This is a genomic window from Vibrio sp. Y51_MX_L26 (assembly GCF_024181935.1).
GTDB lineage: Bacteria > Pseudomonadota > Gammaproteobacteria > Enterobacterales > Vibrionaceae > Vibrio > Vibrio diabolicus.
In genome coordinates, this window is the sequence record NZ_JAMZAS010000003.1 from 203,958 (window position 1) to 261,628 (window position 57,671).

Here is a 57,671-nt window from a genome sequence, read left to right on the forward strand (position 1 = left end):
GTTTACAAAGATATCTCTGAACAAATGATGCAACAATTAAATCAGCAAGAAGCTGAGCAGTTACAAGCTTTACTGAATAAAGCATTGAGCAATAAGTCATTTTAAATTAAACCAAAGGCCTCCGCTGTACGCATTAGCCTTTGGTGTTTCATTTTTCTTTTATTTAATTCAACCATTTAGTTAGTCTTGCTAATTAAATGGTTAGCTTTGCTAACTACTGGTGGCAGTCATGCAAAACTCAATTTATAGACAGTTTTGGAAATATACGATTCCAACCGTCGCAGCAATGCTCGTGAACGGTTTATATCAAATAGTTGATGGCATTTTTATTGGCCGTTATGTTGGTGCTGACGGATTAGCAGGGATCAATGTTGCGTGGCCGATCATCGGTTCTATCCTCGGTATAGGGATGATGATTGGGGTGGGGACTGGTGCGCTAACGTCGATTAAGCAAGGAGAAAACGATCATGAGGGCGCGAAGCGTATTTTAACGACCGGATTGGGGTTGTTAGCGATATTGATGCCGGTCGTTGCTACCATATTGTTCTATTTTTCCGATGAATTTATTCGTTGGCAGGGGGCGGAAGGGCGAGTGTTTGAACTCGCGCTACAATATCTGCATATTCTGATTGTCGCGTGCGTATTTACGCTAGGCTCTATCGCGGTTCCATTTCTTTTACGCAATGACGACAGCCCGAACTTAGCAACGATGCTGATGGTCATCGGTGCCGTCATTAATATTGTATTAGACTACGTATTTATTGCTTGGTTGGGGTGGGAGTTAACCGGAGCGGCCATTGCTACAGCGCTGGCACAATTGGTGGTAACCGTGCTTGGTATTGGTTACTTCTTTACTTCAAAAGCGACCTTACGCCTTCGAATCAGTGACTTTAAGGTTCAAGTTGATGTTGCACCAAAGATTATAATGATCGGTACATCTAGCTTCTTTATGTACGCGTACGGCTCTGTGATGGTGGCAATGCACAACGCATTATTTGCTCAGTACGGAAGTGCAATGTTGATCGGAGCGTACGCCATTTTGGGGTACATCGTGACGGTTTACTATCTAATTGCAGAGGGAATCGCGAACGGTATGCAACCTCTAGTGAGTTTCAATCACGGGGCGCGCAACCAGGCGAACGTCAGAAAATTACTGCAAGTCGCAATGGGGACATCTGTGCTTGGTGGTGTAGCGTTTGTTGGTTTGATGAACCTTTTCCCGTACGAGTTGGTCTCGGTGTTTAACAATGCTGATCAACAGTTGATTGATAGCACGGTGATCGGGATTCGTTTACACATGTTTGCGTTGTTCCTAGATGGCTTTTTAGTCGTGGCGGCTGCGTACTACCAATCGGTAAACAAAGGCAGCAAAGCCATGTTTGTGACATTAGGCAACATGTTGGTTCAACTGCCGTTTTTATTCGTTATGCCGAAACTGTTTGGCGTGACAGGTATTTGGCTGGCTTTCCCATTGTCCAATATTGCGCTGAGTTTAGTCGTGGTCAGTATGTTGTGGCGGGACGTGAAAAAGCTGCTAAACGAAACTTCGGCTGAGCCAACAGTGCAAGCCTGTTAACAATGGCTGATAGAGAAAGCGAGGTCGGGCCTCGCTTTTCTTTTTTGGGGAGCTAAATGCTTTTTACTTCTAAGCCAGCTAGCTGATGCCAATAGCCATTGCATTGGCGGCTTTCGAGTTTTTCAGGGTTGTCGCCGTGCTCGTTTGAGCGAAAATGCTCTAACTCAGAAAGTGTACTCACACCGAGAGGGCTTAAGCGGACTACATCAACCAGCCCTTGCATGCTTGGTAAGTCATTGATCAGGTTATAACAATACCCTGATTGCGTTTGAATGCCGTTAAGGTTAAAGACTTCTTGCCCTTCTTGGCTACTGACCTGGATTCCCGTAGGGTATTTGATACAGCAGGTTTCGCAATCGTCTTTCGCTCGGTTTTCAGCTCGGGCTGTGAAACAGCGAGCGGAATACGCTAAAGGTAAATAACCGTGGCTAAATACCTCAACTTCAAACTTGTTACGAATACCCAGCTCGTCACACTGAACTAAAGTATCGTTTAACCATTCGCGAGAGAGCTCGACAGGCATGCACCAACGCATCATACCTTGCTTCAAAAATAAGTTGAGCGTGTGTGCGTTATAAGTATTGATTGCAGGACCAACGACGAAAGGCACTTTATGCTCTGATGCTAATTGAACCGCCGCTACGTCATTAGCCTCAATGGCGAAGTCACCGTTATTAATGTACTTCTTCATGATGTTTACTTCACTCGGTGCTTCCAGTAGCGCCATCGTAGAGATAACGACTTGCTTGCCAGAGGCAGATAAGTCTTTGGCGATTTCCAACCAGTGGGCTGGTTTCATTTCTCTGCGTTTAGAGCAAACCGATTCACCCAGGTAAATAATGTCTGCAGAGCTTTGTTTTGCTTGTTGGTAGAAGGCTTCTACATCTTGTTTTGGCCAAAAATAGAGTAGTGGACCAAGTGCGTATTTCATTGAGTTATCCATCTTAACCTCTACTGCCATTTACGGTGGTAAGCACCTAGGGTGGTTTGCGTTCCTTCCGACACATTTGCGAGCGTCGCATCCCATGCGGCTTCAACTTGGTAAGCTTCCGGGTTGGCTTGGTAGCGATCAATCGCGGCTCGCCATGTTCGAGTGACTTGCTCTACGTATGCTGGGCTGCGTTGGCGCCCTTCAATTTTTACAGACGCGACATTAGCGGCAAACAGTTCTGGCAGCATCGAAAGGGTGTTCAAACTGGTTGGCTCTTCCAGAGCATGATAGCGTTTTTTCTCACCATCAATTTCTGTTTCAAAACGACCTTTACAGAGTGTAGGGTAGCCCGCGTTTTCTCCTGCGCAGTAGCGGTCAATTAGGATGTTGTTCAGACGAGACTCAAGGCCTTGATCAGTTTCTTGCCAACGAACGTATTTGGCAGGAGAACAGGCACCCACAGTGTTTGGTGACTCACCCGTCATGTATGATGACAAATAACAACGGCCTTCGGACATAATACAAAGGCTACCAAAAGCAAAGACTTCTAGCTCGACATCGCTAGTGATGTTGCGCGAAAGCTGCTTCACCTGATGAATCGATAAGACGCGAGGCAGCACCACACGTTTTACGTTGAAGTTCTGTTTATAAAAATCAATGGCTGCGACGTTGGTCGCTGATGCTTGCACTGAAAGATGTAGTTCCAGATCGGGATATTTGCGAGCTGCATACTCCAGAACTGCAATGTCTGCAACAATCAGCGCGTCCACACCCAATGCCGCTGCATTGTCTACCGCGTTCGTCCAGCGCTCAAAGCCATTAGGATGAGCGAAGGTATTCAACGCGACATGAATTTTTTTGTCGCGGTCGTGAACGTATTGCACCGCTTTTTCTAACTTTTTGCCGTTAAAGTTGAGGCCAGCAAAGTGACGGGCGTTGGTATCATCTTTGAAGCCAATGTAGACGGCATCGGCACCGCAATCAATCGCAGTTTTTAACGCAGGCAGGTTACCCGCGGGACACAAGAGTTCCATATGCTCACAATCATTGAGAATAAAAAGGTGTCCGCATTTTATGAAGAATTATGAATAGCGAAATTGACCTAAGTTAGGTTTAGCTCAATAAAGTCGATATTTACCCCTTGAGAGTAAGGGTATCGAGTCGGGGTTAGTTCTTGTGACGACGATTCTGTACAAACAGCTCTTCAATTTCATGTTTTGGCTGTGGGCGATAAAAATGGAATCCTTGAATCGCATTACATTGAAGGTTAGAGAGCAAAGTAGCTTGCTGGTGGGTTTCCACCCCCTCGGCAACGACCGTCAAGTCGAGTGACTTACCCAGATTAATGATGTTTTCAATCACAGTGACCTGTTTGGGTAGCGTGTCGATATCGTTAATAAACGCGCGATCGATTTTCAGCTCGTCGATAGGGAAGCGCGCTAAGTAGGAAAGGGAAGAGTAACCAGTACCAAAGTCATCGATAGAGAGGGCGAAGCCCAGTTTCTTAATCGCATTCAGCATTTGCAGTGTATGTTCGCTATCACTCATCACGGCACTTTCGGTTAGCTCGAAGGTAATGCAGCTTGGATCAAGCTCGGTAGTGCGAAGCAACTTTTCCATAAAGTCGATCAGCTGTGGGTTACCAAATTGCTCGGGAGAGAGGTTGATAGCGACACGACCTGGCAGTATGCCTTGTTGTTTCCAACGTTTTACCGTATTGAAAACATCACGCATCACGACGCGTCCAAGATGTTCGATTAACCCTGCACGCTCGGCGACAGGAATGAATGAACCTGGGCTAATGTAACCTTCGACAGGGTGTTTCCAACGAACGAGCGCTTCGGCACCATTAATGCTGAAGTCACGCGCGTTAACCTTTGGTTGATACCACACCTCCAAACCGTTCTGCTGCAATGCTTTTTGCAGTTCGATTTCAAGCCACAAACGCATGCGCGCTTCTTTGTTCATCTGGTCGTTAAATTTGATCAGGCGATTTCGGCCACGATCTTTGGCTTCATACATCGCAGTATCAGCATTTTGTAGCAGGATTCGCGCATCTTGCCCGTCTTCAGGGTAACGAACGCTACCAATTGAGCACGCAAGGCGTTTACTGAAGTGGTGCAAGTCGAAAGGCTGATTGATCAATGAGATAATGCGATCTGACAAAATTTCAGCCATGCGGGTATTTTCTGGTTCTGGCAGAATGACGCCAAACTCATCGCCACCCAAATGACCAATAATCGCTTGATTTGGCAGTAATCGTTTAAGACGGGCCGATACCTCTTGAATCACTTTATCGCCAATGTGGTGACCAAGTGAGTCATTAATGTTTTTGAAGTTATCGATATCCAAATAGAACACCAGAAGCGGCGTTTGCTTTTTGATCAGCTGTTCCAAACGTTTGGTAAAACCAAAGCGGTTGTAGAGTTTGGTGAGCGAATCAATATGTATGTCTTCATTCGATGCAGAAGACAAATTCTTAGGTGTATCGTCAGCGTCTTGGATCAGGATGATTTGAGACTCGCTACCTAATATCGCCGTGGAATCAGCGTGTAACTGAACTTTTCGTTCAAAGCCACATCTCGCGCTGGTTAAGCAAACAAAAGGCTTGTCAGAAATTAATGTACTCAAACGATGACTAAACACTTTCTTGCTGTTTTCATCGATGAATAAACGGCTGAGCTCCTCGCCTAGCAATTCATGGGGAGAGTTCAGTCCCAGGAGGCGTGCTGATGCAGGGTTGGCAGAAATGATAATGTCATCTTCGATAAGCAGCAGACCGTCAGGCAGTAGTTGTGTTAATTTCGCAAACTTACTTTCGGACTCCTCTAAGGAGCGTACGAGGATCTGCTTTTCTGAAGTATCCACGGCGTGAAAAACGACAAAGCGAATTTCGTTACCTTCAAAAACCGGTGACAGACTAAAGTGCAGGCTGGTTTCAAGGTCGGTTTCATCGAGGGTGATTTCGGCTTCGACATGCGTTCCTTTGAATGCACGCTGATAGTAAGGGGCCAGCTTTTTATAAAACTGCTCACCCAGTACCTGGCAATCGTTTAAGCCGATGATTTCCTCATGACTTAAACCTGCGATATCGCAGTAACGGTCACTTACCATTCGATAATTGTGTTTTTTATCAAGAATGGCAAAGAAGAAAGGGCTATTTGAGGTTAGCGTGGCAAACCAATGTTTTAATTGCTGGGAAGGCATTAGGGTATTACCGATCTCCAATGAGCCAGATTATTCGTCCGTGTATAAAAAGCGACACCCTGATAAGCCTGCGGCGGTCTACTATCAAGTCCAGTATCGCTTGCCATTAAAGGGCTCGCGGTTTTAACTTTACAGTCGACAATCACATGGATACGCTCAGATAACTATAACTTTGAAAATACGGTTGTAAAAGTGTTTATCCACCTGTTCGCATCAATAATACACGTAACTTCAAAAAAAGAAGCGTTAGTGAACAATAATCCACCAATCTAAAATAAGCACTTTATTGATACATAACAGTAATCTCATTGCCACGATTGCTTAATATAGGCAACCTAATGACAAAGTAACGGATAATGAACGTGTTAAACAAGATTCGCAGTCAACTAGTAAAGAACGCAGCTAACATTTTGCGTTCTCCAGTCCAGTTATTACCACAGCCAATTCAGCAAAAAGCATTGCTGGAGGGGCTAAAAATGGTGTTTAAAGAAGCCTTGGAAGATGGTGACTTTGAGTTCCTTGAAGACAAGTGGTTAAAAGTTGCGATTAAAGACTTGAACTTAGCATGGTACATCAGCTATCAAGACGAAAAATTAGTGGTAGCTGAAAAACCAGTTCAGGAAGATGTGAGTTTTAGTGGTAATCTAAACGACCTAGTACTGATTGCTGGTCGTAAAGAAGACCCTGACACACTGTTCTTCCAACGTCGCCTTTCAATTGAAGGCGATACTGAGCTTGGCTTAGAAGTGAAAAACTTAATGGACAGTGTCGACTTAGAGCAGTTACCGAAAGCAATGCAAGTCGCTTTGAATCAATTGGCTGATTTTGTTCAGAAAGGGGTTCAAGCGCCAGCACAACCAACCGGAGTAGCGAATGCTTATTCGAACTGAAGCCCCTGCGGACATTCTTACCATTGACCGCTTATTGAAACACGCCTTCCCGACGGAAGCTGAAGCTAAGCTTGTGATGCGTTTGCGCGAAAACAGCAAATTCACACTTTCCTTAGTCGCGTGTACAGATGAGGGAGAGGTGATAGGCCATGCTTTATTTAGCCCAGTGACCTTAAATGGTGAAGATTTGTCGTGGCAAGGGCTGGCGCCATTGGCTGTTCATGAAGATTACCGTCGCCAAGGCATCGCTGCAGAGTTGATCAAAGAAGGTTTTGATTCACTGCGTGATTTTGGCTATCCAGTGTGTGTGGTGTTGGGCGATCCTAATTATTACGCGCGCCAGGGCTTTCAATCATGCGACGAGATGGGATTCGAATGCGCTTGGGATGTTCCTAAAGGTGCATTTCGTATCGCAGAGTTGGTCGAAGGTCAATGTGCCGGACGCTCCGGACGCATAGATTACGCGCCAGAGTTCTCTGAACTGTAAATGAAAGAAGCCCACTAACTCAGTGGGCTTCTTTCTTAGTTCATTGAAAACTGAGATAGGGAGATTAAGACGACTGGTCACTTTTCTTCTTACCCCAAACCTCTATTTTTGCTTTCTTACTTAGCCCTAAAACATTGAGTTTTCTGCTGCCCCAACTACTGTAAGTCATTTCAATCTGTTTTAGCTTCGCTTCTCTTGAGCCGGGAAGGCTCCATGCACGAGTCGATAATCCACTTGTTAGCACACCCATAGAGGTTAGCTTTTTCTCACTACCGTCCGTCATCACGACTTTTAAGTCGTTAATGTCTACCGTGCCCTGCACACATTTCAGTTTAATTTTACTGAAGCTGCGATTTCGGAATAGGCTATTTGGTGTCACGGTATCCGTTTCTGTTTGGAATTTGACGGTTTTCGTTGCAATCAGCTCCCACTCATCGCTGCTATTAGCAAAAATACTCATGCTGGTGGTGGCTACCAGTGCGCAAAGCAGCAGTGTAGGTAAGAATTTCATAATGTACCTCATATGTTATACCTACGGTGTGGCCATTGTCATAGGCAGAACAGTTCAATCATTCCAATGTATTGAGGTGTTCCTTGAAGTCCTTTAGGTATAATCACGATTATTTGTTAGGATTGCCCTCGTTCAAATAGGTGACGGAAAATGTCAATTAACGAGAAACAGTATTTACACGAAATGGGCATCAGCACATGGGAGCTGGTACACCCAGATAGATTGGCAGGTTACCAATCGCCAAAAATCGATTTGCAAAGTTCTTGCAAACTCCTGTTGATCTCTCCGGTATGTCCAGAGAATGAGACGGCGGTTTTGTTTGAAAACATCCTAAAGAGTATGAAGTTAACGCTTGACCAAGCGTTACATATTGAGCCAGAGCGATTTCCATTACTTGGCCAGCACGAGCTTGAGTGGGTTTGGTTTGCAGGGTGTGAAGCCGAAGTATTGCCTGACATTAAACAACTGACATCGCCATTGTTGCAAGATGTGGATGGGAATACCCAACAAAAACGTGCACTTTGGCAACAGATTTGTTCTTACAACAATTCGAGCAAATAAGCATTAATCCCCGTTTTACTGCAATTGGTATTGCACATGAACCCCTAGGTAAATAATGACAACTAAAATCTTACCAATGTGCGTTGAGCACTTAGATCAAGTTTGGCAAATTGAGCAGCAAGCACACTCGCATCCGTGGGCAGAGTCTTTGGTACGTGATTTATCCAGCCGTGGAGCATGTCATCATGTGATGCTCGATGGCGAGATGGTGATTGGCTACTTTTATGCGCAGAATATTGTCGGTGAAGTTACGTTGCTGAATATTGCTATCGCGCCGCATCTTCAGGGTAAAGGCTATGGTCAAAAACTGTTGGATGCGTTCTTAGAACATTGTGAGCAATCAAAAGCGGAGAGTGCTTGGCTTGAGGTGCGAGAGAGTAATAAGCCTGCTATTTATATTTATGAACAAGCTGGATTCAATGAAGTTGATCGACGTCATAACTATTACCCTGCGAAAACTGGCACGGGAAAAGAAGATGCGATCATCATGAGTTATCTCTTCTTTCACTAACGTTAACGCATCCCATAAGGGAGGTCGCCCCTAAAGCGATCAGTTGCCCCTGAGGCAATAATAAGCGAGAATACCGCGCAATATTGAATCTAAAAAGCGTGTTTGCTTTTCGAGCAAGCATTCAGACATCAAAGAAGACCAGTTTCATGTCAAATACACCTTTTCTAAGCGAAGTGTCTAAACGTAGAACGTTCGCTATTATTTCTCACCCGGATGCGGGTAAAACCACCATTACTGAAAAAGTCCTTTTATTCGGAAACGCGATTCAAAAAGCAGGTACGGTTAAAGGTCGTGGTAATGCACAGCACGCAAAATCAGACTGGATGGAAATGGAAAAGGAACGTGGTATCTCGGTAACCACGTCTGTGATGCAGTTCCCTTACAATGATTGCCTGGTAAACCTACTTGATACTCCTGGACACGAAGACTTCTCGGAAGATACATATCGTACTCTAACGGCAGTCGACTCGTGTTTGATGGTTATCGATGCAGCGAAAGGTGTCGAGGATCGTACTCGTAAGCTGATGGAAGTAACCCGTCTACGCGATACGCCAATCGTGACCTTCATGAACAAACTTGACCGTGACGTTCGTGATCCAATGGAAGTATTGGACGAAGTAGAAAACGAATTGGGCATGATGTGTGCGCCTATCACGTGGCCAATCGGCTGTGGTAAAGAGTTTAAAGGTGTGTACCACATTCACCGTGATGAAACGATTTTATACGAATCTGGTCACGGTCATGAGATTCAAGAAGTTCGAATCATCAAAGGTCTAGATAACCCAGAGCTTGATGAAAAAGTCGGTGCAGGCCTTGCGGAAAGTGTTCGAGAAGAGCTTGAGCTTGTTATGGGTGCTTGCCCTGAGTTTGATTTGGAAATGTTCTTAACGGGTGACCTGACACCAGTTTACTTCGGTACCGCATTAGGTAACTTCGGTGTAGACCACATGCTAGACGGTCTAACAGAGTGGGCACCAGCACCGAAAACGCGTCAAGCGGTTGAGCGTGAAGTTGAAGCGACAGAAGAGAAGTTCTCTGGTTTCGTATTCAAGATCCAAGCAAACATGGACCCGAAACACCGTGACCGTATCGCATTCATGCGTATTGTATCGGGTACTTACACGCAGGGTATGAAGATGAACCACGTTCGTCTTGGCAAGCAGGTGAGTATCTCTGATGCAGTAACCTTTATGGCTGGTGACCGTTCACGTGCAGAACACGCTTACGCGGGTGACATCATTGGTCTGCATAACCACGGCACTATTCAAATTGGTGATACCTTTACTCAAGGTGAGTCACTGAAGTTCTCTGGTATTCCGAACTTCGCCCCGGAACTGTTCCGTCGTATTCGCCTGAAAGATCCACTAAAGCAGAAACAGCTACTAAAAGGCTTGGTGCAACTATCAGAAGAAGGTGCGGTACAGGTATTCCGTCCACTACAAAACAACGATCTGATCGTTGGTGCCGTTGGTGTACTTCAGTTCGATGTTGTTGTGGCTCGTTTGAAGTCTGAATATAACGTTGAAGCGATTTATGAAGGCATTAACGTTGCAACTGCGCGTTGGGCTGAGTGTGATGATGCGAAGAAACTGGATGAGTTCCAACGTAAGAACCAAGCAAACTTAGCATTGGATGGTGGTGATAACCTAACGTATATTGCACCAACAATGGTTAACTTAAACTTGGCGAAAGAGCGTTTCCCTGATATTGATTTCCGTGCGACGCGTGAGCACTAATCAAAAAGCGGTTTGGGTAAGCTTTAACGCAAACTAGATTTTAAAACGCCCTTGGCTATAAACTTAGCCAAGGGCGTTTTTCATAAGGATGAGGTATGAACTGGTTTAAACGAGGATTGAAGCGTTACGACGACTGGTGCAAGGAGATGGGGCTAACCCCCGATCAAAAACGCAGCTGCGTTCCGTATCGAAAAGATCCTGCCCATCAAAATGAAGAGAACAGTGAAGCTCTGATATTTTCTGATTCTCAGTTTGTCGGTACAGATAAAAAGTCTCAAGATGAAGCTCTTTGATACCCATTGTCACTTTGACTTTGATGTATTCCAAGGTGACTTTGCACATCAACTTCAGCTAGCTCAAACGCAAGGAGTGACAAGAATTCTGATTCCTTCAGTGGGACCTCAAAACTGGGCTCGTATTCAAACCTTGGCAGATCAACATGCCAATTTGTATTACGCCCTTGGGTTTCATCCGTATTTTCTTGAAGATAACGTCGAGCAGCACTTTGCTGAATTGGAACATTATCTAAAACAAAATGCTCCCCAGTGCGTGGCAATAGGAGAGTGTGGGCTAGATTTTGCTATTGATGTTGACCCACAGTTGCAAGAAAAGACACTTGAAGTTCAATTTGAACTGGCTAGACGCTTCGAACTCCCAGTTATTTTACATAGCCGAAAAGCGCACAATCGCCTTATTCAAATGGTTAAAGCGGCGAAGCTCCCTCGGGGCGGTGTGCTACATGCTTTCTCTGGGAGTTATCAGCAAGCAATGGAGTGGGTCAAATTAGGTTTTTTTATCGGTGTAGGAGGAGCCATCACCTACCCAAGAGCGAAGAAAACGCGCGACGCAATTCAAAAATTACCACTCAAACATCTCGTGATCGAAACAGATGCACCGGATATGCCTATACTTGGGTATCAAGGGGAGTCGAATCACCCAGCCAAACTCATTCACGTCTTTAATGAACTCGTAGAGTTGCATAACGGCTCAAAGCAATCGATTGCCTCTCAGTTATGGAAAAATAGCAATTTTGCTTTCTCGATATGTGAATAAAATCTAAAGATGTGGTTTGAAATAGAAAACGTTTTCCTGCTTATTGTGAATTAACTCACAAAGCTGGCTGAATCAATCATGAATCTTATAGGAAAGTGTGAGGCTGGCATTACTTTAATTGATTCTGCATGAGTATAATTGCTCCCGCTTTATAGCTCCATTTTGTAACACGCCAATAAATAACTTATAAGGAAGTCATAAACTATGAGCCTGTTTATGAGCCTAATCGGTATGGTAGTGCTTCTTGCGATTGCAGTGGCATTTTCTAATAACCGAAAAGCTATCAATCTAAGAACTGTGGGTGGCGCATTCGCTATCCAATTCGCATTAGGTGCATTTGTTCTGTATGTACCTTGGGGCCGTGATCTACTAAACGGTTTCTCTTCAGGTGTTTCTAACGTTATCAACTACGGTAACGATGGTTCATCATTCCTGTTCGGTGGTCTTGTTTCTGACAAGATGTTCGAAGTATTCGGCGGCGGCGGTTTCATCTTCGCATTCCGTGTTCTTCCTACACTGATCTTCTTCTCTGCACTGATTTCAGTTCTTTACTACATTGGCGTTATGCAATGGGTTATCAAGATTCTTGGTGGCGCACTACAAAAAGCGCTGGGCACTTCACGTGCGGAATCAATGTCAGCAGCAGCAAACATTTTCGTAGGTCAAACAGAAGCACCTCTAGTTGTTCGTCCATTCGTTCCAAAAATGACTCAATCAGAGCTATTCGCGGTAATGTGTGGTGGTCTAGCTTCTGTTGCTGGTGGTGTACTAGCGGGCTACGCTTCAATGGGTGTTCCACTAGAGTACCTAGTAGCAGCATCATTTATGGCGGCACCAGGTGGTCTACTATTCGCTAAAATCCTTCACCCAGAGACTGACCAGCCTCACGAAAGTATCGAAGAAGCGATGGATGGCGGCGACGACAAACCAGTAAACGTAATCGACGCAGCAGCGGGCGGTGCGGCTTCTGGTCTACAACTTGCGCTTAACGTAGGTGCAATGCTAATCGCATTCGTTGGTCTAATCGCGCTGATCAACGGTATGCTAGGTGGCATCGGTGGTTGGTTCGGCATGCCAGAACTAACGCTAGAGCTAATCCTAGGTTACGCATTCTCTCCACTAGCATTCCTAATCGGTGTTCCATGGGCTGAAGCAGTAACTGCTGGTTCATTCATCGGTCAGAAAATCGTAGTGAACGAATTCGTTGCTTACTTGAACTTCACACCATACCTAGGTGAAAACGCTCAAGTAATCGCGGCAACTGGTGAAGTAATGTCTGAGAAGACAACAGCTATCATCTCATTCGCACTATGTGGTTTCGCGAACCTTTCTTCTATCGCGATTCTACTTGGTGGTCTAGGTAGCCTTGCACCAAACCGTCGTAGTGACATTGCTCGCATGGGTGTTAAAGCTGTTCTTGCAGGTACGTTGTCTAACCTTATGGCAGCGACAATTGCAGGCTTCTGCTTAAGCCTTGCAGCACTATAATTAGAATCGGTTCTTAATATATAGACGCCGTTTTACATCATGCCCTGTAGCAAGAGATTGCTGCGGGGCATTTTTCGTTTTTCGGGCTCCAAAATCTCACCGGGTGCCGACCTCAGTCTATGAGTTACGCAGCCGATGGAATAGGGGCTAGGAAATTTTGAGATACAAACCGTTTGCGCTCTATTTGGTGCTACAGTTTTGCGGTGAAACTCTATAATGTATTAATCACAGGATAGTGGTTAAGGTTGATACTTAATCACGTAATGAATATTACATAATCGATGGGCAAATGACTTGCCCAGCAATATCAGATCTAATAGGCGTTTTGCTGTGTGATGTGATATTAAAGACACCGCAATCATAGATTGTTGTGCCATAGGCCAAACTGGTACTGTGCGGTGACAAGGATAGCAATTGGCATATGAAACTTTCGCTGTATATGCCGAGTCTTCAGGGAACCAAGTCCGTTCATTAATAGACTGTTTAGCCATTTACTCACATTGTCTCGACTTGTTGATTATAGTTAGAGACGTGATGTAAGGCTGAGTAGTGAATTTTTTGAATATTGATCGGAGATAGAAATGAGCGATTTAAAAGCAGCAGCGCTACGTGCACTTAAACTTATGGACCTAACTACGTTGAATGACGATGACACTGATGCAAAAGTGATCTCATTATGTCATGACGCGAAAACAGCAGTAGGCAACACAGCTGCAATTTGTATTTACCCTCGCTTTATTCCTATTGCTAAGAAGACACTTCGTGAGCAAGGTACGCCAGAGGTTCGTATTGCAACAGTAACGAACTTCCCACATGGTAACGACGACATTGAAATCGCAGTTGCTGAAACAAAAGCGGCGGTTGCTTACGGTGCAGACGAAGTTGACGTAGTTTTCCCTTACCGCGCGCTAATGGCAGGTGATGAGAAAGTAGGCTTCGAGCTAGTTAAGCAATGTAAAGAAGCTTGTGGTGACATTCTTCTTAAAGTGATCATCGAAACAGGTGAACTAAAAGAAGAAGCACTAATCAAGAAAGCATCTCAAATCTGTATTGAAGCAGGTGCTGACTTCATTAAAACTTCAACTGGTAAAGTGCCAGTAAACGCAACACCAGAATATGCACGCATGATGCTTGAAGTGATTCGCGACATGGGTGTTGCAGAAACTGTTGGTTTCAAACCAGCAGGTGGTGTGCGCACTGCTGAAGACGCAGCTGCATACCTAGCAATGGCTGACGAAATCCTAGGTGACAACTGGGTTGATGCCCGTCACTACCGTTTCGGTGCGTCTAGCCTGCTAACTAACCTACTAAATACATTAGAAGTGACAGACGAAACTGCTGATCCAGCAGCGTACTAATCCCAATAATATGTCTGAACGGTAGCACCTAAACGGGTGCTACCAAACCTCTTTTATCCTACTTAACCATGGCTCACTGAGAGCATGGGAGGCACTAATGTATTTACCACAAGAAATCATTCGTAAAAAACGTGACGGTGAAGTACTTACCGCAGACGAAATCAACTTCTTTATTCAAGGCGTAGCAAATAACACCGTATCTGAAGGTCAGATCGCGGCGTTTGCTATGACGATTTTCTTCAATGAAATGACCATGGATGAGCGCATCGCCCTAACGTGTGCAATGCGTGATTCGGGCATGGTTATCGACTGGAGCCACATGAACTTTGGTGGCCCAATTGTCGACAAACACTCTACCGGCGGTGTGGGTGACGTAACGTCTTTGATGCTTGGCCCTATGGTGGCAGCATGCGGCGGTTTCGTACCAATGATCTCTGGCCGTGGTCTTGGCCACACAGGCGGTACGCTAGATAAGCTTGAGTCTATTCCAGGCTACAACATCACACCAAGCAACGATGTGTTTGGGCAAGTAACTAAAGACGCTGGTGTGGCGATCATCGGTCAAACTGGTGACCTTGCTCCAGCGGATAAGCGTGTTTACGCGACTCGTGATATTACCGCAACCGTAGACAACATTTCTCTGATCACTGCTTCCATTCTTTCTAAGAAATTGGCAGCGGGTCTGGAGTCGCTAGTGATGGACGTTAAAGTCGGCTCTGGTGCATTCATGCCAACTTACGAAGCGTCTGAAGAGCTAGCGAAATCAATCGTTGCAGTAGCAAACGGTGCGGGTACTAAGACCACTGCAATCCTGACAGACATGAACCAAGTATTGGCCTCTTCGGCAGGTAATGCGGTGGAAGTTCGTGAAGCGGTTCGTTTCCTAACGGGTGAATACCGTAACCCACGCCTACTTGAAGTCACCATGGCTTCTTGTGCAGAAATGCTGGTACTTGGCAAACTGGCTGAGAACACAGAAGATGCACGTGCGAAGTTGATGGAAGCACTAGACAACGGTAAAGCAGCAGCATGCTTCGGCAAGATGGTTGCGGGTCTTGGCGGCCCAGCAGACTTCGTAGAAAACTACGATAACTACCTAGAAAAAGCGGAAATCATCAAGCCTGTTTACGCGACGGAAACGGGCATTGTTTCAGCAATGGACACGCGTGCGATTGGCATGGCTGTCGTTGCTATGGGTGGTGGTCGCCGTGTTGCTACTGATGAAATCGACTATGCCGTAGGTTTCGACGAGTTCATCCGCTTGGGTGAAGTTGCAGATAGCGATAAACCTCTTGCCGTTATCCACGCTCGCAGTGAAGAGCAGTGGGAAGAAGCGGCAAAAGCACTGCGCAGTGCAATCAAAGTAGGTGGTGAGTACACACCAACTCCAGAGGTTTACCGCCAAATTCGTGCAGAAGATATTTAATAGAACAAGTAATTACACAAGGCCTACTCAACCATAATAAAAAGCCGAGTGGGCCTAAGGAACGAGCAATGAAAAGAGCATTTATTTTAGTACTAGACTCATTCGGTATTGGTGCAACCGCTGACGCTGAGAAATTTGGTGATGTAGGTTCAGACACACTAGGCCACATCGCAGAACAATGCGAAAAAGGCTTAGCAGATAACGACCAACGTCAAGGCGCACTTCGCCTTCCAAACCTATCTAAGTTAGGTTTGGCAATGGCACATAAAGAGTCAACAGGTCGCTTCGCACCTGGCCTAGACGCAGATGCAGAAATCATTGGTGCGTACGGTCACGCCGCAGAGCTTTCTTCTGGTAAAGATACGCCGTCTGGTCACTGGGAAATCGCAGGTGTTCCTGTTCTGTTTGACTGGGGTTACTTCACAGACAAAGCAAACAGCTTCCCTAAAGAGCTGACGGATCGCATCCTTGAGCGTGCTGGTCTTGACGGTTTCCTAGGTAACTGCCACGCATCTGGTACTCAAGTTCTTGATGACTTGGGTGAAGAGCATATGAAGACTGGGCAGCCAATCTTCTACACCTCTGCGGACTCTGTATTCCAAATCGCCTGTCACGAAGAGACATTCGGCCTGGATCGTCTACTAGAGCTTTGCCAAATTGCGCGTGAAGAACTAGAAGATTACAACATCGGCCGTGTAATCGCGCGCCCATTCATTGGTCCGGGTAAAGGTCAATTTGAGCGTACGGGTAACCGTCGTGACCTATCTGTAGAGCCACCATCAGCGACTATCTTACAAAAGTTAGTTGATGAGAAGGGCGGTCAGGTTCATTCCATCGGTAAGATTTCAGATATTTATGCAGGTTGTGGGATCACTAAGAAAACCAAAGCAACAGGCATTCCAGCACTATTTGAAGCAACGAAAGAAGCGATCAAAGAAGCGGGTGATAACACCATCGTATTCACTAACTTCGTTGACTTCGATTCAGCTTACGGCCACCGCCGTGATGTAGCGGGTTACGCTGCGGCGCTTGAGTACTTTGATGGTCGCATCAATGAAGTGCTTGAACTGATGGGTGAAGATGACGTGCTTATCCTAACAGCAGACCACGGCTGTGACCCTACATGGCCAGGCACTGACCATACTCGTGAGCACATCCCAGTATTGGTTTACGGCCAAAAAGTGCCAGCAGGCTCTCTTGGCCGCCGCGAAACATTCGCAGACATCGGCCAAACATTGGCGAGCTACTTCGGTACTTCTCCAATGGATTACGGTAAGAATTTCCTATAATTAGGATATTGAAAACTAGGAGCTGAATGCTCCTAGTTTTATGTTTGCAGTATGCAAGTACTGCTTGTCGGAAATGAGAATACTCTGGCTTATATCGCCTTAAGCGCGGAGCGCTAGAGAAAGGTTAAGGAAAAGAAAATGGCAACTCCACATATCAATGCTGAAATGGGTGCATTCGCAGACGTCGTACTGATGCCGGGTGACCCGCTACGTGCAAAATACATCGCAGAAACCTTCCTTGAAGACGTTGTGCAAGTGTGTGATGTGCGTAATATGTTCGGTTACACAGGCACATACAAAGGCCGTAAGATCTCGGTAATGGGCCACGGTATGGGTATCCCATCATGCTCGATTTACGCAACGGAGCTAATTAAAGACTTCGGCGTGAAGAAAATCATCCGTGTTGGTAGCTGTGGCGCAGTAAACGAAGACATCAAAGTGCGTGATGTTGTGATCGGCATGGGCGCGTGTACGGATTCTAAAGTGAACCGTATCCGTTTTAAAGGTCATGACTTTGCTGCAATCGCAGACTACAAAATGGTTCGCGCGGCAGAAGACGCAGCAAAAGCACGTGGTATTGATGTGAAAGTCGGTAACCTATTTTCAGCGGAGCTTTTCTACACGCCAGATCCAGAAATGTTCGACGTAATGGACAAGTACGGCATTGTTGGTGTTGAAATGGAAGCGGCGGGTATTTACGGCGTAGCGGCAGAATACGGTGCAAAAGCTCTGACAATCTGTACGGTTTCAGATCACATCAAAACGGGTGAGCAAACAACTTCTGATGAGCGTCAAACAACATTCAACGACATGATGCTAATCGCACTAGATTCAGTATTGCTAGGCGACGAAGAATAAGCGACAAAGAGTCATCTTAGTTTCTTGACATTAAGAACTAAAAGAACAGCCCGCACAATGCGGGCTGTTTTTGTATTAGATGTTGATTACCGACTGACTATTTGGTTAGCAGTAGGTTTTGCGCTTTTTTACGGCGGATAGGCTGTCTACGTAAAATCATAATGAATAACATGCCGCACACAAAACTCATTAGCACCATCATGTACATGTAGCGATCACTCTTACGATAGTGGTGGTCAGAAATCGCGGTTACACGACCTGTCTCAAAGGTAACGCGAACAAAACCGATGAGTGCTTCATCGGCAAATACTGGTTCAACCAACTGCTGGCGGCCAATGGAAGCTGTTGCCAAGGGCGTGTCTAAGCCTAAAACTTCGCGTACCGATAGCGCATCTTCACTAGACGCTAAACGTACGCCTTGTGCATCATATATTGTCGCATCAAACACCAAACGGTCTTGTGCTAGCTGGTTTGTCAGCTTAAGTAAGCGTTCTTGATCTTTGGTCAAAATCATTTCACTGGCAGAAAGAGACGCCTGTGAAATCAAAACTTTGGTGAGTGTCTCAAGCTGCTGTGCTTGAATTTTCTCGTTGCCCTTACTGATCACAACACTGTTTTTGATCGTGATAAACAACATCACACACAGTAGGATTAGTGCCAGAATTCTTAGGGCATTCCTTACTGAGAACAAGGATTCACTCATGCTCTTTACTCATCCATTTAAAATAAAACAAAGACTTGCCTTTTTAGTTTGTTGAGGTAACGTTTTAGCAAAGTCATAAGGGATTATATACATGGACGCGTCAAAAAGCTTGCCTATCAGAAAACATACGACACTTTTAAAACGATTACCCGAGACTCGATTTGCCTCCCAACTAGATAAAGCAAAAGCAAACTGGATAGTGTTTGCAGAATACCTTTCGCCACGTCATTTTGAAGACATTGATTTCTTCACAGGGGTCTACAACCCCGTGTTAGAAACGTGGAAAGTTGGCCAATATGAAGTCGCCTTGATGGCAGGAGAGTTGACCCCTCAACACGAAACGATCTTACAAAGCCTCAACTTGGATTACGCCTCGCTTAATGAAGTTCCAGATCTCTCAACCCAAGGTTTGATTGTATTTGACATGGACTCAACGGCAATCCAGATAGAGTGTATTGATGAAATCGCAAAATTGGCCGGAGTCGGGGATGAGGTGGCAGAAGTTACTGAACGTGCGATGCAAGGAGAACTGGATTTTGAGCAAAGTTTGCGTCAACGCGTAGGCAAGCTCAAAGGTGCTGATGAATCAATTCTTGAACAAGTTCGTTCCCAATTGCCATTTATGCCGGACTTTGAAGCGTTAATCGCAACGTTAAAAGCACTAGGCTGGAAAACAGCGATTGCTTCCGGTGGTTTTACTTACTTCTCGGACTACATCAAAGATAAAGTCGATTTAGATTTTGCTCGCTCTAATCAGTTGGAAATCATTAATGGTAAGCTCACGGGGAACGTACTTGGCGATGTGGTTACCGCGCAGATGAAGTCAGATATCCTGGTGGAGTTGGCGGATGAATACGAAATTGAGCAGCACAACACGGTTGCTGTCGGTGATGGCGCTAACGATCTTGTGATGATGTCGGTAGCTGGTTTAGGTATCGCGTACCACGCAAAACCTAAAGTGGAAGCTCAAGCGCAATCTGCGATTCGCTTTGCAGGCTTAGGCGGTGTGCTCTGTATTTTATCTGGTGCACTGGTGAAGCAGCAAAAGGTCAGCTGGAAAGCAAAACCTTAATTTATCCATTCAAAAACACCGCCTTTCTGGCGGTGTTTTTCGTTGACTTGGTATGGCTCTAAATTTACTCGGTTAACTCCAATCTAATTACAACCTCTTCCGTAATGTCTTCAAACTCACTGTAACCGACCAAAGCGGTCAGCTCCTTTTCTAATTTGCTCGCTTGATGTACGCCAAATTGGGTTAAGTCACTTAAATCTTGTTGCAGCAACGATGTCATCGGATCGAAAATTGGGGCTGTAGATAAGCGAATCACGTAGAAGTCCCCCATCATTCGCGCTTTCTTTATAAATTGAATCCGTTCTTTTACGCTGTTGAACTCTTGATGAAGCTTAGACTCAATGCCTGTAATTTTATTGCCGACTTTGGCTGCGCTAATGTAGATATCCTGATGCCTTGCTTGAGCTCCCTCTACACGCTTTATCGGCTCTGCGATTAATGTGCTTGTTCGACCTTTAAAGATAGGTTCAAGTGACAACAATTGATCGTGCCCAAGGCGTGCAAAAAGCTCAATGTGCTTAGGTAGCGGCAAATTCACCCCAATAACGGGGGTTTTGATTGAAGACGACGCTGTTTTACTGATAAAAATGGGTGTGCTCAGAGTTCGAGAGAGCAACATGCTATGCAGTCTTTCAAGTAACGCATTACTCGGTAGCATCTCTTTTTGCGGGATCAACTTATCTTGATTGTGCTCGATAATGCTGTTGAAAAAGGCGATCACTTTAATGGTGTGGCTGCTTTCATCAATAACTAGCTGTACGCTACAGCCATCTGGGCTAACACGAATTACCCGGTATGGCACCGACGTTAAAGGCAGCTTTTTGTCGTAGAGTTGTAACTCTCGGAAGTTGATCTGAACCTCTTGCCCAGAGCGCAACATGGTAGGTTCGTCCAGTTTAATGCCGAGCCCTCGCTTTGAAATATCGACGGTGCTGCCGCTCGCTGTGACGGGTCCAGAACGCAGTTCTATTGGGGTCTTAAATCGGTAACGTGGCTCTTTACGACGAGACTTGGCATCAAAATAAATGCCTTTCGGGTTGCCTATAATTCTTCTCGGATGGCGAAATGCATTTAACGTATTCGCGGGTAAGCGCGGCTTTTCAGTGAGCAGATAATCCTGCCCTGATTTTTCGTCAGCAATTTCTTGCAAGATGCCAATATGAGTCAATGATTGGGACGTTTCAGCTAACTCCGGAGAGAAAGCGGCTAAGTCTTCCTGTTCTTGCTCTGACAGTTCAAATATCGAAATTCTAAACGCGCGCCAACTTTCACGTTTAGCACCTAAATGCCAAAATAGCTGGCGTTGTTCACGAGTGGCCTCTGGACGAAGCATCGAATAGAAATAGGTTCGGTTTTCGTGCTCGTGAGTAAATGAATAAAGGACATTGGTGGTGCCTTTAACGCCAGGTTTAATGAGCGACGCGACTCGCTTCTCATTAAATAAGGACCCAAACATTTGCTGGTTCCTTTCATCATGCCAGTACTGCCAAAGCTTTTGATTGTTTGGCGTCAACATAGCGAGTTTCAGCTCACTGCCATCAAAGAATAGGGGTAAGCTGCTAGTGTGCTTAAGTGCGATGTGCTCATAGCCACGAGTTCGAGCTCGAATGATCTTATCTTGATTATCGTGACGAGCTCTTTTAGCTGCGCTGTTGAGCGCTTCATCGATCACTCGAGTAACGACATTGGTTTCAGTTAAACGTATGGTTCTGAGGTATCGAACTGAGTCATTCTCGTAACAGTCATCGACCGCAAGTATGCGGTACGCCAGCGGTTTCTCGATACCGGCAACCTGAGATTTGCTGGCAAACTCAGTAAACGTGACCTGAATAATCTCCCCAAGGTTATATTTAAACGCACTTGGGACTTTGAACTTTGCGCCAGAGCAGGATAAGTCAATGCTTAACCCATGCAGAAGTTGCCCTTTAGATCGGCAAATCTCGACTTGAGATTGGACTTTCAAGCGCTTTTCTTGGCGCTTTAAGTCATAGCCGAGGTGAACGGGCTCCGCTAAGAAAGGGCTTTTAGGATCCGTTAACGATTGCGTTTTTTGTTGAGTAAGACGTTTGCTCATTACGCGAAAGTTATTCCGTGTGTTGACCAAAGCTTCCCACATTCCCTCAGTGTAGCCGCCAAACTTTTTGATGTTTTTATGGTAAGCGTTGAAAGCAACGTCATCTAACCAATGTGGAATACCATCCAAAATATACTCGCGACATTCACCTTGGACGCGACCGCGCAGATCGATGCTTTTTTTGCACGGAGCCATCAAGCGGTTAAGTTCCATTTTCACTAAGATTTTGGCCGAAGGCGGCTCTTCCTCGGTCAATTGGCCAAGGACAAAGTCAAAGTCATCCGAACCGTAAACGGGAATGAGTCGTTCTGCGATCGAGAGAATTTCAGATTGCTGCATTATTTCTGTTAGAGTATGTCGTTACTTTAAATTGTATCGGCTAAGCGAAGTAAAACTTAAGTATATCAATAGTTCATTTCAGTTAAGGTCTGACTTGGCTGTGCTTAGTCACATTTGTAGAAAAAATCGAGGCATCATGGCGAAAGCAAAACGAGCGTATGTTTGTAATGATTGTGGCGCGGATTTTCCCCGTTGGCAGGGGCAGTGTAACGCATGTGGTTCGTGGAATACGATAACAGAAGTCCGTATCGCTGCATCGCCAACGGTTGCTCGTAATGAACGTTTATCCGGCTACGCGGGCTCCGCAACAGAAGCTACAGTTCAAACGTTATCCGAAATTGATCTGCAGGAAGTGCCACGCTTCACCAGTGGGTTTAAAGAACTTGACCGCGTATTAGGTGGGGGCGTTGTACCCGGCGCCGCTATTTTGATTGGTGGTAACCCTGGCGCTGGTAAATCCACCTTGTTGCTGCAAACCATGTGTAGTTTGTCTGCGCAAATGCCAACGCTCTACGTAACAGGTGAAGAATCGTTGCAGCAGGTAGCAATGCGAGCTTCTCGATTGGGCTTGCCGAAAGAGCACTTAAAGATGTTATCGGAAACAAACGTCGACAAAATTTGCCAAATTGCCGAAAAAGAGCAACCTCGCATTATGGTGATTGACTCGATTCAGGTAATGCACGTTTCAGATGTCCAATCGTCACCGGGCAGTGTTGCTCAAGTACGTGAATCTGCGACAGCTCTGACACGATACGCAAAACAGAATAACGTCGCGGTATTTATTGTTGGTCACGTAACAAAAGATGGTACCCTTGCGGGCCCTAAAGTTCTTGAGCACATTATAGACTGTTCAGTGCTGCTTGATGGTGGTACTGATAGCCGCTTTCGCACATTGCGTAGTCATAAAAACCGCTTTGGCGCTGTGAATGAGCTCGGTGTCTTTGCAATGACAGGCCAAGGGTTGAAAGAAGTGAGTAACCCATCCGCGATTTTCCTTTCTCGTGGTGAAGAAGAAACATCAGGTTCTTCTGTTATGGTCGTGTGGGAAGGTACGCGTCCTCTATTAGTAGAGATTCAAGCGTTGGTGGATTACTCGCAATTGGCAAACCCTCGCCGTGTTGCGGTCGGTTTGGAGCAGAACCGCTTATCACTTTTGCTCGCTGTGTTGCATAAGCATGGTGGCTTACAAATGGCAGACCAAGATGTCTTTGTTAATGTGGTTGGCGGTGTTAAGGTGACGGAGACGAGTGCCGATCTTGCGTTAGTTATGGCGCTTTTATCGAGTTTTCGTGACCGTCCACTACCCAAAGATGTGGTTATTTTTGGTGAGGTCGGGCTTGCAGGCGAAATCCGTCCTGTGCCAAGTGGGCAAGAACGTTTGAATGAAGCGTTCAAACATGGTTTCAAGAAAGCCATTGTGCCTGCAGCTAACATGCCGAAAGGCGGCATTCCTGGCATGCAAATTCACGGCGTTAAGAAATTGTCGGAAGCCATAGAGGCTTTTGACGAGCTGTAATGCTCATAAGAATGGTATTTGTGGAATCACAAACTGTTCTATCCGTCCTCAATAAAATGCGAATAAAGTACATAAATTGCTGTGTTTGACTATGCTTTGGGGACGGAAATTTCACGTTAAAATTTTTTTTCTTCCATCCGCACGCAAGGGTATCAGTATTGACAGAATGTGATATACTCTGCGCGCACTTTATACCTTATTAACAGAGTAAGACAATGACTGATTTATCAAAATACAGAAACATTGGTATTTTTGCTCACGTAGACGCGGGTAAAACTACCTCTACAGAGCGTATCCTAAAGCTAACTGGTAAGATCCATAAGATCGGTGATACACACGACGGTTCAACTACAACTGACTTCATGGAGCAGGAAGCTGAACGTGGTATCACAATCCAGTCTGCAGCAACAACTTGTTTCTGGAACGATCACCGTCTAAACATCATCGATACTCCTGGACACGTTGACTTCACTATCGAAGTTTACCGTTCTCTAAAAGTACTTGACGGTGGTATCGGTGTATTCTGTGGTTCTGGTGGTGTTGAGCCTCAGTCAGAAACTAACTGGCGTTACGCTGACGAATCACACGTATCACGTCTGATCTTCGTTAACAAACTAGACCGTATGGGCGCAGATTTCTACAAAGTTGTAGATCAAGTACAAAACGTACTAGGTGCTACACCTCTAGTTATGACTCTACCTATCGGTATCGAAGAAGATTTCGTAGGTGTTGTAGACGTACTAAGCCAACAAGCTTACGTATGGGATGAGTCTGGCCAGCCAGAGAACTACGAAGTTCAAGATATTCCAGCAGACATGGTAGAAAAAGCTGCTGAATACCGTGAAATGCTAATCGAAACTGCTCTAGAGCAAGACGAAGATCTAATGATGGCTTACCTAGAAGAAGGCGAAGAGCCATCTCTAGAAGACATCAAACGTTGTATCCGTAAAGGTACTCGTGATCTAGCATTCTTCCCAACTTACTGTGGTTCAGCGTACAAGAACAAAGGTATCCAACTTATTCTTGACGCGGTAATTGATTACCTACCATCTCCAACAGAAGTTGATCCACAGCCTCTAACTGATTCAGAGACTGGTGAGCCAACTGGTGAAGTTGCGACTGTATCTGCAGACGAGCCACTACGTGCACTTGCATTTAAGATCATGGACGACCGTTTTGGTGCTCTAACCTTTATCCGCATCTACTCTGGTAAGATGAAGAAAGGTGACACAGTACTTAACTCTGCAACTGGTAAAACAGAGCGTATCGGCCGTATGGTTGAGATGCACGCAGACGAGCGTAACGAGATCGATTCAGCACAAGCTGGTGACATCATCGCTGTAGTTGGTATGAAGAACGTTCAAACTGGTCACACTCTATGTGATCCTAAGCACGAATGTACTCTTGAGCCAATGATCTTCCCAGATCCAGTAATCTCTATCGCAGTTAAGCCTAAAGATAAAGGCGGTTCTGAGAAGATGGGTATCGCGATCGGTAAAATGGTTGCAGAAGATCCATCATTCCAAGTTGAGACTGATGAAGATTCAGGCGAAACTATCCTGAAAGGTATGGGTGAACTTCACCTAGACATCAAGGTAGATATCCTTAAGCGTACTTACGGCGTTGAGCTAGAAGTTGGTGCTCCACAGGTTGCTTACCGTGAAACTATCACTCAAGCAATCGAAGACAGCTACACGCACAAGAAACAGTCTGGTGGTTCTGGTCAGTTCGGTAAGATCGATTACCGTATCAAACCAGGTGAGCCAAACTCTGGCTTCACGTTCAAGTCAACAGTTGTTGGTGGTAACGTACCTAAAGAATTCTGGCCTGCAGTTGAGAAAGGCTTTGCGTCAATGATGGAGCACGGTGTTCTAGCTGGCTTCCCTACTCTAGACGTTGAAGTTGAACTATTCGACGGTGGTTTCCACGCAGTTGACTCTTCAGCAATCGCTTACGAAATCGCTGCTAAAGGCGCATTCCGTCAGTCTATGCCTAAAGCTGGCGCGCAACTTCTTGAACCAATCATGAAAGTTGACGTGTTCACTCCAGAAGATCACGTTGGTGACGTAATCGGTGACCTTAACCGTCGTCGTGGTATGATCAAAGACCAACAAGCTGCGTCTACTGGCGTACGTATCAAGGGTGATGTACCTCTATCAGAAATGTTTGGTTACATCGGTACTCTACGTACAATGACTTCTGGTCGTGGTCAGTTCTCTATGGAGTTCTCACACTACGCACCATGTCCAGCAAACGTTGCTGAGCAAGTAATTGCTGACGTTAAAGAGCGTAACGCTAAGAAGTAATTCTTAAGTTAACTCTATAACTTGAAAGCCCCGCCTAGTGCGGGGCTTTTTGTATCTAACCGCTTATACATAGCGCGTTTTTGTTTCGCTGATATACGCCTTTGGTGTTGTTTACCTACTATTCTGAAGCTGAGCCAGTATTACTAACATTGAGGTCGATGGTTTTAAAATCTGGTATCACTGACTTTTCAAATGTTTCTATTTCTTCTCTCAACCATTGTGCAAACAATTGGGCTTTAGGTCGCTTTAAGTAGCCTTTTGGAGCGCACAGGTAATACGCAAATTTGGGTTTAATGGCTATATCACCAATTCGGACCAGTTTGCCTGAACGGAAATATTGATGAGCTAAACTGTGTTTGACGAGCGCTACGCCTTGTAGTGATAACGCGGCTTCTAACACTAAGTGTGAGCCACTGTATTTTAAAGCAGGCTTTGCGGCTGAATGACCAAGTCTCGCTAACCACATGTTCCAGTCCAGATCTGGCCATACGTCTTCGATGAGCTCTGCTTTGCTTAAATCTTCAATGCGATAGATTCCGTGCTCTTTCTGATATACCGGGTGACAGGCAGGATAAAAAGCTTCATCCATTAACCATTGTGATTCTAAATTAGGGTATTTTCCTAAACCGTAACGGACACACAAATCGATCTGACTATCTTGAAAAGACACCAAATCATTGGTTGGTTCTAATAGTAAGGCGATATCAGGGTGACGCTGACGAAAAGCCGTAATTTTCGGGACTAACCAATGGTGAGCGAAAGAGGGGAGTGTTGATATCGAAAGGTGGTTAGGATTAGGATCTTGATTAACCAATCTAACCCCTTGCTGCAAATGAGCAAACCCTCTTTCAGCCTGAGTAAACAGCAGCTCTCCCTCAGGTGTGAGCACGATTTTTCTGTGCTGGCGAACAAATAAGTCCGTTCCTAAAAACTCTTCAAGATGACGAATTTGCTGACTAATTGCGGCTGGCGTAACAAACAATTCTTTTGCCGCTGTTTTAAAGCTTCCTTCCTTTGCTGCAACGAAGAAGTAATACAAGCCCTGTAAAGGAGGCATTCGATCTTTCACATTAGTTTTCCTTAACTCAATGGCAGATTCTATCGTTTGAGGATATCAGCGTAGTCGCTGATTATTAAGTGGTCAACATTGTTATAGGAGTTGGTTACATGGAAAACATGACACACACTTGTGAGCGCACTTTATCAGCTGACCATCAGACCGGATTACAGTTAATTTATTCTAAACTTGCTAGTTGGAGAAGAAACTACAAGACACGTCGTCACTTGAGAGAGTTACCAGAACATCTTTGGGACGATATAGGATTAGATGAAAAGGAGATTAATAGTGAAGTGAGGAAGCCGTTTTGGAGAGAGTAGTTTATGAGTTTGATTCAAGCTCAGAATTAAACTGCACTCCCCATGATATTGAGGAGTGCAGACAAGGCTATAAGTCTTCTTCCCACACAACCAATTCACCTTTCGGCCAGTTGTGACCAATTTCATGATACTTTTGCTCAAGCACATGACGTTTAATTTTGAGTGTTGGCGTCAATACGCCATTTTCAATGCTCCAAGGCTCTTTAATCATTAATACGCCTTTGATTTGCTCATGAGAGGCGAGTTCTTGATTCATTTTTGCAATGACTTTGCGGGTGGTTCGTGCGTACCGCTCCCGATCAAAGTTAGGAAAATCATGTGGCACAACCAAAAGAATCGGGGCTGGTAGCCCTAAACCGATGAGGCACATCATCTCTACGCGACTGTATTCGAAAAGTTTTTTCTCGATAGGAACTGGAGAGACAAACTTACCTTTGGCGGTTTTAAAGTTATCTTTTTTACGGCCTTGAATGGTTAGGTAACCATCTGAGTCGATAGAGCCTATATCGCCTGTGTGTAGCCAGCCCTCTGAATCAAAAGACTCTTGGGTGGCAATGTCATTTTTGTAGTAGCCAGAAAATAGCCCGTTGCCACGCACCATGATTTCATCATCGTCAGCGATTTTTAACTCAATACCTGGTCCAGCATTACCGACACTACCAATTTTGTCCGCTCTAAATGGGTAGTTGAGCGTGCTATAGGCAAATGATTCTGTCATGCCCCAAGCTTCAGTAATATTGAGTCCTACAGAGTGGTACCACTCCAGCAGTGCTGGTGATACCGGGGCAGAGCCACAGCCTAATACTCGAGCCTGATCCAACCCCAATCCTTCTGCGAGCTTTTTCTTGATCAGAGAATTGACGAATGGGATTTTCAATAGAATGTTGAGCTTCTTCTGTGGAAGTTTGTCTTGAATACGTTGTTGGAATAGCGTCCATAATCGCGGGACTGAGATAAACAGAGTCGGGCGGTGCATTTTTACATCTTCGATAAAGGTATCCAATGATTCTGGAAATGCTGTTAGTACACCACCCATGATGGATGAGCCAAAAATGTAGACGCGCTCTGTAATATGAGCCAAAGGTAAGTAAGAAAATAGACGATCATTTTCTTGAATACCGATATGGTTTATCAGTTGTTGTACTGACCAGTTAAACGCTCCGTAGGTTAGCATAGCACCTTTCGGTAATCCTGACGTACCAGAGGTATACACCAAAGACATTAGCTTATCGTCGTAGTGCTGTGGACGCTCTTCACTTGGCATTGCATCGGCAATGAGTGCTTGGTATTCATACTGACATTTTGGTGCAGTATCGTAGGGGAGCGAGATACTAATGAGCTCCGGCATTGCATCAATGACTTGCTGGGTTGCATTAGGATCATCGAGTTTTCCGCCAATGAGCGCTTTACTTTCACTATGAGTCACACAGTATTCGATGGTGTCCGCGCCGGCGGTAGGAAAGATTGGCACACTGACATAATCGCCAAGCATCATCGCAAGATCGCAAATAAACCACTCTGCACAGTTTTTAGACACTAACGCCACTTTGTCGCCAGGCTGTACTCCGAGGTTGCGTAGTGCACTGACGAGTTTTAAGGCTTGATCGGCAACATCAGCGAACGTGTATTCAACAAATTGTCGGTTAATAATTTGCTTTAGGTAGACCTCATTTGGGCGCTCTTGAGCCCATTTGAGAATCATTTCATTTGGTGGTGGGAGAGCGCAACCAGCAGCGCTGTTTAGATTCGGCTGATTCATTTTTAGTGACTCCATGTCTTCTCGTTGTATTTATAATTGTTAACGCATTGTTAACTTTAGCATGTTAAATAACGACACGGGAATGCATTTTGATGAAATATGTGGGGAGGATAGCGTTAGTTACCCCTAAAGTCGGTACTAATAGCGCCTAAAACTGTTGCCGATAATTCGCTGGGGACAGGCCTGTTTTTTTCTTAAAAATTCGAGAAAAGTAAGAGACATCTCGGTATCCACATTGATAAGCAATATAGGCAATTTTCATGGATTCATTTTCAACGAGCATTTTCTTTGCTAATGAAATGCGTTTCGCAGTGACATAATCACGAAAGCACATACCAACTTTGCGATGAAATACTTTGGAAAAGTAGTTCGGTGAGTAGTGACAAAGCGCAGCAGCTTCCTCTTCTCTTAGGTCTTTATGGACGTTATTGGCGATGTAATGAACCACGTCAGAAAAATTCGACTTTCCGCTTCGAGAAAAGAGTTTATCGACCGAAATTTGTTCTTCGTCGACCTTGCTGTGCAAAAAGTATTTCAATTTTATCTGTGATAGCCAAATCGGGAGGGTGATTTCATTCAACGTATAATATTCCGCACAAATATGCTTTGGCGGTAAGTGAGGCTCGATATCGGTTGGGTGTATAACGATCAGTTTTTTGTCGAGATTTTCACAGAGCGTGATGACGCCTTTCAGGTGCTCTCGATGATCGCAAGTCATGTAGTAGAAGAAATAGCTGTGTTCTTTATCGCTAAGCACAGAGATATCGTTGCTACAGTCCATAATCTCAAAGCTCTTATCAAACTCACAGCGAAGTGATTCCGGCAGCGAGCAAAGAGTCTCTCCAATCCAATAAGCTTTGGTCAGTCTATCCATATGAATCCCGCTCAGTACGTACTACACCAACGTAACGTTAGTATGTATTGAGGTCAGTCGAGCCTCATTCCTTGAGCTTCAGACCTCACCCTTTCGTTTATTAAGCTTAGGCTTATATAGTCATACTGCAAGTGTGAAAGGTGTCACATAGTTGGTGGTGATGTGTCTCGTTATTGATACATTTTGATTCTGAAGCGCAGGTAGGCAAGAAAGTACCAACCTTTGGCAAAAAAGTCCTAACCCCCCTAATTCTCGGTGACTAATGTTTAAGCATGATTCAGGTGCACATGAGACCTGTATCATTAATAGCGAGATACGTTAAAGGGGATAATCTTATGGATAACTTTCGCAATCTAATCAAGGACTTCATGGAAGATGAAGAGGGGCTAACACTTTTAGAGTACATTCTAGGTGCGGCGTTAATTGTTACAGCGTTCTTGACTTCAGGCTTCTGGACGACTTTGTCTAACAAGTTTACTTCAGTAGCTGGTCGTATCAGCAGCTCGTAATGGTTAGCGAGTTAGTTATTTGGTCATTGCTTATTGCGATTGGAGTATCAGACGCTCAGAAACACAGAATACCAAACAAAGCGGTGCTTATGCTTTTGGTTGCTGTTACTGCAAACGTAATTTACAACCCAGCAATAAGTGGCTTGGATCATTTATATGGTGGGTTGGTTGCGTTTGCAGTGTGTTTCGCGCTGTATCTGTTCAAAGTAATGGCTGGAGGAGACGTTAAGTTACTCGCCGTCATAGGGGCATGGCTGGGTCTGAGTAACCTTGGGGAAGCGTCTACTGGAATAATACTTGCTGGAGGCATCGTGGGCATTTTTTATCTAATGTTACACGTGTCATCGACTAGTGTTGCTCTATCACACCAGATAAAAGGGTATTGCTTAGAAAAAGTAACACCAGGCTTTAGGTCTAATAAGCCGTTAGTCATTCCTTTCGCGCCGATAATCGTAATTGGATTAGCTTATTTCTCCTACACCCATTAAATAATAATAAAAAATGGCATGCAGCATCAGTTGACTAGGCAACTTCAAGAGGGGAAGTGTGATGGGCTCTGTGTATTGGGAAAAACTCGTGCCACAAATAAATCCACCAAAGGTGCCTTCGTCTGTCGAGGGTCTTGGCGTGCCGTCTTCAGTTGTTGAAAACCTAGTGTTGAAACATCTGTCTGCCTATCCCAAATGTGACTTAATCGAATTAACGCAACGGCTTTGTATTGTTTCGAATATTGTCGAGCTTGCTTTGGCGCAGTTAAGAAAGCGAAGTTGGGTAGAAGTTTATCAGCCAGCATCAGACAAGTTGAGTACATCGTATTCCAACGTACGCTACAGTTTAACTGAGCTTGGGCTTGCAGAAGCAGACATTGCGTATAGAAAAGATCCGTATATCGGTCCTGTTCCCGTCTCTTTGGAAGAATATTGGACGGTTGTTGAGGGACAAGATCTTCGCAAGCATCCTATTAATCGCAATGATGTTGAGCGAGCGCTGTCTGACGTGTTTGGTTCGGATCATTTGATACCCGTTTTAGGACCAGCCATTAACTCGGGGCGCGCTTTGTTGCTGTATGGTCATGCGGGTACCGGTAAAAGCTACGTCGCATCAAGAGTGCTCAATGCAATGAACACTTCGGTATTCATTCCTTATGCCGTATATGCCGATGGCAACATCATCAAAGTGTTCTCAGAGCATCATCACCGTCGTTTAGACAACTCCCATTCTCAGGTTTTCGTTAAGTTGGAAACGCATTACGACAAACGCTGGGTTCTTTGTGAAAGACCAAACATTCAAGTGGGCGGTGAGCTGACATTGGATATGCTTGAGGTAAACCACAGCGAGCATAATCGTGTATGGATTGCGCCACTGCAAATGATGGCTAACAACGGAATCTTGGTGATTGATGACCTTGGTCGTCAGTCAATGCCTGTTGATGCCCTGCTAAACAGATGGATCGTTCCAATGGAGTACTTATTTGACCACCTAGCTTTGCCAAATGGTCAACAAGTCACGGTGCCGTTTATGCTCACTCTGGCATTCTCCTCCAACTTTGCACCAAGCAAAATTGCAGACCCCGCTTTTTTACGTCGTTTGGGTTACAAGATCGAGTTTACACCGCTTGGTTTGACAGATTATCAAGCGCTTTGGGTTTCGCTTGCTAAAGATTACCAAATGACGCTTGTGCCTGAGTTTTTCGATACGTTAAGTCAGTTACATCGCGACAATGATGTCGCCAACTACCCTTGTTTACCAAAAGACTTACTCGGTATTAGCCGCGATATTTTGGTGTTCGAAGGGAAAGAGAAGGTCGTCTCATCAGACATTTTAACCCGTGCCTGGGGACTGTACTTCACAGTGGATGAATAGGGAGATCTAAATTATGAGTCGGACTCAAGTCATCATGTTGCTGTTGCTCTCCATTGTTTTCGGCCTTGCCGCCGTGTTGATCGCTAAACAATGGATGGATGGCAGAAACCAACCAACTGTCGAGTTAGAAGAGGTCGAAAGACACCCAGTTTTAGTTGCCGCCATGGAACTAGAGCCAGGGACCATTCTATCTGAGAAACATTTGTCTACTAAGCTCATGGAAGTGGATTGGATAGACGATGAAACGCTAAAAGTACAAGAACAGGCATTGGGAAGAATTGTTGCCAATACCATTTATGCGGGCGAGCTGGTTAATTCGAATCGTCTTGCATTGCCCGGTGAGGGCGCGACACTTGCTGCTTTAATCCCTGAAAACAAACGAGCAATCACCATTCGTGTTAATGACGTTATCGGTGTGGCTGGGTTCTTGTTACCGGGCAATAAGGTCGATGTATTGAATACCGTGAGTTATGGACAAGGTAAAAACGCCACAACAAAAACGGTGCTTAAAAACATCAACGTCCTTGCGGTCGACCAAACAGCCAAAACCAATGATAACAAACCCGTTATTGTGCGTGCGGTGACTTTAGAAGTAACACCGAAAGAGGCAGAAAAGCTCCTATCGGCGAACAGCAAAGGCGACATTCAACTTGCTCTACGCAACCCTCATGAAGTGGATAAACCTGTTGTAGCAAGAAAATACACGCCACGACCTAGTGTGACCATTATTAAGGGATCTCAGGCATCCAGTGTCCGAGTCAGCAATTAGGTGAATTATGAAAACAATAATATTACTCGTTAGCCAGTTACTTTTTGTCAGCTTGTCTGTTAACGCAGCCACGGTGCAGTCAGGAAAAGTCGTGACCGTTGCGCATCACCAATCAACCCAATTGATGATATCCGGCCAAGCGAAGAAAGTGACGTTAGGGGATCCAGAAGTCTTGGATATTTTAGTGCTCAGATCGAACGAGCTGTTTCTTATTGGTAAGAAGTTAGGTACCACGAATGTGTCGGTGTGGGATCGCCGAGGCCGGTTAATTGAGCAGTTTAACGTGGAAGTCACGCATGATCTAAACACGCTTAAGTCGAAGCTTTATCAGTTCTTGCCGGATGAAAATATCGAAGTGCACAGTGCGCAAGAAAAAGTGGTACTTAGAGGCTTGGTCAGCAGTCAGCAAAACATGGACACTGCGGTCAAAATTGCTGAAACCTTCGCTTTAGGTGAAGCGGCAGATGAAGAAGATGACAGCTCTAAAGATGATGACAGCATGGTGATCAATCTACTTTCTATTGGCGGGGCTCAACAGGTGACGCTAGAAGTGACCGTTGCCGAAGTGCAGCGCACACTAGTAAGACGCTTTGACTCAAATTTCCACTTTTTCCAAAGAAGTGGAGACTTTACCTGGGGCGGTACGACTGCTGGTGGCGGTATTGATGGCATTGGACCGATTTTGAACGTCCCAACAGTCGAAGATTTCGGTTTTCTTGGGTCGTTTATCGACAGCAATACCTTGTTTACCTTCGCACTTGATGTGGCGAAACAAAATGGCGTGGCGAAAGTGTTGGCAGAGCCTAGCCTTACCGCATTAAGTGGTACGCAAGCCGAGTTTGTCGCTGGTGGTGAATTCCCAATTCCAGTGCCAAATGAAGATGGTATTACCATCGATTATAAAGAGTACGGTGTTCAACTCGACTTCGTTCCGTTTATTTTGAGTGATAAGAGAATCAACCTCAAATTGAACGTCAATGTGAGTGAAATCTCCAACTCAGGTGTGCTGACGTTTAATCCAAACGAAGTGAATGCCACGTTCTTTATTCCGCCAATCACTAAACGAAGTGCTGGCACCACGATTGAGCTGGCTGATGGCCAAACCATTGGTATTGCAGGCTTATTGAGTGAAAACGCACGTAATGTCGCGGATGGCATACCTGGTGCGAGTGATCTACCTGTGTTAGGCCGCTTGTTTAAGAGTGAAGAATTTACCTCTGGGGAAACAGAACTAGTCATTCTGGTTACTCCTCGATTAGCAACCCCAATCGATCGACGTCGAATCACACTGCCAACGGATGGCTTTGTGGCTCCGAACGATGTGGAGTTCTATTTGCTTGGTAAAGGTGCTGAGTTGGATTTCGATAGATACCAGCTAAACGACATCAGCGAAGAAGATACTAACAACAACTTTATTCAATACGGTTCGTCAGAAGGTGGCTCTGAGGGCAAGTTTGGGCACAGTCTATAAGTGGGAGAGCAAGATGAAAAGCATAATGATAATGACCATTTGTTTCACATCATTCGGCTTGTTTGGCTGTGCGAATGACCCCGAGCTTGGTATCTCGGTTAGCCAGTTGCGCGCTGAACAAACTCTTAATCCAGAAGCGTGGTATGAGAATTTGGGTTATTTACCGGAAGGTAGTGGTGAGCGTACACAAGTTAGCTTAGAGGTATATAACAACAACGGGGTAGCCAAAGATGAGTAAGTGATGTGTTCACTTAGGAGGGGCTATGCGAAGGAATATGCATATAGCACCAAGGCGAACCCAGAAAGGGATTACCTTAGTGTTGATAAGCTTGGTTTTGTTGATTCTGCTAGGCGTTGCGGCGTTTGGTATTGATTTAAACCACCAAGTTCTTAATAAAACACGTTTACAGAATGCGGTCGATACTGCGGCCCTTGCAGGTGCTGTCGTTGCCGATAAGACAGAGGATGTGAATCAGGCTGAAACCGCAGTGAGAACAACGCTTAGTGGAATATCAACCGAGCCTGGAAATTCTGAGCTGACGTTTAGTGACAGTAATACAGCAGTGACATTCTCGCATGACATGCAGACGTTTGTAAGTGCAGCAAGTTTTACACCGCCATTGGGGGAGTACGATATTTATGTCCGCGTAGCGGTCACCGATATTAGCCTAACGCAGTATCTGAGTGGTTTGTTTGGGATTGATAAAGAGGTCTCTGCGAGTGCGGTTGCAGGGCGGAGTGCGGCTATTGCATATACGTGTAATTTAACGCCAATCGCCATGTGTGGTGATCCTGCTGGTGATGTGAGTGATGCATGGGGGTATCGTCCGCCGGGTTACGACCCTAATGTAGATATGGATCCTTCTCTAGTGCATGAGCTGAAAGTCGGGGATCAGAATAACACCGATATGGGGCCCGGGAACTTTCAGTTACTCGATTTTGGGCAAGGAACGGGTAATAGTGGTGCAGCCTTAGTTCGTGATGCATTGTCTGGTGCTTACAACGGTTGCGCCTCAATTGGCGATACCGTTACGACTAAACCAGGTAATAGTGCAGGTCCAGTTGCACAGGGACTGAATGTGAGGCTCAACGACTTTTCGGGACCGATTAAAAATGACGGAACGGTTTTACCAGACAAATACGTGAGAGAGCCCGATGTTTTGGCTGAGACCGATGCGGAGTACGCAGGCGATCTGTATTACGCCAACTATCGTCAGGAACTAAGCTCTTGTGAAAGCGGAGGAGCTTGTGATGGCGGTAGTTATACAGGTGATGGTGGTCTGAACGGACGCCGGATTTTACGTATCCCTATCGTAGATTGTACGGCTTCTACTGGTAAGTCTGATTTTGATGTTTTGGGCTTTGGTTGCTTCTTTTTACTACAAAAAGTCAGTAACTCAGGTCAATCATCAGTATTTGGGCAATTTCTTTATGATTGTTTAATTAATAACGGTTCGACTGGCACGGATCCGACAGATAAAGGCTTCTACCGTATCCAGCTATACAAAGATCCGTTTAGCGGGGCCTCTTGATATGTTGTATTCAAATAGAAAGCATCAAAGGCCAAATATTTGCAGTCAACAAGGGCTGGCAATCATAGAGTTTATTCTCGCCTTGCCAGTGCTATTGATGCTCACCGTTTTAGTGATCGATGTGAGCCGAGCTTTTATTCAGTATACCGAGGTCAATAAAGCGCTGCAGAATGGGGCAAGGTATGCGGTCGTTGATACGTACGGCACGTTGAACTTTGAGTCAATTGCTGACGAAACCAGTATCAAGAATGTCGTTGTGTATGGAAGCCCAATTGCCTCTACTACACCTGTGATAGACCATATCAGTGTGGACGATATTGTCATTACCCAACCAACGAGTACCAATAAGGTGGTCACTCTATCGGCGACTTACAATTACGTGCCGATATTCTCGACTTTACCTTTTTCGAGCACTTCTTTGCAATTTAGCATTGGGGCGACCACGTCTATGAGGACAGGCCCATGAAACGATTGATAACGAAACAAAAAGGAGTGACTCAGCTTGAGTTCTCGGTAATCGCTTTGGCCGTTATATTAGTCCTGTTTTTGATCATCGAGTTTGCGATCTATTTCTTTTCGGTGCAAATGGTCAATGAAGTAACACGAAGAGCTGCGAGGCTTGCCACCGTGTGCTATATCGCTGATAGGGATGACATTCCTAACTTACCAGCTGTATCAGATCTCTACCCATCAGGCTTTTCTGCGAGTAATTTACAGATAGATTATCTTGATGAAGCTGGTGCAAGTGTTGATGTATCAGGCTTTCTTTCTACCCCTCCTGCGTCTAATGACGTATTAAATGCGCAGTTTTCTCAAATTAAATATGTTCGAGCAAGAGCGGTGAATTATACTTTTCAGTTTTTTGTTTTAGCTGCTTTAATTAATGCAGTAGGGAGTACTCCAGCTTTTGAAACTATATTGCCTGCAGAGAGTTTAGGAATACTTAGACCCGAAGGGACCAATGTCATTACGGATTGCTAATGGAGTAGCTTTATGTTGAAACCAGTTAAAATAAATGAAGAAACATATAAAAGTTTAAAAACTAACTTGATTGTTTGGATAGTTTATTCTACGTCAAACTTTAAAATTCATATTGCTGATGAATTATCCGGATGTGTCAATCTAAATATTGATTGGATAGAGCTAGAGTCTTTTAATTTGGACTTTGTGAAAAATAAGCAAATTCCCGATCTTATTTATATTGAAACCGGTGAAAGTTGGGCGCAGAAAGTGGCTCATGTGTACTCTAGTGACAGTAGCTTACAGCATAATCACACCGCTTTGATTGTATTTGGTGATGAAAACGATACTGCATCTCTCAAAATGGCGTTGAGGCTTGGCGCAACAGACTATTTGTCGCGTTCTGTTGATCTTGGTGAGCTTTATCCGCTATTAAAATCGACCGCGGATGAAAAGATTGCCAATAAACAAATGGGCGATTTAACTTTATTTATCAATACAAAAGGTGGTTCGGGTGCAACAACACTGGCGATCAACACCGCGATAGAACTGTCAAGTTACGCGAAGAGTAAAGTATTACTCATTGACTTAGATATGCAGTTTAGTGATGCGGCCGATTATTTAAACTGTAAGCCAAAATACAATATTAATGATGTGATTGATTCTGTTAATGATTTGGATGAGTTATCACTAGAAGGTCTCGTATATCAACATCCTTCAGGTTTGAATTATTTATGTTTTAACCAAAATGATACCAAGGATAATCATAAACACGCAGTTCAAGTCAGTAAGTTATTACCTATTCTGAGACAGTTTTACTCACATATTATTGTGGATTTGTCTCATGGTGTTGAGCATGTTTATCAACAAATTGTTTCTCCGGCTACGCATATCTTTTTAATTATGCAGCAGAATGTTACTTCGGTTAAGCATGCTGTCAGCTACATACGTTCTTTAGAATTAGACTATGGTTTAAGTAGTCATCAGGTTGAACTGATTGTTAATCGTTTTGAAAAGAAATCAACAATATCTTTGAAAGACATTGAAAATGCAGTTAGTGGACATGCGATACATTTAGTACCTAATAATTTTGCTATTGCTATCGAGAGCGCTAATTTGGGTAACCCAATTGTTCAATCTAAGAAAAATAGTGCGCTGAAAGCTTCTTTGGCTGAAATATCGCACTTATTAGAAAGTCCGACCAAAGAGAATCAAAGTTGGATCAAAAAACTATTTTCTTAGTAAGGGGGAGTTATGTTTTTCAAACGGAAAGGCGTCGGGAGTTCTTTCAATTCCGTAGATGAAACAAAAGAATCCAAAGTTGTGAATGTCGAGTTGGCAAAGTCTGACGAAGATACGTCAGATGAGCAAAGGGCTTTATCGCCTGTTGAAGCCAAGATGAAAGCGATCGAGGAGCAGAAAAAACAGCTAGAACAAGATCTCTCGATCAAACACTACTATCACAAAAAGCTACTGGATACCTTAGATCTCGGGCTTCTATCGCACTTGCAAGAAGATCGTGCGAAAGAGGAGTTACGCGAAGCGGTCGTTCAGCTCATTGCTGAAGATCAAACACACCCGTTGAGCTCTGAAGCTCGCAATCGCGTGATACATCAAATTGAAGATGAAGTGTTTGGTCTAGGGCCGCTGGAACCGCTGCTTGAAGACCCAACGATCTCAGATATCTTGGTCAATGGTCCGAAAAATATCTTTGTCGAACGTTTTGGTAAGCTCGAGAAAACGCCACATACCTTCTTAGATGAGCGCCATCTGCGCAACATCATTGATCGCATTGTTAGCCAGGTTGGACGAAGAATCGATGAAGCATCACCAATGGTGGATGCTCGACTCAAAGATGGTTCGCGTTTCAATGCGATTATTCCTCCTCTTGCCATTGATGGCCCTTCCGTTTCTATTCGACGTTTTGCAGTTGAACGTTTGAATATGGATAACCTATTAGAGCTTGGTTCGTTATCTCCAGAGATGGCGAAGTTTCTCAATGCTGCGGTTGTGGGGGAAATGAATATCCTGATATCTGGTGGTACAGGCTCTGGTAAAACAACCACGCTGAATATTTTGTCGGGCTTCATTCCAAGTGATCAACGTATTGTGACTATTGAGGACTCGGCAGAGTTACAACTCCAACAGCCACATATTATCCGCTTAGAAACACGTCCTTCTAATATCGAGGGTAAAGGTGAAATATCTCAGCGCGATTTAGTGAAAAACTCGCTACGTATGCGTCCTGACCGGATAGTTGTTGGTGAGGTTCGTGGCTCAGAAGCGGTGGATATGTTATCGGCAATGAACACGGGTCATGATGGGTCGCTGGCCACCATTCACGCTAACACACCAAGGGATGCGTTGAGCCGTATTGAGAATATGTTCTCGATGGCGGGTTGGAATGTGTCGACCAAAAACTTGAGAGCGCAGATTGCCTCCGCCATCAATATTGTCGTGCAAATGGATCGCCAAGAAGACGGTAAACGCCGCATGGTCAGCGTACAAGAAATCAATGGCATGGAAGGCGAAGTTATCACCATGTCGGAGATCTTCACCTTCCAAAGAAGAGGGGTCGATCAAGAAGGTAATGTGTTAGGTGATTACATGGCAACAGGGATTGTACCAAGCTGTCATGACCAATTAGTAAAACGAGGCTTAGACGTACCATTTGAAATATTCAATGAAAAAGCCCGTTAGGAGATTGCTATGGATAGTCAATTCCCCCTTTTTCTTGTGCTGCTTTTTTTGTCCGTATTCTTTATTAGCCAGGCGTTAATTCTGCCTTCTGCGGGTAAAAAGGTTAAGCATAAGCAGTTAATTAAGCGGATACACGAAAGCCATAAACACATCGATCAAGAGAGTATTTCCCTACTAAGGGAAAACTCGCTCAAAAACCTTTCTCCATTAGAGCGATGGCTTGTGAGGTTCAGCCTATTCGATAACTTTAAGAAGAAGTTGGAATTGGCTGGGATACACATGGGTTTCAGTCGGTTTATTTTTCTCACCTTCCTCGGTGGGGTTGCGGTTGGGCTATTTCTGTTCTTATTCGGGCAAGTTTGGTACCTCTGTGCCGGTGTTGCTGTCGCTTGTTGGGTGTCGGTTTACTTCTACCTACAGAAAAGAATTGCCGATCGTTTAATGAAGTTCGAAGAGCAACTACCAGAGGCGCTCGATATCATTAAGCGCGTCCTACAGGCCGGTCAGCCAATTACACAAGCGTTTGGGGAAGTAGGCAGAGAGGTCAGTGCGCCGCTTGGCCCTGAGTTCATGAATACCTTTAACTTACTCAACTATGGTTATGACCTCCGCTTGGCGATTATGCAAATGTCGGAAAGAACCCCTACGGTATCCATGCTTGCTTTCTCGAGTGCGGTGTTACTGCAAAAAGAAACGGGTGGTAACTTAGTCGAAAACATTGAAAAGCTCTCTCATATCCTACGTGCTCGTTTCAAACTCGCTCGAAAAATCAAAACTATTTCTGCGGAATCTCGAATGTCGGCATGGGTATTAGTATTAGCGCCTTTTGGGTTGTACGTCATCATTTCACTCGTTCGGCCTGAGTATATTGAGCTGCTTCATACGCACCCAATGGGGATCAAAATGGTGATTGGTGGGATGGTGGCCTTATTTATCGGCACGCTGTGGATTCGTAAAATCGTCAATATTGAGGTGTAGCTATGGAAAGCATTCAAGGATGGTTAAACGGTTTTGCTGTCGGCCAAGAGACGTTACTCATGGGGTTGATCCTCATCACTACCGTGTTGGTGGTGATGACGCTAGGATCGATAATTATTGGGGTTAATTCGCCAATTAAAAGAAAGTTAGCCGAACTGTCTGGCGACAAAAAAGAAGTCTCTCACCACAACAAAAAAATGGCTGACACATTAGAGTCGTTAGCGCCTTTAACTTCACCAACCAGTGAAAAAGAGCGCCAAACGACACGCAATAAACTGATGCATGCTGGGTTTCATGAAAGCAATGCATTGTCGATGTTCTATGCCATTAAATCGGTCACAACAATACTAGGTGTGATGGTGGCGGCATTGGTGTATTTCTCGATTCCGGAATCTAAATATCTGTACACCTACATGGCGTTATCCGTATTTATTGGGCTTCTGATTCCTGATTTTATTTTGCGCCGAATGGTCAACAAGCGTCAGCAAGCGATTCGTGCAGGTGTGCCCGACATGCTCGATTTGCTGGTGGTTTGTACCGAGTCAGGGCTTGGCTTTAATGCGGCTTTGCGCCGCGTTGCAGACGAGTTGGTTATCTCTCACCCAGAGCTTGCCGATGAAATCGACACGGTGTGCAACAAAATTAAAGCGGGTAAACCAATGCCTGAAGCCTTAAGAGAGCTAGTATTAAGGACAGGGTTAGAAGAATTGATGGGGCTGGTGAGCATGCTTAGCCACGCCTCTCGAATAGGTGGGAGCTTAGTCAACTCCTTGCGTGAGTATACCGAAGACTATAGGGATAAGCGTCAACAAGCAGCAGAAGAAATTGCTGCAAAAATCCCAGTCAAAATGATGTTTCCAATGGTGCTGTTTATTTGGCCATGTTTTTTCATCGTGGCTATTGGACCTGCGTTAATTTCATTGGCTGAGGCATTTTCTAATTAAAAAGCAAAATAGGGATCGTTATGTGGATTAAGAAATACGTCATCATCTCGTTGTTGGTGCTTACCGCATGTTCAACAACTGAACAGTCATCAGACTTCGATTCAACGCTGTACTCAGGTAAGCCCGTTGAGTCACTCACCAATGATGAACCTCCAAAAACAGAGGAGGAGGCAATCTCTCGAGGGGATATTGCATTAAGCAATAAAAATGTCGACTTAGCGTTGTATGAATACATTCGCTCGCTCTCTTTTCCTAACGCGGTCCATAAAGACAAAACCTTATACACCGTGGGGCGCATCCATTTGGCAAGAGAGAATTCAGAACTTGCGGATAAATCATTTCGAGCATCTTTAGCAGAGAACCCTGATCACATTGGTTCCCTCACAGAACTTGGCACTCTGTATACGAAACGTGGCGAAAAGGATGTCGGGAAGAGTTACTACATCCGCGCTTTGAACGCTGACCAAATTCGTATGGATGGCAATCCTATTATTACCAAAGACAATATTACAGCTGAGAGCGTTGCAACGTATCGCTATGATGATAAATCACCGGTTTCTGCTTACTCTGGTCTAGGTGTACTTTACGACATTCGTGGCGACCACGATATTGCGCAGGCATTAATTCGAAAAGCGTTGGATATTGATTCAAGAAACGTCAATGCTTTAGTCAGCCTAGGCTATTCCTACTACATGGAAAAAGCTTATTCAAAAGCGGCGCACTTTACTCAAGCTGCGCTGAGCATTAAGCCGGGGGATGAAAAGGGAATCAATAACTTGGGTCTCATTGCACTGGCAAAAGATCAACCACGACAAGCTCTGAGTATTTTTAGTCGACACATGACAGAGCCGGAAGCGCTCAACAATGTTGGTTATTTCTTGATCCTTCAAGGCAAACCAGGCGAGGCGATTCCTTATCTACAACAGGCTATTGATAAGAATCCTGCCTACTATGAACTGGCAAATAAAAACTTAGAGCGAGCATTAGCAATGGTAAGAGAGCGAGGGGATACATCAACGGTTGTGTTGCAGTAAAAAACTAGGTAATGACGGGATGTTAGAAGCAAATATAGAAAAAGAGAGCACTTTTCAAAAAATATATCAGGAGCTTTATAAAGACGTGCTTCTTTATATTTTTGTTTTATCTACATGTATTATTACATTTCTAATATATATTTATTATAAGGAGAGGATTTTATATGAATATCAGTTGGTAGACTATGTGAGTAGATTGATTAATTGCCTAATCGCACTGCTTTTTGCTTGGAGTATTTATTTTTATTTCAAAATGATGTTAAGTAAAAAAGATAAATTGTTTAAAACTTATTTTCTAACATTGTTGGGGATGCTATCGAAACTTGAGTACGTTATTGTTTTTATTGTTAGGTTGATTCTAATAAATATATGCATAGCAAATTACACATATTTAAAACAAATTATACCCGATATCAACCCATTTTATTATGATAATTTCTTCTTTCAATTAGATAAATTGTTGCATGGAGGTGTCTCTCCTTGGGAAGTTTCTCATGATGTTTTTTACAGCTCTTATTGGACGTTTTTATTTAACTTTGCTTATAATTTGTGGTTTATTTTTATTTGGGGGGCGATTTTATACTTTATGTGGTATTGTAAAGACCATTATGTTAGACAGGCTTATTTATTGTCTTTTTTTATGTCTTGGTTCTTTATTGGCGGCATATTGGCAATATTAATGAGCTCTGCTGGCCCCTGTTTTGTTCACTTATTAGATCCTGAAAATACGCATTATCAGCCTCTTATGGAGCGTTTGTCTTATCAAGTCGATAGTTTTTGGCTTCTTAAAATCTATGGTGGTGAAACTAGCCAACTTCAATCTTACCTGTGGCAAGCCTATTCTAATCGGAGTAGTGATATTGGTGCAGGTATCTCTGCTATGCCAAGTATGCATATCTCCTCTTCGGTTTTATTGGCGATAGGAGCGTTTAAGGTGAATAAAAAAATTGGGCTGTTGTTTTGGTTGTTTACTTTGATAATCATGATTGCCTCTGTACACCTTGGTTGGCATTATGCTGTTGATGGTTATGTGGCGATTGTTGTTACGCTTTTAACTTGGCGATTTGCTAAATTTATTTTAAAAAGGCAAAAGCTAATTTATCTTCTTTAATTGCTTAAAATCTGTCTTATAAATACATTGTTTTAATTATTTTTGGGTTTTAAAGCATACCCCACACTTTTCCATAATATGATGGTTAATATTGTAGCAATATAACCATCAATGGCGTAATGCCAGGCTAAATGTACCGAACCGATTTGAATGATGACGACGAAAGCGTAAGCAAAGTAGCCAATGGTTTTGTTGAGTCTATAAATTGATAGCGCCATCAAAACAGCAATGGAGACGTGCAAACTCGGCATTGCCGAAATACCAGAACCAATACCATTGGCATTCGCGATGTACTCATCCCAAAGATATTGCTGTGTAGGCAATGTCCACAATTGCCCAGCGTCCACATTGGTAAGATATTGGCTTTGGGCTTCGAGCGTTTTCATCAGAGGAACAAACTGTTCATCTCCAGTGATAAGCTCCACGTAGCAAGGACCTGCTGAAGAGAGTAACGTAGCGAAGAAAACGCCAAGAATCATCCAAGACAGCGCAAAGGTAAGTAAAAATTGTTGCCTTACCAACGGGTATTTTTTGTAGATAAGGAAAAAGATGAGTATCCCCCACATACAAAAAAACCATGCGTTGTAGGCAACGTTTAGCGCCAGTGAGGCCCAAGCATTGGAGAACAATGCATGGGTCAATTCCCAAGGTGCAAAGCCGAAGTGCAACAGCGTATCAATATTCGCAAAGGTTAGATCCCATTTAAAAGGATTGATGATTGGAATAAGCGATTTCAAAAACGTGTGGTTAGAGAAAATCAGGTTAAGTGCCATCATCGAAACAAACACTGATACAGGGCGGTGGAGTGGAAAAATAAGATGCTTCAGTTTTCGTATGAAGCACTTTGCTGGCTGTTTTTCTTTGCGCAGTATGAGATAGAAATAATAATAGATACACCAGCTTAAACCTGTGACATACAAAGCTTGCATGAGCGTTTCAAGGTAAGTGGTAAAAGAGTAATCAATAGGGAAATCGAGGTATAAAGAACAAAGATAAATGACAGCAGTCGAGATAAAGCAATAGGTGTAGAAAATCTTATCGATCAATAACTCATTCTTCATAGACTGGAGCCAAGTCGCTGCTTTTTGCTGCCAACTTACGTTGATCTGGTAATTGTTGTCTTGTTCCATCGACGATCCATCATCTCTATCCTTCCAATGTCATTAAGCTTAGTTGAGAAAACGGGCACTTGTATTTAAGTGCTCGCTAAGAGTTTGTCGTTTAAGATTTTTACATCATGTCCGTGACAAGGCCTGCTGCCACAAAAAACACGATCATCCATAGCACCGATAGGTTGACCTTTTTGTGTAGATAGAAACCCGCAATCACTAACGCCATGTCGATGGGAGCAACAACTGCGCTGCTAAATACTGGCTGGTAAAGTGCCGCGAGTAGCAACCCTACTACCGAGGCGTTTACACCGTTGATGGCACCAGAGACCAACGGTTTGCGTGCCAGTGCTTGCCAGTTCTTAAGAACGCCAAGCAGTAAAAGAAACCCTGGTAGGAATACGCCAAGCGTTGCGATCAGCGCGCCTAAAATTGGCGTATCCGAAAGCTCATAGCCGATAAAAGTCGCAAAGGTGAACATTGGCCCCGGTACAGCTTGTGCAGCGGCGTAGCCTGTTAAAAATGCATCTTGGCTAAGCTGGTCACCAACAATGTTTTGCAGAAGCGGCAGAACCACATGACCGCCACCAAACACTAGGCTACCAGCTTGGAAAAAATCACTAAACAGCCCAAGCAAAGGCAACGTATGAGCCACTAACGGTAAGCCGAGTAAAAGCACCGCAAATAGAGCCAATGGCGCGATAGACGGTTTAAACGGCTCGGTTGATGGCGCGGAGTCTTTCTTCAGATATCGCATGCCGACAAAACCTGCTGCGAGCAACACGAACATTTGCGTCATGATGCTTGGTGCCACCAGCAACGCAATCGCAGTCGCGACGCACAAACCCGCGGTCAGTTTGCTTTGGCAGAAGTTTTTGTACATGCCCCAAGTCGCATCCGCCACGACGACGACTGCGAGCAGTTTTAGGCCGTGAACGATGTTTTGGAACACAGCGGTGTCGGTGATTTGGCTGCTTACCATCGCCAGTGCCAACATGATGATCACCGAAGGAAGCGTGAATCCGACAAATGCTGCGCATGAGCCACTTAAACCGCCGCGTTTATAACCCAATGCAAAGCCGACTTGGCTTGATCCCGGTCCCGGCAAAAACTGACTGAGTGCGACGATTTGTGCGTACTCGCTGTCATCAAGCCATTTCAGTTTCTCAACAAAGGTTTGGCGAAAATAACCAATATGAGCCGCAGGGCCGCCGAAGCTGAACCAACCCAGCCAGAAAAAAGTTTTGAAGATGGTGAACATGTCGAGCCTGTTTATCTAAAAAGCATTGCTGCTAATTTATCGGATGCTCTAAAATGACTCAAATTGATAGATTTAATTTCATTTATGAATGAAATGGGATGAGGATGTTGAGGTGAAAGAGGACATTCAGTGGCGCAACATTGACTTGAACTTATTGGTGACGTTTTCCTACTTGTATCGCCATCGAAGCGTTAGCATCGCGGCAGAGAAAAGTTACGTTAGCCAGTCGGCGATGAGCTATAGTTTGTCTCGTTTAAGGTTGTTGTTTGATGACCCGCTTTTTGAGCGAAAAGGGCACAAGATGGAGCCCACCGAGCACGCTCACCACATCGCGCCAACCGTGCATCATTTGCTGGACTCTATCGCCAAAGACTTGCTCACTAAGTCTGCCTTCCAGCCTGAAAATTACGCGGGTGTATGTCGCATTGGGTTAACGGATTATGCCGAGTTTATTTTTGCTCCTCTGCTTTATGACGAAATACGCCAGCGCGCACCAGAGGCCCAGATCAGTTTTATTAACGTCAATCGTAGCAACTACGTGGCATTAACTGAGCACGAAAAGCTCGATGTCATTATTGGCAGCATGCCGGTGTTGGATGACAACTTTGAGAGCTTGTACTTGTACACGGAAAAACACGTGTGTATGTGTGATAAACAGGTATTGAAAGGGGAAACACAGCTGTCTCTGGAAGCGTTCGCGAACATAGAGCAAGCTCTGGTAAGTCCCGATGGGAGCTTAAAGACACAAGTAGACCAAAAGCTCGCAGAACATGGCTTGAGCCGTAAAGTCACCGTGGCGTCGCGCAACTTTCTCACGATTCGGCATCTATTGAAAAAGCGCGATCTCATTGCCATCGTGCCAGAAAAAATGGCGTTGGCTGAGGGCTTTTCGGACGATCTCATTACTGTTAAGCCGCCGATCGCCGTTGCGGATTTTGATATTGCCATGCTGTGGCATTCCAGCCGAAACAATGAAGACAAAGGCATTTGGCTACGCGAGCTGGTTTCTTCGACCATCACCTCTCACATATAAAAAAGGGCACCAAAGGGTGCCCAGAATGTTTGTCATTGAGAGTCTGTGTTATACCGCTTGCGAAGCTGGCGCGGCTTCTTTTATACGCTCTTCTTGATTCAATGATTTTTCGTATTGGCTGTACTTCCACCAAGCAAAGCCAAGGAAAATCACGATACCGCCAACGTTGTAGAAAATGATGGTCATGATGTCGGCCCCAGTAGGGAAGGTCGATGCTAAGAAACCAACCGTAAAGATAGCGATCAGTACCGATACGGTAGCGATGCCCATTTTACGTGAGCCCATTTTGAAATCACGCTCGACGTGATCCAGTTTCAAGCGCAGATTCAGGTACGCCAGCATGATGAACAGTGGTGGCAGCATCGAGGCGGCAGCGGTCATGTTGATCACGGTATTCATCAAATCTTGAGCGGTGTTAGAACCTAATGTTGGGATGATCATCAATGGAATGACGATAAGGAACTGATACCAAGCTGCGCGAGCTGGTACGCCGTTTTCGTTCAGCTCTACGGTTTTCTTACCAAAAATGCCTTCTGGAATCTCAGAGAAGAAGATTTTCACTGGCGTTGCTGTCCACATCAGTAGAGAGCCAAACATAGCGGTAAAGGATACCAAGCCTACAAAGCGGTTCATCAATACTTCTGGCAAACCAAAGTACGCAGCCAAACCTTCAAATACTTGTACCGAGCCACCCGTGTATTTTAGGGTTTCGCTAGGAACAAACACGTTAATCAAAACAGACGCGACTGAGTAAAGCACACCGATAAAGATACCTGCGATGATGATGACTTTAACAAACGATTTCGAGCCGCCTTTCACATCGTTTACGTAAACCGCGACCGATTCCGCACCGCCTGCCGCCATAAAGATCCATGTAGTAATGCCTAAAAATGCCCAGCTGAAATCAGGGATCATCGCTTCTACAGTAATTGGGTCAGCCGGTTCTACGCCGCCGATCAACGCTGCGCCAGCCAGTAAAATGTACGACATTGTCAGTAGCAGCATGAGGGAGGAGGTCACCGACGTAATTGGCCCCAACATTTTCGCGCCGTTTGTCGATACGTAGGTCGCAAACGCAAACAAAATCATACTGAGCACGGTAGTGGTGAATGGCGTCAGAATGTATTCATAGCCCAAGAACGCATAAGACGCATAAGCGATAACGCGCGGTAGCAAGGACGTGAAGAAGAATAGGTTAACGAACCAGTAAGTGTAGGCAGAGATAAACGCCCAGCGACCGCCGAGTGAGCTTTTTACCCATGCGTAGACCCCCGCTTCAGAATCTTTATTCAGAGATACGAATTCTGCGATGATCAAACAGAAAGGGATGAAATAAAAAATGGTCGCCAGAAAAAACATTGGCGCAGACGCTAGACCGATCTCGATGTTGTTATTGATTACGTTATTAAAGCTAAATACTGCAGCAAAGGTGAGGGACAACAACCCGAATTTGCCTATCGTATTACGTTTGGATTCAGACATGTTCTATCTCCGGTGAATCACGTTGGAATTGTAGGGAGGAAGGGCTTGTAATGCTGTGACCACAGCCCTTCTCTTGTTTTATTTATTTAGGAAGTAGCCATCTTCGATGGTCACTTTGAGCACGACTTTTCTTACGCGGTTGTCTCCGTGGAAGCGGTACGCTTCACTGTTTTCAAAAATCGCCACTTGGCCTTCGCAAAGCTCGCGTGTTACACCCTGACCAGAAAAAAATTCGCGGTCGGTTTCATCACGATAAGCTTGTTCTAGTGTTAACGCGGTTTTATCCGCGAACTCAACGCTTTCTCGGCCTTCGAGGTAGTAATGCACATCGAAGTAACGACGGTTACCGATGAACATTTCGGTTTGTTTCGCGATGCCATCTTCAACCATGTAAACCAGTGAATCGCCAATCGAGTGCATCACGCCATCTTTGATGTTTCCGATGTTGCCAATGGCTTCCACACAGCGGTTCCATTTACGACCGTTGCGATATACCTGTTTGAATTGCTCTAAGCTGTCTAACACGATCATGGGTTACGCCTCGTTGACTGATTGAGTATTGGTTTGAGTGAAAAATGCGTTGTCGAAATCATGGTTTGCCATCACGTGTGCGTTGCAATCGCCTGCTTGCAGTGGCATCAGCGTCAAACCGTAACGGAACTCGTCCATGTACACGCGGTAAGAGTCGAGCACTTCGCTGCCCCATGAGTTCGAGCCTAACCCCATCACTTGATGGTCAAGGTTAAGGGTGATGTAGCCACTCTTTTCTAGCTCGATCGTATGTTGCGCTTCATGCAGATTTTGGTTGGTGTAGAACCACGCGCTGAAGTTGATTTCTTGCTGGGGTTTCACCAATAACCCTGTGCCATGACGGTTGGTGAGTGAGGCCCAGCGCACGTGTTGGCGGTTGCCGTTGTTTTGCGGGAACGGGTAGTTCTCGAACATGTCTTTTACGGTGCTGTGGTAAACATCAATGAGGTTGGCTTGGCAACTGTCTTGGTAGTTTTCTTCTGGGCCACGGCCGTAGTAACTCACTTGATCAAAGCTGCCGTTGATGCCCAAATCCAAGCCGATGACCGGAATCACGTGAGGGTAGTCGCCGTATCGTTCGCCACTCAGTTCCACGTTCAAATGGCCTTGAGCATTGATTTGATAGCGATAGGTACAACGCATGCCAAAATCAAAGACCGGCGGCGCAATGATGCTGGTGGTCGTAATCAAGACGGAATCATCGGTTGCCTCCACAGCAAGTGTGCGGAAGTGCTCCTGCATGATTTGCAGATGCGCTGGGTGCCACAACCCTTCGTACTCTTGTTTGTGGTTATCAATCATCGGTTTGAAGAAGTTCAGTCTCGGCTCTGATTGAATGATCTCTTCGCCATTTACGCGCCAAGAAGTCAGCTTGCCGTTTACTTTGGAGAAGGTAAGCGCGAAGTTATGACCTGTGATCACGTGCTCTAGGCGGCTTTCTTCAAGCACCAAGGGTTGAATATTGTGGTTGACCAGCGCAGGCAACGTCGCGGTGTTTTCTTTCAGTTGGAACTGATACACCGCAATTTCATGGTTGGCTTCGCTGTAAAGCGTGCGACTGTCTTTGCGTACGGTGAAGTTCACAAAGGCTTCGCGCTCATCCAATTCTGGCAAGTCGATGGTCACTTCACGTTCGCTGTTGGCGACCAAAGCTTCGACTTTGAATTGCACGCTACGCAGGGTTTCGCCTTCGGCACGCACGTCAGCATTAATGGTGTAATCATCGAGGTTGGTGAACCACAATTTGTTCTCAATGATGAAGAGATCATGGCAACCTTCAACGGCGCGGATTTTCACCGGTGCAATGACTTGTTTGTATTCTTTCAGGCCAGGGCCCGGGGTTTGATCTGGGTAAATCAGACCATCCATACAGAAGTTGTAGTTGTTTGGGTAATCGCCGTAATCGCCACCGTATTTGTAGAACTCTTGGCCGTGTTCATCACGCGCTAGAATGCCGTGATCACACCATTCCCAAACGTAGTGACCTTGAATGTGGTCGTGCGCATAGAACACATTTTGATATTCGGTTAAACCACCCGGTCCGTTACCCATCGCGTGGGCGTATTCGCAGATAATGCGTGGTTTCTCGTGTGGGTGCTCGCCAAAGTAATTCATCAGTTGAGCGCGTGAGTACATCGTCGAAATCACATCGACGACTTCAGCATCTCGGTCTTCTTCGTAGTGAACCAAACGGGTGTCATCAATTGCTTTGGTCGCGGTATACATCGCACGGATGTTACAGCCATAACCCGATTCGTTACCGAGTGACCACATGATGATAGAAGGGTGGTTCTTTTGCGCATGAACATGACGCACTGCGCGATCAACAAACACCGCTTCCCAAGCAGGATCATTGGTGATGCGGCTCAGGTCGCCAACGTTGGCAAAGCCGTGGGTTTCCACATCGGTTTCTGCCATCACAAACAGGCCGTAAATATCACACAACTCGTAGAAGCGTGGGTCGTTCGGGTAGTGTGCGGTGCGAACTGAGTTGATGTTGTGTTGCTTCATCAAAATCAGATCTTTTTCCACGCGGTCCATACCCGCTGCACGACCTTTTAGGTGATCGTTATCATGACGGTTGACACCATGCAGCATCACGTATTGATTGTTGATGTAAAACAGGCCACCGCGCACTTTGATGTCACGAAAACCTACGCGTTGTGGGATCACTTCCACTACGTTGCCTTGGTGATCTTTTAAGGTGATGAACAAGTGGTAAAGGTAAGGATTTTCTGCTGTCCAATGCGTTGGATTCACCATATCAATCGCAAAGCTTGTTGAGTGGTGGTTTTGGATAGTCAGTGAATCGCATTGACCACTGGCTACGACAGTGCCTTTGTCATGCAGCGCGTATTCTAGCGTATAGCCAGACGCGATAGCGGTGGAAAGGTTTTCCAATTCGATTTGAACACTGAGCGTCGCACTTTGGTAATCGTCGGCGAAATCGGTGCGAATTGTTAGGTCTTGGACGTGAATGTTCTCTTTTCCGATTAGGTAAACATCACGGAAGATCCCCGCCGTCCACCACATGTCTTGGTCTTCAATGTAAGTGGAATCGGCCCATTGCATCACGCGTACAGAGAGTAAGTTTTCGCCTTGTTGGACGAACTTAGAAATGTCGAATTCCGCTGTGAGTCGGCTGCCTTTGCTAAAGCCGACGTACTCGCCGTTTACGTACACTTCAAAGTAGGTTTCCACGCCGTCGAACTTGATGATGGTTTGTTGGTTATCCCACTGTGGACCAAGTGTAAATGTGCGTTGATAAGCGCCCGTTGGGTTGTCGGTTGGTACAAACGGGACGTCGATCGGGAATGGGAAGCCCTCATCGGTGTATTGCAGATCGCCGTGACCTTCCATTTGCCACATGTTTGGGACGGTAATGTGTCCCCAGTCGTTCATTGTTTGTGAGTAAAACTCATCAGGTACCAACATTGGGTTGGTGAAATAACGGAATCTCCATTGGCCGCTGAGTAACATAAAGCGGCGACTCAGTTCACGTTGAAAGGTTTGTGCGCTCTGAACAGAGTCGTAGGAGAAAAAGTACGCACGCGGTGCCATACGATTCTCGTGTAAGTGTTGGAAGTTTTCCCAATTGTTCACGTTTTGATCTCCCCTCGGCTTGGTGCGCTTATGTTGGAGTGCGGGACGGTTTCATCGCGGCTCAACATCAGTGCAAAAATAACGGCCGATGTATTGTGAAAAATGCTTATGAATAATCTGAGAAAGATATTAGTAAAAGTTTTACTAAAATAAATTAGTGAAAACGTTTTACTTTAACTTGGTCACGTTTTAAATGACCAATGTTGAGCAAGATGTGATCAGCGTAAAGGAATGCGTTCTAGATTGTTTTGGAAAGTAAAAACAGTAAACATTCGGTAGAAAATAAAAGAAGAAATAAAAAAGCACTGAAAATTCAGTGCCTTATTTGAGCAGTTTTGAGGGGGTTTTTATCGAGTTGTGCCGCGTAGCTTGAGCTTGCTTGGAACGTACACTTGAAGGGGCAGTGCGCGTCCGTCACGGTATTTTTCTACTAACAAGTTCACGCCTTGAATCCCCATCATTTCAGAATGAATACGAACGGTCGATAGAGGAGGGAAGGTAAAACGCGCGGTAGGAATGTCGTTCACGCTGATCAGCGCAATATCATCAGGAATGTTTAAACCAAACTCATGCACTGCTCGTAACACACCAATCGCAATGGAGTCCGAAGCAATGAACATCGCTTTTGGGAAATCGCCTTTGGCCAGCATCTCTTTCGCTAAGTCATAACCGGACAAGCTAGAGAAATCGCCACGATAAATGTCGTCTTCAGAAACCACACCTTTTAGACTGCCGTAGTCCACAAACGCATTTTCACGAATGTCTGCGGTGTTGGGCTCGTCTTGTCCACCAATAAAGCCGATGCGTTCGTAGCCTTGTTGTACAAAGAAATCAACCACTTGCTTGCTGATTCTTACAAGGTCGATATCAACGCAATCGTAAGGGCTAGTTGGATCTGAAAAGTCGATGTAACAGATGCTATCGGCTAGGCGTTTAGGTAACTTATTGACCACCTTTTGGTCGACTTTCCCGACTAAAAGGACACCGGTGATCTTTTGCGTTTCAACATCAATTTCGCTGTTGTAGCAATTGGTTAGCGTAATGCCGAGTTTGTCGCACTGAGTTTCAATCCCATGACGAATCGACAAGTAGTACGGGTCGTTCACTTCTGCTTCTTGTTTGTAATTGTACAAGGCCAAAAAGTGATGTTTTTGCTTGGCTTCTTTGGTGGCTTTCTTCGAGCTGCTGGTGCGGTACTCCAGCTTTTCTGCGATTTCTAAAATGCGGCGTTTGGTTTCTTCTTTAACGCTCAACGTCGGATCGTCATTCAAAACTCGCGATACGGTTGCAAGTGAGACGCCCGCTTCAGTGGCGATATCTTTTAGTGTTGCCATGTACATTTCCCGTTGGCATTGCTCACAGTCCAAGTGAGAACTCAATAATCTGGCTATTGTAAACAGCTACTTAGGGATGCACAAACTTTTAGTAAAATCGTGCGATCCACGAAAGAGAGCGGTATCGGCTCGACTCATCTTCACTGTTCATCATCTTCCTGGTTTAATTTAACTAAAGTCAGCATCTAAAGTAAGGCTTTTGTGCAATTTTGTGGAAACGTTTACACATTTTGAATTCGATCACGGATCTGGATCAAGATTGGTTGCTAGACTTTTAGCCAGTCAAGAAATGGGCGTACCGATTCGATGCAATGGCGATTGGCTTTTAGCGCATCAGAGTGAGGTATGAACAGAAAGCAGCAAACGTGGAGAAGCAAAAGTGAAAGTTCTTGTCACAGGCGGTATGGGATACATCGGTAGTCACACTTGCGTTCAGATGATTGAAGCGGGAATGGAACCCATCATCGTCGATAACTTGTGTAACGCCAAACTGGAAGTGTTAAACCGTATTGAAGCGCTGACTGGCAAACAGCCTGCGTTCCACCAAGGTGACATCCGTGACGAAGCCTTTTTGGATACGGTATTCGCGCAGCACGACATCCAAGCCGTGATCCACTTTGCTGGCCTCAAAGCGGTTGGCGAATCGGTGGCAAAACCACTTGAGTACTACGACAACAACGTCAATGGCTCATTGGTGTTGGCGCGCAGCATGCGTAAAGCGGGCGTGAAAAGCATCGTATTCAGTTCATCGGCAACGGTTTACGGTGACCCAGAAATAGTGCCGATTACGGAAGATTCGCCAACAGGCGCAACGACCAACCCATACGGACGCAGCAAATATATGGTGGAGCAGTGCTTAAGCGATCTGTTCCATGCTGAAAACGATTGGAGCATCACCTTACTGCGTTACTTCAACCCAGTTGGCGCGCACCCATCGGGCTGCATGGGGGAAGACCCACAAGGCATTCCCAATAACCTGATGCCATTTATCGCCCAAGTCGCTGTTGGTCGCCGAGAAAAACTCGCGGTATTCGGTAACGACTATCCAACCCCTGACGGCACTGGCGTACGTGATTACGTCCATGTGATGGATCTGGCCGACGGCCATATTGCGGCTTTGAAATCGGTGGGGGAAACATCGGGTTTGCACATTTACAACTTAGGTACAGGTAAAGGCTCGAGCGTACTTGAGATGGTGGATGCGTTCGCGACCGCTTGCGGTAAACCTGTGCCTTACGAGTTATGCCCGCGTCGTCCTGGGGATATTGCTGAATGTTGGGCAAGCACGGAAAAAGCTGAGCGTGAACTAGGCTGGAAAGCAATACGCACGGTGGCTGAAATGACCGCTGATACGTGGCAATGGCAGTCAAAGAATCCCAATGGCTATTCCCCTGCGTAGTTTACGTCGCCGCATTGTTGTTTGCACTTTCCAATTCCATTGAGAAATGCAGATGAAAGAATTCTTAAAAGTTGAGTAAGTAACATGTCGAATGTCGAATTTAACCCAGTGGATCATCCACACCGCCGTTACAACCCTCTGACTGGGCAATGGATTTTGGTTTCACCTCACCGTGCAAAACGCCCTTGGAGTGGCGCAGATGAAAAGCCCGCGTTGGATGAGCTACCAAGCTATGACGGTAAATGTTTCCTTTGTCCAACCAATGAACGTATCTCTGGCGATGTTAATCCAGACTACCAAGGCACTTATGTGTTCAATAACGATTTTGCTGCGCTGATGGTGGATTCACCAGATGCACCGGAGTCAAACAACCCGCTATTCAAAACGCAAGGCGTGCGTGGTTTGAGCCGAGTGATTTGCTTCTCGCCAGATCACAGCAAAACCTTACCAGAGCTGCCAGTGGATAAAATTCGTGGCGTGATAGATACATGGAACGAACAAATTGAAGAGCTAGGCAAAGAGTACGTTTGGGTTCAGGCGTTCGAAAACAAAGGCGAAACCATGGGCTGTTCTCAGCCGCATCCACACGGTCAAATCTGGGCGAACAGCTTCTTACCAAATGAGATCGAGCGCAAAGAGCACAACCTAAAAGCGTACTACCAAGAACACGGCAGCAACTTGCTGGTGGATTACGTGCAAGCGGAACTCAAAGACGGCTCACGCATTGTGGTGGAAACCGAACACTGGCTGGCGGTGGTGCCTTACTGGGCTGCTTGGCCGTTCGAAACCATGTTGTTGCCGAAAACGCACATTCGTCGTATGAGCGAACTCAGCGATGAGCAACGAGACGATTTAGCGCTAGCGATTAAGAAGCTGACCAGCCGTTACGACAATTTATTCCAATGCTCTTTCCCTTACTCGATGGGCTGGCACTACGCGCCGTTTTTTGACCAAGGCACAGACATCGACCATTGGCAGCTTCATGCACTTTTCTATCCGCCACTACTGCGCAGTGCCACGGTTCGTAAGTTCATGGTGGGCTACGAAATGCTGGCAGAAAGCCAACGCGATCTCACCGCAGAGCAAGCCGCGCAGCGTCTGCGTGATGTGAGTGATGTCCACTACAAAGAATGCTAAGTCTTTAAATTGGACTGATTACGAATAACGGGATAGCGCGACTTTACAGATAGAAAGTTAGGCTCAACGCGCTATCCCACACAAATTACTATTTTAAGAGAATGTCCCTATGTCTGAACTTATCCAAAATGTGAAAGCGTCATTTGAGCAAGTGTTGGGCTACGCACCTAGCCATATTATCCAAGCGCCTGGTCGTGTGAACTTGATTGGTGAGCACACCGATTACAACGATGGTTTTGTCCTACCGTGTGCCATTAACTACCAAACGGTCGTGGCGGCGGCAAAGCGTGAAGACAATATTGTGCGTGTGGTGTCGGTCGATTATGGCAACGCAGTGGACGAATTCGATATCACGCAAGCCATTACCTTCCAGCAAGACAAAATGTGGGCGAACTACATTCGCGGCGTGGTGAAGTGTCTTCTGGCGCGTGGCTACCAGTTTACTGGGGCGGATATTTCAGTCAGCGGCAACGTGCCTCAAGGCGCGGGTTTGAGCTCATCGGCGGCATTGGAAGTAGTGATCGGTCAAACGTTTAAAGTGTTGTTCAACCTTGAGATCAGCCAAGCCGAAATCGCGTTAAACGGTCAGCAAGCTGAGAACGAATTCGTCGGTTGTAACTGCGGCATCATGGACCAAATGATTTCAGCGGAAGGGCGTGAAAATCACGCGATGCTATTGGACTGCCGTAGCCTAGAAACGGAATCGGTTTCCATGCCAGAAGAGATGGCAGTCGTGATCATCAACTCGAATAAAAAACGTGGTTTGGTCGACAGTGAATACAACACTCGTCGTCAGCAATGTGAAGAAGCGGCGCGTATTTTCGGTGTGAAAGCTTTGCGTGATGTGACGATTGAGCAGTTCAACGAGAAAGTCGCTGAGCTGGATGAAATGGTGGCAAAACGTGCCCGTCATGTCATCACAGAAAACGAGCGTACTGTGGAAGCGGCGCAAGCGCTGCGAGCACACGACATGAAGCGTATGGGCGAGCTGATGGCCGAGTCTCATGCCTCGATGCGTGATGATTTCGAAATCACGGTAAAAGAAATCGATACGTTGGTGGAGATAGTCAAAGGCGTGATTGGCGACCAAGGCGGTGTGCGCATGACTGGCGGTGGCTTTGGTGGCTGCATCGTGGCACTTGTACTGCCAGCACTGGTTGATGAAGTGAAAGCGGCAGTTGAAGCGAAGTACCAAGCGGCTACGGGCTTAAAAGAGTCGATTTATGTTTGCCAAGCCAAAAATGGTGCGGGTTTGGTTGAAGTGCTGTAAGGAATGATGATGAAAGCCTATTTTCAACAACTAGAACAAGCGATGGCGCAAACGCCGTCGTTTGATGGCCAAACTGCGAATCTGATTCATTTGACCAACGCGAATGGTATGACAGCGTCGTTTATGGATATCGGTGCTACGTGGTTGAGTTGCACATTACCGGTAAATGGTGAAAACCGTGAAGTGTTGTTGCGCTCACCAAATATGGCTGAACACATGAAGCAAGACGCTTACTTCGGT

At 45.2% G+C, this 57,671-nt stretch carries 53 protein-coding genes (2 of these 53 cut by a window edge); 38 read left to right on the plus strand and 15 right to left on the minus strand.

All coding sequences use genetic code 11. The annotated features are described in order from the left end of the window. Both NL645_RS09565 and NL645_RS09570 read left to right on the plus strand, forming a co-directional pair. Positions 1-105: the final stretch of a MarR family winged helix-turn-helix transcriptional regulator gene (locus tag NL645_RS09565; RefSeq protein WP_005394653.1), read on the plus strand. It extends 318 nt beyond the left edge of the window; 105 of the gene's 423 nt are visible here — the last part of the coding sequence; the start codon falls outside the window, past its left edge; its stop codon occupies positions 103-105. Between the two features lie 124 nt (positions 106-229). Continuing rightward, a complete protein-coding gene (locus tag NL645_RS09570) occupies positions 230-1,576 on the plus strand; it encodes an MATE family efflux transporter (protein ID WP_161443023.1) in 1,347 nt (448 codons plus the stop codon). Between the two features lie 52 nt (positions 1,577-1,628). On the opposite strand, the gene NL645_RS09575 is transcribed toward NL645_RS09570, so the two are convergent. The 3 genes from NL645_RS09575 to NL645_RS09585 all read right to left on the minus strand — a co-directional run bounded on the left by NL645_RS09575 (position 1,629) and on the right by NL645_RS09585 (position 5,714). Next, a complete protein-coding gene (locus NL645_RS09575; RefSeq protein ID WP_253651706.1) occupies positions 1,629-2,507 on the minus strand; it encodes a U32 family peptidase in 879 nt (292 codons plus the stop codon). A gap of 20 nt (positions 2,508-2,527) precedes the next feature. Further along, entirely contained in the window at positions 2,528-3,541 is a 1,014-nt protein-coding gene (locus tag NL645_RS09580) for a peptidase U32 family protein (RefSeq protein ID WP_047008948.1), read from the minus strand. 133 nt (positions 3,542-3,674) lie between these two features. Continuing rightward, the gene (locus tag NL645_RS09585) at positions 3,675-5,714 is read right to left on the minus strand and encodes a bifunctional diguanylate cyclase/phosphodiesterase (RefSeq protein WP_047008947.1); all 2,040 of its coding nucleotides are present in this window, start codon (positions 5,712-5,714) and stop codon (positions 3,675-3,677) included. Between the two features lie 362 nt (positions 5,715-6,076). On the opposite strand from NL645_RS09585, the gene NL645_RS09590 reads away from it, so the two are divergent. Then, the gene (locus NL645_RS09590) at positions 6,077-6,604 is read left to right on the plus strand and encodes an SCP2 domain-containing protein (protein ID WP_005394645.1); all 528 of its coding nucleotides are present in this window, start codon (positions 6,077-6,079) and stop codon (positions 6,602-6,604) included. Beyond that, entirely contained in the window at positions 6,588-7,091 is a 504-nt protein-coding gene (locus tag NL645_RS09595) for a GNAT family N-acetyltransferase (RefSeq protein ID WP_253651623.1), read from the plus strand. Before NL645_RS09590 ends, NL645_RS09595 begins: the two co-directional genes overlap by 17 nt. 64 nt (positions 7,092-7,155) lie before the next feature. On the opposite strand, the gene NL645_RS09600 is transcribed toward NL645_RS09595, so the two are convergent. Next, on the minus strand, positions 7,156-7,602 hold the full coding sequence (locus NL645_RS09600; protein ID WP_253651624.1) for a hypothetical protein: 447 nt from the start codon (positions 7,600-7,602) through the stop codon (positions 7,156-7,158). Positions 7,603-7,752: 150 nt separating this feature from the next. Here NL645_RS09600 and NL645_RS09605 point away from each other — a divergent pair, with 150 nt between their 5' ends. The 10 genes from NL645_RS09605 (at position 7,753) to deoD (ending at position 17,882) form a co-directional block, all read left to right on the plus strand. Continuing rightward, positions 7,753-8,163, plus strand: a complete 411-nt coding sequence (locus tag NL645_RS09605; RefSeq protein WP_253651625.1) for a DNA polymerase III subunit psi — start codon at positions 7,753-7,755, stop codon at positions 8,161-8,163. Positions 8,164-8,218: 55 nt separating this feature from the next. Continuing rightward, positions 8,219-8,674 (plus strand): ribosomal protein S18-alanine N-acetyltransferase, encoded by a 456-nt coding sequence (rimI, locus tag NL645_RS09610; RefSeq protein ID WP_253651626.1) that lies wholly within the window; start codon positions 8,219-8,221, stop codon positions 8,672-8,674. 146 nt (positions 8,675-8,820) lie between these two features. After that, positions 8,821-10,410 (plus strand): peptide chain release factor 3, encoded by a 1,590-nt coding sequence (gene prfC, locus NL645_RS09615; RefSeq protein ID WP_253651627.1) that lies wholly within the window; start codon positions 8,821-8,823, stop codon positions 10,408-10,410. Positions 10,411-10,505: 95 nt separating this feature from the next. Further along, positions 10,506-10,703, plus strand: coding sequence for a DUF5363 family protein (locus NL645_RS09620; RefSeq protein ID WP_253651628.1), 198 nt, complete (start codon positions 10,506-10,508; stop codon positions 10,701-10,703). Further along, positions 10,690-11,463, plus strand: a complete 774-nt coding sequence (locus NL645_RS09625) for a TatD family hydrolase (RefSeq protein WP_253651629.1) — start codon at positions 10,690-10,692, stop codon at positions 11,461-11,463. The genes NL645_RS09620 and NL645_RS09625 overlap by 14 nt, the downstream gene beginning before the upstream one ends. 204 nt (positions 11,464-11,667) lie before the next feature. Next, positions 11,668-12,951 carry a NupC/NupG family nucleoside CNT transporter gene (locus NL645_RS09630; RefSeq protein WP_006742377.1) on the plus strand — a complete coding sequence of 428 codons (1,284 nt, stop codon included), beginning with the start codon at positions 11,668-11,670 and terminating at the stop codon, positions 12,949-12,951. Between the two features lie 581 nt (positions 12,952-13,532). Continuing rightward, entirely contained in the window at positions 13,533-14,309 is a 777-nt protein-coding gene (gene deoC, locus NL645_RS09635; protein ID WP_006742378.1) for a deoxyribose-phosphate aldolase, read from the plus strand. Positions 14,310-14,406: 97 nt separating this feature from the next. Beyond that, complete coding sequence (gene deoA / locus NL645_RS09640; RefSeq protein WP_048625940.1) at positions 14,407-15,735, plus strand: thymidine phosphorylase; 1,329 nt, start codon at positions 14,407-14,409, stop codon at positions 15,733-15,735. A gap of 68 nt (positions 15,736-15,803) precedes the next feature. After that, on the plus strand, positions 15,804-17,024 hold the full coding sequence (locus NL645_RS09645) for a phosphopentomutase (protein ID WP_047008941.1): 1,221 nt from the start codon (positions 15,804-15,806) through the stop codon (positions 17,022-17,024). A 138-nt stretch (positions 17,025-17,162) separates the two neighbouring features. Then, a complete protein-coding gene (gene deoD / locus NL645_RS09650; protein WP_006742381.1) occupies positions 17,163-17,882 on the plus strand; it encodes a purine-nucleoside phosphorylase in 720 nt (239 codons plus the stop codon). A 97-nt stretch (positions 17,883-17,979) separates the two neighbouring features. Here the strand turns inward: deoD and NL645_RS09655 are convergent, their stop codons facing one another. Then, positions 17,980-18,585 carry a YtjB family periplasmic protein gene (locus tag NL645_RS09655; protein WP_041852892.1) on the minus strand — a complete coding sequence of 202 codons (606 nt, stop codon included), beginning with the start codon at positions 18,583-18,585 and terminating at the stop codon, positions 17,980-17,982. Between the two features lie 91 nt (positions 18,586-18,676). Here NL645_RS09655 and serB point away from each other — a divergent pair, with 91 nt between their 5' ends. Beyond that, entirely contained in the window at positions 18,677-19,657 is a 981-nt protein-coding gene (gene serB / locus NL645_RS09660; RefSeq protein ID WP_006742382.1) for a phosphoserine phosphatase, read from the plus strand. Positions 19,658-19,721: 64 nt separating this feature from the next. Here the strand turns inward: serB and NL645_RS09665 are convergent, their stop codons facing one another. Beyond that, positions 19,722-22,070: a PilZ domain-containing protein gene (locus tag NL645_RS09665; protein ID WP_012841457.1), complete on the minus strand. Its 2,349-nt coding sequence runs from the start codon at positions 22,068-22,070 to the stop codon at positions 19,722-19,724. A gap of 136 nt (positions 22,071-22,206) precedes the next feature. Here NL645_RS09665 and radA point away from each other — a divergent pair, with 136 nt between their 5' ends. After that, positions 22,207-23,586 carry a DNA repair protein RadA gene (radA, locus tag NL645_RS09670; protein WP_046875036.1) on the plus strand — a complete coding sequence of 460 codons (1,380 nt, stop codon included), beginning with the start codon at positions 22,207-22,209 and terminating at the stop codon, positions 23,584-23,586. A 215-nt stretch (positions 23,587-23,801) separates the two neighbouring features. Beyond that, positions 23,802-25,892 carry an elongation factor G gene (gene fusA, locus NL645_RS09675; protein ID WP_012841459.1) on the plus strand — a complete coding sequence of 697 codons (2,091 nt, stop codon included), beginning with the start codon at positions 23,802-23,804 and terminating at the stop codon, positions 25,890-25,892. A 118-nt stretch (positions 25,893-26,010) separates the two neighbouring features. Here fusA and NL645_RS09680 read toward each other — a convergent pair whose 3' ends face one another. Then, positions 26,011-26,961: a LysR substrate-binding domain-containing protein gene (locus NL645_RS09680; protein ID WP_065645470.1), complete on the minus strand. Its 951-nt coding sequence runs from the start codon at positions 26,959-26,961 to the stop codon at positions 26,011-26,013. Between the two features lie 98 nt (positions 26,962-27,059). Between NL645_RS09680 and NL645_RS09685 the strand changes: the two genes are divergently transcribed. Beyond that, positions 27,060-27,269, plus strand: a complete 210-nt coding sequence (locus NL645_RS09685; RefSeq protein WP_047008935.1) for a DUF1127 domain-containing protein — start codon at positions 27,060-27,062, stop codon at positions 27,267-27,269. Between the two features lie 67 nt (positions 27,270-27,336). On the opposite strand, the gene NL645_RS09690 is transcribed toward NL645_RS09685, so the two are convergent. After that, positions 27,337-29,028, minus strand: a complete 1,692-nt coding sequence (locus NL645_RS09690; protein WP_253651707.1) for an AMP-binding protein — start codon at positions 29,026-29,028, stop codon at positions 27,337-27,339. Positions 29,029-29,176: 148 nt separating this feature from the next. Beyond that, positions 29,177-29,902 (minus strand): AraC family transcriptional regulator, encoded by a 726-nt coding sequence (locus tag NL645_RS09695; protein WP_237283996.1) that lies wholly within the window; start codon positions 29,900-29,902, stop codon positions 29,177-29,179. Positions 29,903-30,237: 335 nt separating this feature from the next. Here NL645_RS09695 and NL645_RS09700 point away from each other — a divergent pair, with 335 nt between their 5' ends. The 15 genes from NL645_RS09700 to NL645_RS09770 all read left to right on the plus strand — a co-directional run bounded on the left by NL645_RS09700 (position 30,238) and on the right by NL645_RS09770 (position 43,773). Next, positions 30,238-30,411, plus strand: a complete 174-nt coding sequence (locus NL645_RS09700) for a Flp family type IVb pilin (protein WP_031781043.1) — start codon at positions 30,238-30,240, stop codon at positions 30,409-30,411. Beyond that, entirely contained in the window at positions 30,411-30,899 is a 489-nt protein-coding gene (locus NL645_RS09705; RefSeq protein ID WP_253651630.1) for a prepilin peptidase, read from the plus strand. Before NL645_RS09700 ends, NL645_RS09705 begins: the two co-directional genes overlap by 1 nt. Before the next feature lie 61 nt (positions 30,900-30,960). Further along, the gene (locus NL645_RS09710; protein ID WP_006742388.1) at positions 30,961-32,274 is read left to right on the plus strand and encodes a hypothetical protein; all 1,314 of its coding nucleotides are present in this window, start codon (positions 30,961-30,963) and stop codon (positions 32,272-32,274) included. A gap of 13 nt (positions 32,275-32,287) precedes the next feature. Next, positions 32,288-33,043 carry a Flp pilus assembly protein CpaB gene (gene cpaB, locus NL645_RS09715; RefSeq protein ID WP_006742389.1) on the plus strand — a complete coding sequence of 252 codons (756 nt, stop codon included), beginning with the start codon at positions 32,288-32,290 and terminating at the stop codon, positions 33,041-33,043. Between the two features lie 7 nt (positions 33,044-33,050). Further along, positions 33,051-34,514, plus strand: a complete 1,464-nt coding sequence (locus NL645_RS09720; protein WP_006742390.1) for a type II and III secretion system protein family protein — start codon at positions 33,051-33,053, stop codon at positions 34,512-34,514. A gap of 13 nt (positions 34,515-34,527) precedes the next feature. After that, positions 34,528-34,752, plus strand: a complete 225-nt coding sequence (locus tag NL645_RS09725) for a hypothetical protein (RefSeq protein WP_012841463.1) — start codon at positions 34,528-34,530, stop codon at positions 34,750-34,752. 25 nt (positions 34,753-34,777) lie between these two features. Continuing rightward, positions 34,778-36,046 carry a pilus assembly protein TadG-related protein gene (locus NL645_RS09730; RefSeq protein ID WP_182032742.1) on the plus strand — a complete coding sequence of 423 codons (1,269 nt, stop codon included), beginning with the start codon at positions 34,778-34,780 and terminating at the stop codon, positions 36,044-36,046. Position 36,047: 1 nt separating this feature from the next. After that, entirely contained in the window at positions 36,048-36,512 is a 465-nt protein-coding gene (locus NL645_RS09735; protein WP_012841464.1) for a TadE/TadG family type IV pilus assembly protein, read from the plus strand. Beyond that, positions 36,509-37,027, plus strand: coding sequence for a TadE/TadG family type IV pilus assembly protein (locus NL645_RS09740; RefSeq protein ID WP_041852895.1), 519 nt, complete (start codon positions 36,509-36,511; stop codon positions 37,025-37,027). Before NL645_RS09735 ends, NL645_RS09740 begins: the two co-directional genes overlap by 4 nt. Before the next feature lie 12 nt (positions 37,028-37,039). Beyond that, a complete protein-coding gene (locus NL645_RS09745) occupies positions 37,040-38,248 on the plus strand; it encodes an AAA family ATPase (RefSeq protein WP_048625931.1) in 1,209 nt (402 codons plus the stop codon). 12 nt (positions 38,249-38,260) lie between these two features. After that, positions 38,261-39,706, plus strand: coding sequence for a CpaF family protein (locus NL645_RS09750; protein ID WP_253651631.1), 1,446 nt, complete (start codon positions 38,261-38,263; stop codon positions 39,704-39,706). A gap of 9 nt (positions 39,707-39,715) precedes the next feature. Next, entirely contained in the window at positions 39,716-40,684 is a 969-nt protein-coding gene (locus NL645_RS09755) for a type II secretion system F family protein (protein WP_006742394.1), read from the plus strand. 2 nt (positions 40,685-40,686) lie between these two features. Further along, the gene (locus NL645_RS09760; protein WP_047008928.1) at positions 40,687-41,628 is read left to right on the plus strand and encodes a type II secretion system F family protein; all 942 of its coding nucleotides are present in this window, start codon (positions 40,687-40,689) and stop codon (positions 41,626-41,628) included. A 20-nt stretch (positions 41,629-41,648) separates the two neighbouring features. Beyond that, complete coding sequence (locus NL645_RS09765; protein ID WP_182032741.1) at positions 41,649-42,662, plus strand: lipopolysaccharide assembly protein LapB; 1,014 nt, start codon at positions 41,649-41,651, stop codon at positions 42,660-42,662. Positions 42,663-42,681: 19 nt separating this feature from the next. Further along, positions 42,682-43,773, plus strand: a complete 1,092-nt coding sequence (locus tag NL645_RS09770; RefSeq protein ID WP_253651632.1) for a phosphatase PAP2 family protein — start codon at positions 42,682-42,684, stop codon at positions 43,771-43,773. Positions 43,774-43,805: 32 nt separating this feature from the next. Here NL645_RS09770 and NL645_RS09775 read toward each other — a convergent pair whose 3' ends face one another. Together NL645_RS09775 and chrA are read right to left on the minus strand one after the other, a co-directional pair. Continuing rightward, a complete protein-coding gene (locus tag NL645_RS09775) occupies positions 43,806-44,903 on the minus strand; it encodes a phosphatase PAP2 family protein (RefSeq protein ID WP_253651633.1) in 1,098 nt (365 codons plus the stop codon). Between the two features lie 100 nt (positions 44,904-45,003). Continuing rightward, the gene (gene chrA / locus NL645_RS09780) at positions 45,004-46,143 is read right to left on the minus strand and encodes a chromate efflux transporter (RefSeq protein WP_253651634.1); all 1,140 of its coding nucleotides are present in this window, start codon (positions 46,141-46,143) and stop codon (positions 45,004-45,006) included. Between the two features lie 88 nt (positions 46,144-46,231). On the opposite strand from chrA, the gene NL645_RS09785 reads away from it, so the two are divergent. After that, the gene (locus NL645_RS09785; protein WP_253651635.1) at positions 46,232-47,176 is read left to right on the plus strand and encodes a LysR family transcriptional regulator; all 945 of its coding nucleotides are present in this window, start codon (positions 46,232-46,234) and stop codon (positions 47,174-47,176) included. Between the two features lie 48 nt (positions 47,177-47,224). On the opposite strand, the gene NL645_RS09790 is transcribed toward NL645_RS09785, so the two are convergent. From NL645_RS09790 to ebgR, 4 genes are all read right to left on the minus strand, one after another. Next, a complete protein-coding gene (locus NL645_RS09790; protein ID WP_006742400.1) occupies positions 47,225-48,658 on the minus strand; it encodes an amino acid permease in 1,434 nt (477 codons plus the stop codon). A gap of 78 nt (positions 48,659-48,736) precedes the next feature. Next, positions 48,737-49,189, minus strand: a complete 453-nt coding sequence (locus NL645_RS09795; RefSeq protein WP_253651636.1) for a beta-galactosidase subunit beta — start codon at positions 49,187-49,189, stop codon at positions 48,737-48,739. Positions 49,190-49,192: 3 nt separating this feature from the next. Next, positions 49,193-52,291, minus strand: coding sequence for a beta-galactosidase subunit alpha (gene ebgA, locus NL645_RS09800; protein ID WP_253651637.1), 3,099 nt, complete (start codon positions 52,289-52,291; stop codon positions 49,193-49,195). Between the two features lie 347 nt (positions 52,292-52,638). Then, positions 52,639-53,625 carry a transcriptional regulator EbgR gene (gene ebgR / locus NL645_RS09805; RefSeq protein WP_005494135.1) on the minus strand — a complete coding sequence of 329 codons (987 nt, stop codon included), beginning with the start codon at positions 53,623-53,625 and terminating at the stop codon, positions 52,639-52,641. A 379-nt stretch (positions 53,626-54,004) separates the two neighbouring features. Here ebgR and galE point away from each other — a divergent pair, with 379 nt between their 5' ends. The 4 genes from galE to galM form a co-directional block, all read left to right on the plus strand. Continuing rightward, positions 54,005-55,024, plus strand: a complete 1,020-nt coding sequence (galE, locus tag NL645_RS09810; protein WP_114323578.1) for a UDP-glucose 4-epimerase GalE — start codon at positions 54,005-54,007, stop codon at positions 55,022-55,024. An 84-nt stretch (positions 55,025-55,108) separates the two neighbouring features. Then, positions 55,109-56,161, plus strand: coding sequence for a UDP-glucose--hexose-1-phosphate uridylyltransferase (locus NL645_RS09815; RefSeq protein ID WP_025570897.1), 1,053 nt, complete (start codon positions 55,109-55,111; stop codon positions 56,159-56,161). 109 nt (positions 56,162-56,270) lie between these two features. After that, positions 56,271-57,431, plus strand: coding sequence for a galactokinase (galK, locus tag NL645_RS09820; protein WP_253651638.1), 1,161 nt, complete (start codon positions 56,271-56,273; stop codon positions 57,429-57,431). Positions 57,432-57,440: 9 nt separating this feature from the next. Continuing rightward, positions 57,441-57,671: the start of a galactose-1-epimerase gene (gene galM / locus NL645_RS09825; RefSeq protein ID WP_253651639.1), read on the plus strand. The gene runs 834 nt beyond the window's last position; 231 of the gene's 1,065 nt are visible here — the first part of the coding sequence; its start codon is at positions 57,441-57,443; the stop codon falls past the right edge of the window.

Coding starts and splice junctions, on each gene's coding strand:
- NL645_RS09570 (WP_161443023.1), top strand. CDS start 230: ATGCAAAACTCAATTTATAGACAGTTTTGGAAATATACGATTCCAACC.
- NL645_RS09575 (WP_253651706.1), bottom strand. CDS start 2,507: ATGAAATACGCACTTGGTCCACTACTCTATTTTTGGCCAAAACAAGAT.
- NL645_RS09580 (WP_047008948.1), bottom strand. CDS start 3,541: ATGGAACTCTTGTGTCCCGCGGGTAACCTGCCTGCGTTAAAAACTGCG.
- NL645_RS09585 (WP_047008947.1), bottom strand. CDS start 5,714: ATGCCTTCCCAGCAATTAAAACATTGGTTTGCCACGCTAACCTCAAAT.
- NL645_RS09595 (WP_253651623.1), top strand. CDS start 6,588: ATGCTTATTCGAACTGAAGCCCCTGCGGACATTCTTACCATTGACCGC.
- NL645_RS09600 (WP_253651624.1), bottom strand. CDS start 7,602: ATGAAATTCTTACCTACACTGCTGCTTTGCGCACTGGTAGCCACCACC.
- NL645_RS09605 (WP_253651625.1), top strand. CDS start 7,753: ATGTCAATTAACGAGAAACAGTATTTACACGAAATGGGCATCAGCACA.
- rimI (WP_253651626.1), top strand. CDS start 8,219: ATGACAACTAAAATCTTACCAATGTGCGTTGAGCACTTAGATCAAGTT.
- prfC (WP_253651627.1), top strand. CDS start 8,821: ATGTCAAATACACCTTTTCTAAGCGAAGTGTCTAAACGTAGAACGTTC.
- NL645_RS09620 (WP_253651628.1), top strand. CDS start 10,506: ATGAACTGGTTTAAACGAGGATTGAAGCGTTACGACGACTGGTGCAAG.
- NL645_RS09625 (WP_253651629.1), top strand. CDS start 10,690: ATGAAGCTCTTTGATACCCATTGTCACTTTGACTTTGATGTATTCCAA.
- NL645_RS09630 (WP_006742377.1), top strand. CDS start 11,668: ATGAGCCTGTTTATGAGCCTAATCGGTATGGTAGTGCTTCTTGCGATT.
- deoC (WP_006742378.1), top strand. CDS start 13,533: ATGAGCGATTTAAAAGCAGCAGCGCTACGTGCACTTAAACTTATGGAC.
- deoA (WP_048625940.1), top strand. CDS start 14,407: ATGTATTTACCACAAGAAATCATTCGTAAAAAACGTGACGGTGAAGTA.
- NL645_RS09645 (WP_047008941.1), top strand. CDS start 15,804: ATGAAAAGAGCATTTATTTTAGTACTAGACTCATTCGGTATTGGTGCA.
- deoD (WP_006742381.1), top strand. CDS start 17,163: ATGGCAACTCCACATATCAATGCTGAAATGGGTGCATTCGCAGACGTC.
- NL645_RS09655 (WP_041852892.1), bottom strand. CDS start 18,585: ATGAGTGAATCCTTGTTCTCAGTAAGGAATGCCCTAAGAATTCTGGCA.
- serB (WP_006742382.1), top strand. CDS start 18,677: ATGGACGCGTCAAAAAGCTTGCCTATCAGAAAACATACGACACTTTTA.
- NL645_RS09665 (WP_012841457.1), bottom strand. CDS start 22,070: ATGCAGCAATCTGAAATTCTCTCGATCGCAGAACGACTCATTCCCGTT.
- radA (WP_046875036.1), top strand. CDS start 22,207: ATGGCGAAAGCAAAACGAGCGTATGTTTGTAATGATTGTGGCGCGGAT.
- fusA (WP_012841459.1), top strand. CDS start 23,802: ATGACTGATTTATCAAAATACAGAAACATTGGTATTTTTGCTCACGTA.
- NL645_RS09685 (WP_047008935.1), top strand. CDS start 27,060: ATGGAAAACATGACACACACTTGTGAGCGCACTTTATCAGCTGACCAT.
- NL645_RS09690 (WP_253651707.1), bottom strand. CDS start 29,028: ATGAATCAGCCGAATCTAAACAGCGCTGCTGGTTGCGCTCTCCCACCA.
- NL645_RS09695 (WP_237283996.1), bottom strand. CDS start 29,902: ATGGATAGACTGACCAAAGCTTATTGGATTGGAGAGACTCTTTGCTCG.
- NL645_RS09700 (WP_031781043.1), top strand. CDS start 30,238: ATGGATAACTTTCGCAATCTAATCAAGGACTTCATGGAAGATGAAGAG.
- NL645_RS09705 (WP_253651630.1), top strand. CDS start 30,411: ATGGTTAGCGAGTTAGTTATTTGGTCATTGCTTATTGCGATTGGAGTA.
- NL645_RS09710 (WP_006742388.1), top strand. CDS start 30,961: ATGGGCTCTGTGTATTGGGAAAAACTCGTGCCACAAATAAATCCACCA.
- cpaB (WP_006742389.1), top strand. CDS start 32,288: ATGAGTCGGACTCAAGTCATCATGTTGCTGTTGCTCTCCATTGTTTTC.
- NL645_RS09720 (WP_006742390.1), top strand. CDS start 33,051: ATGAAAACAATAATATTACTCGTTAGCCAGTTACTTTTTGTCAGCTTG.
- NL645_RS09725 (WP_012841463.1), top strand. CDS start 34,528: ATGAAAAGCATAATGATAATGACCATTTGTTTCACATCATTCGGCTTG.
- NL645_RS09730 (WP_182032742.1), top strand. CDS start 34,778: ATGCGAAGGAATATGCATATAGCACCAAGGCGAACCCAGAAAGGGATT.
- NL645_RS09735 (WP_012841464.1), top strand. CDS start 36,048: ATGTTGTATTCAAATAGAAAGCATCAAAGGCCAAATATTTGCAGTCAA.
- NL645_RS09740 (WP_041852895.1), top strand. CDS start 36,509: ATGAAACGATTGATAACGAAACAAAAAGGAGTGACTCAGCTTGAGTTC.
- NL645_RS09745 (WP_048625931.1), top strand. CDS start 37,040: ATGTTGAAACCAGTTAAAATAAATGAAGAAACATATAAAAGTTTAAAA.
- NL645_RS09750 (WP_253651631.1), top strand. CDS start 38,261: ATGTTTTTCAAACGGAAAGGCGTCGGGAGTTCTTTCAATTCCGTAGAT.
- NL645_RS09755 (WP_006742394.1), top strand. CDS start 39,716: ATGGATAGTCAATTCCCCCTTTTTCTTGTGCTGCTTTTTTTGTCCGTA.
- NL645_RS09760 (WP_047008928.1), top strand. CDS start 40,687: ATGGAAAGCATTCAAGGATGGTTAAACGGTTTTGCTGTCGGCCAAGAG.
- NL645_RS09765 (WP_182032741.1), top strand. CDS start 41,649: ATGTGGATTAAGAAATACGTCATCATCTCGTTGTTGGTGCTTACCGCA.
- NL645_RS09770 (WP_253651632.1), top strand. CDS start 42,682: ATGTTAGAAGCAAATATAGAAAAAGAGAGCACTTTTCAAAAAATATAT.
- NL645_RS09775 (WP_253651633.1), bottom strand. CDS start 44,903: ATGGAACAAGACAACAATTACCAGATCAACGTAAGTTGGCAGCAAAAA.
- chrA (WP_253651634.1), bottom strand. CDS start 46,143: ATGTTCACCATCTTCAAAACTTTTTTCTGGCTGGGTTGGTTCAGCTTC.
- NL645_RS09785 (WP_253651635.1), top strand. CDS start 46,232: ATGAAATGGGATGAGGATGTTGAGGTGAAAGAGGACATTCAGTGGCGC.
- NL645_RS09790 (WP_006742400.1), bottom strand. CDS start 48,658: ATGTCTGAATCCAAACGTAATACGATAGGCAAATTCGGGTTGTTGTCC.
- NL645_RS09795 (WP_253651636.1), bottom strand. CDS start 49,189: ATGATCGTGTTAGACAGCTTAGAGCAATTCAAACAGGTATATCGCAAC.
- ebgR (WP_005494135.1), bottom strand. CDS start 53,625: ATGGCAACACTAAAAGATATCGCCACTGAAGCGGGCGTCTCACTTGCA.
- NL645_RS09815 (WP_025570897.1), top strand. CDS start 55,109: ATGTCGAATGTCGAATTTAACCCAGTGGATCATCCACACCGCCGTTAC.
- galK (WP_253651638.1), top strand. CDS start 56,271: ATGTCTGAACTTATCCAAAATGTGAAAGCGTCATTTGAGCAAGTGTTG.